50 protein-coding genes and 2 riboswitches (1 of these 52 running past the window's edge) are annotated in these 56854 nt (G+C 73.2%); of the genes, 33 read left to right on the top strand and 17 right to left on the bottom strand.

The window, feature by feature from the left end; all coding sequences use genetic code 11:
* The 4 genes from ACZ4D5_RS13065 to ACZ4D5_RS13050 form a co-directional block, all read right to left on the bottom strand.
* A protein-coding gene (locus ACZ4D5_RS13065) for an MFS transporter (RefSeq protein ID WP_467772421.1) crosses the window boundary here: on the bottom strand, positions 1-149 show its beginning. It extends 1054 nt beyond the left edge of the window; only the first 149 of its 1203 coding nucleotides appear in the window; it begins with the start codon at positions 147-149; its stop codon lies beyond the left edge, outside the window.
* Positions 146-1705: a GMC oxidoreductase gene (locus ACZ4D5_RS13060; RefSeq protein WP_467772420.1), complete on the bottom strand. Its 1560-nt coding sequence runs from the start codon at positions 1703-1705 to the stop codon at positions 146-148. The genes ACZ4D5_RS13065 and ACZ4D5_RS13060 overlap by 4 nt, the downstream gene beginning before the upstream one ends.
* A 76-nt stretch (positions 1706-1781) precedes the next feature.
* Positions 1782-2957 carry a hypothetical protein gene (locus tag ACZ4D5_RS13055; RefSeq protein ID WP_467772419.1) on the bottom strand — a complete coding sequence of 392 codons (1176 nt, stop codon included), beginning with the start codon at positions 2955-2957 and terminating at the stop codon, positions 1782-1784.
* A gap of 11 nt (positions 2958-2968) precedes the next feature.
* Positions 2969-3322: an ACT domain-containing protein gene (locus ACZ4D5_RS13050; RefSeq protein ID WP_467772418.1), complete on the bottom strand. Its 354-nt coding sequence runs from the start codon at positions 3320-3322 to the stop codon at positions 2969-2971.
* A gap of 290 nt (positions 3323-3612) precedes the next feature.
* Here ACZ4D5_RS13050 and gntD point away from each other — a divergent pair, with 290 nt between their 5' ends.
* The 4 genes from gntD to ACZ4D5_RS13030 are packed head-to-tail and all read left to right on the top strand — an operon-like array spanning position 3613 to position 7866.
* Positions 3613-4698: a guanitoxin biosynthesis L-enduracididine beta-hydroxylase GntD gene (gntD, locus tag ACZ4D5_RS13045; protein WP_467772417.1), complete on the top strand. Its 1086-nt coding sequence runs from the start codon at positions 3613-3615 to the stop codon at positions 4696-4698.
* Positions 4699-4754: 56 nt separating this feature from the next.
* Complete coding sequence (locus ACZ4D5_RS13040) at positions 4755-5780, top strand: EamA family transporter (RefSeq protein ID WP_467772416.1); 1026 nt, start codon at positions 4755-4757, stop codon at positions 5778-5780.
* A complete protein-coding gene (locus tag ACZ4D5_RS13035; RefSeq protein ID WP_467772415.1) occupies positions 5777-6661 on the top strand; it encodes an MBL fold metallo-hydrolase in 885 nt (294 codons plus the stop codon). Before ACZ4D5_RS13040 ends, ACZ4D5_RS13035 begins: the two co-directional genes overlap by 4 nt.
* A complete protein-coding gene (locus ACZ4D5_RS13030) occupies positions 6658-7866 on the top strand; it encodes a PrnB family protein (protein WP_467772414.1) in 1209 nt (402 codons plus the stop codon). Before ACZ4D5_RS13035 ends, ACZ4D5_RS13030 begins: the two co-directional genes overlap by 4 nt.
* A gap of 51 nt (positions 7867-7917) precedes the next feature.
* On the opposite strand, the gene ACZ4D5_RS13025 is transcribed toward ACZ4D5_RS13030, so the two are convergent.
* Positions 7918-8955 (bottom strand): helix-turn-helix transcriptional regulator, encoded by a 1038-nt coding sequence (locus ACZ4D5_RS13025; protein WP_467772413.1) that lies wholly within the window; start codon positions 8953-8955, stop codon positions 7918-7920.
* Positions 8956-9256: 301 nt separating this feature from the next.
* On the opposite strand from ACZ4D5_RS13025, the gene ACZ4D5_RS13020 reads away from it, so the two are divergent.
* The 4 genes from ACZ4D5_RS13020 to purB all read left to right on the top strand — a co-directional run bounded on the left by ACZ4D5_RS13020 (position 9257) and on the right by purB (position 12942).
* Positions 9257-9400: a hypothetical protein gene (locus ACZ4D5_RS13020; RefSeq protein WP_467772412.1), complete on the top strand. Its 144-nt coding sequence runs from the start codon at positions 9257-9259 to the stop codon at positions 9398-9400.
* A gap of 92 nt (positions 9401-9492) precedes the next feature.
* Positions 9493-10908 (top strand): adenylosuccinate synthase, encoded by a 1416-nt coding sequence (locus ACZ4D5_RS13015; RefSeq protein WP_467772411.1) that lies wholly within the window; start codon positions 9493-9495, stop codon positions 10906-10908.
* On the top strand, positions 10905-11612 hold the full coding sequence (locus ACZ4D5_RS13010) for an HAD family hydrolase (protein ID WP_467772410.1): 708 nt from the start codon (positions 10905-10907) through the stop codon (positions 11610-11612). The genes ACZ4D5_RS13015 and ACZ4D5_RS13010 overlap by 4 nt, the downstream gene beginning before the upstream one ends.
* Positions 11613-11628: 16 nt before the next feature.
* A complete protein-coding gene (purB, locus tag ACZ4D5_RS13005) occupies positions 11629-12942 on the top strand; it encodes an adenylosuccinate lyase (protein ID WP_467772409.1) in 1314 nt (437 codons plus the stop codon).
* 17 nt (positions 12943-12959) lie between these two features.
* On the opposite strand, the gene ACZ4D5_RS13000 is transcribed toward purB, so the two are convergent.
* The gene (locus ACZ4D5_RS13000; protein ID WP_467772408.1) at positions 12960-13952 is read right to left on the bottom strand and encodes a DUF3048 domain-containing protein; all 993 of its coding nucleotides are present in this window, start codon (positions 13950-13952) and stop codon (positions 12960-12962) included.
* Between the two features lie 229 nt (positions 13953-14181).
* Between ACZ4D5_RS13000 and ACZ4D5_RS12995 the strand changes: the two genes are divergently transcribed.
* The 18 genes from ACZ4D5_RS12995 to ACZ4D5_RS12910 all read left to right on the top strand — a co-directional run bounded on the left by ACZ4D5_RS12995 (position 14182) and on the right by ACZ4D5_RS12910 (position 31752).
* Positions 14182-14706: a YceI family protein gene (locus ACZ4D5_RS12995; protein WP_467772407.1), complete on the top strand. Its 525-nt coding sequence runs from the start codon at positions 14182-14184 to the stop codon at positions 14704-14706.
* A 79-nt stretch (positions 14707-14785) separates the two neighbouring features.
* Positions 14786-15595, top strand: a complete 810-nt coding sequence (locus ACZ4D5_RS12990; protein ID WP_467772406.1) for a PTS sugar transporter subunit IIAB — start codon at positions 14786-14788, stop codon at positions 15593-15595.
* A 66-nt stretch (positions 15596-15661) separates the two neighbouring features.
* Complete coding sequence (locus ACZ4D5_RS12985) at positions 15662-17230, top strand: PTS ascorbate transporter subunit IIC (protein ID WP_467772405.1); 1569 nt, start codon at positions 15662-15664, stop codon at positions 17228-17230.
* A 139-nt stretch (positions 17231-17369) separates the two neighbouring features.
* Complete coding sequence (locus tag ACZ4D5_RS12980) at positions 17370-18173, top strand: APH(3') family aminoglycoside O-phosphotransferase (protein ID WP_467773015.1); 804 nt, start codon at positions 17370-17372, stop codon at positions 18171-18173.
* Positions 18174-18195: 22 nt separating this feature from the next.
* Positions 18196-18864 (top strand): SMI1/KNR4 family protein, encoded by a 669-nt coding sequence (locus ACZ4D5_RS12975; RefSeq protein WP_467772404.1) that lies wholly within the window; start codon positions 18196-18198, stop codon positions 18862-18864.
* Between the two features lie 159 nt (positions 18865-19023).
* Positions 19024-19207, top strand: a riboswitch (cobalamin riboswitch).
* 30 nt (positions 19208-19237) lie between these two features.
* The gene (locus ACZ4D5_RS12970) at positions 19238-19951 is read left to right on the top strand and encodes an energy-coupling factor ABC transporter permease (RefSeq protein ID WP_467772403.1); all 714 of its coding nucleotides are present in this window, start codon (positions 19238-19240) and stop codon (positions 19949-19951) included.
* The gene (locus tag ACZ4D5_RS12965; protein ID WP_467772402.1) at positions 19951-20340 is read left to right on the top strand and encodes an energy-coupling factor ABC transporter substrate-binding protein; all 390 of its coding nucleotides are present in this window, start codon (positions 19951-19953) and stop codon (positions 20338-20340) included. The genes ACZ4D5_RS12970 and ACZ4D5_RS12965 overlap by 1 nt, the downstream gene beginning before the upstream one ends.
* 6 nt (positions 20341-20346) lie before the next feature.
* Positions 20347-21096: a cobalt ECF transporter T component CbiQ gene (gene cbiQ, locus ACZ4D5_RS12960; RefSeq protein WP_467772401.1), complete on the top strand. Its 750-nt coding sequence runs from the start codon at positions 20347-20349 to the stop codon at positions 21094-21096.
* Entirely contained in the window at positions 21093-21977 is an 885-nt protein-coding gene (locus tag ACZ4D5_RS12955; protein WP_467772400.1) for an energy-coupling factor ABC transporter ATP-binding protein, read from the top strand. Before cbiQ ends, ACZ4D5_RS12955 begins: the two co-directional genes overlap by 4 nt.
* Positions 21978-22349: 372 nt before the next feature.
* Positions 22350-23399 (top strand): hypothetical protein, encoded by a 1050-nt coding sequence (locus tag ACZ4D5_RS12950; protein ID WP_467772399.1) that lies wholly within the window; start codon positions 22350-22352, stop codon positions 23397-23399.
* Positions 23400-23624: 225 nt separating this feature from the next.
* Positions 23625-24821, top strand: a complete 1197-nt coding sequence (locus ACZ4D5_RS12945) for a CbiQ family ECF transporter T component (protein WP_467772398.1) — start codon at positions 23625-23627, stop codon at positions 24819-24821.
* Entirely contained in the window at positions 24818-26422 is a 1605-nt protein-coding gene (locus ACZ4D5_RS12940; RefSeq protein ID WP_467772397.1) for an ABC transporter ATP-binding protein, read from the top strand. The genes ACZ4D5_RS12945 and ACZ4D5_RS12940 overlap by 4 nt, the downstream gene beginning before the upstream one ends.
* Positions 26419-27489, top strand: coding sequence for an ECF transporter S component (locus ACZ4D5_RS12935; protein WP_467772396.1), 1071 nt, complete (start codon positions 26419-26421; stop codon positions 27487-27489). Before ACZ4D5_RS12940 ends, ACZ4D5_RS12935 begins: the two co-directional genes overlap by 4 nt.
* Positions 27383-28831: a prenyltransferase/squalene oxidase repeat-containing protein gene (locus tag ACZ4D5_RS12930; RefSeq protein WP_467772395.1), complete on the top strand. Its 1449-nt coding sequence runs from the start codon at positions 27383-27385 to the stop codon at positions 28829-28831. The genes ACZ4D5_RS12935 and ACZ4D5_RS12930 overlap by 107 nt, the downstream gene beginning before the upstream one ends.
* Before the next feature lie 77 nt (positions 28832-28908).
* Entirely contained in the window at positions 28909-29397 is a 489-nt protein-coding gene (locus tag ACZ4D5_RS12925; protein WP_467772394.1) for a DUF4430 domain-containing protein, read from the top strand.
* A gap of 77 nt (positions 29398-29474) precedes the next feature.
* On the top strand, positions 29475-30110 hold the full coding sequence (locus ACZ4D5_RS12920) for an ATP-binding cassette domain-containing protein (protein WP_467772393.1): 636 nt from the start codon (positions 29475-29477) through the stop codon (positions 30108-30110).
* Positions 30107-30985: a metal ABC transporter permease gene (locus ACZ4D5_RS12915; protein ID WP_467772392.1), complete on the top strand. Its 879-nt coding sequence runs from the start codon at positions 30107-30109 to the stop codon at positions 30983-30985. Before ACZ4D5_RS12920 ends, ACZ4D5_RS12915 begins: the two co-directional genes overlap by 4 nt.
* A complete protein-coding gene (locus ACZ4D5_RS12910) occupies positions 30934-31752 on the top strand; it encodes a metal ABC transporter solute-binding protein, Zn/Mn family (protein WP_467772391.1) in 819 nt (272 codons plus the stop codon). Before ACZ4D5_RS12915 ends, ACZ4D5_RS12910 begins: the two co-directional genes overlap by 52 nt.
* Before the next feature lie 57 nt (positions 31753-31809).
* Here ACZ4D5_RS12910 and ACZ4D5_RS12905 read toward each other — a convergent pair whose 3' ends face one another.
* On the bottom strand, positions 31810-33489 hold the full coding sequence (locus ACZ4D5_RS12905; protein WP_467772390.1) for a class I adenylate-forming enzyme family protein: 1680 nt from the start codon (positions 33487-33489) through the stop codon (positions 31810-31812).
* Positions 33486-35222 carry a CoA transferase gene (locus ACZ4D5_RS12900; protein WP_467772389.1) on the bottom strand — a complete coding sequence of 579 codons (1737 nt, stop codon included), beginning with the start codon at positions 35220-35222 and terminating at the stop codon, positions 33486-33488. The genes ACZ4D5_RS12905 and ACZ4D5_RS12900 overlap by 4 nt, the downstream gene beginning before the upstream one ends.
* Positions 35223-35352: 130 nt before the next feature.
* Here ACZ4D5_RS12900 and ACZ4D5_RS12895 point away from each other — a divergent pair, with 130 nt between their 5' ends.
* A complete protein-coding gene (locus tag ACZ4D5_RS12895; protein WP_467772388.1) occupies positions 35353-36660 on the top strand; it encodes an acyl-CoA dehydrogenase family protein in 1308 nt (435 codons plus the stop codon).
* On the opposite strand, the gene ACZ4D5_RS12890 is transcribed toward ACZ4D5_RS12895, so the two are convergent.
* The 3 genes from ACZ4D5_RS12890 to ACZ4D5_RS12880 form a co-directional block, all read right to left on the bottom strand.
* Positions 36629-37648: a sugar ABC transporter permease gene (locus tag ACZ4D5_RS12890; RefSeq protein ID WP_467772387.1), complete on the bottom strand. Its 1020-nt coding sequence runs from the start codon at positions 37646-37648 to the stop codon at positions 36629-36631. The genes ACZ4D5_RS12895 and ACZ4D5_RS12890 overlap by 32 nt on opposite strands.
* Before the next feature lie 71 nt (positions 37649-37719).
* Positions 37720-38937, bottom strand: coding sequence for an MFS transporter (locus tag ACZ4D5_RS12885; RefSeq protein ID WP_467772386.1), 1218 nt, complete (start codon positions 38935-38937; stop codon positions 37720-37722).
* Positions 38938-39045: 108 nt separating this feature from the next.
* Positions 39046-40452, bottom strand: a complete 1407-nt coding sequence (locus ACZ4D5_RS12880) for a short-chain fatty acyl-CoA regulator family protein (protein WP_467772385.1) — start codon at positions 40450-40452, stop codon at positions 39046-39048.
* A 288-nt stretch (positions 40453-40740) separates the two neighbouring features.
* Between ACZ4D5_RS12880 and aceA the strand changes: the two genes are divergently transcribed.
* The 4 genes from aceA (at position 40741) to metE (ending at position 47377) form a co-directional block, all read left to right on the top strand.
* Positions 40741-42018 carry an isocitrate lyase gene (gene aceA / locus ACZ4D5_RS12875; protein WP_467772384.1) on the top strand — a complete coding sequence of 426 codons (1278 nt, stop codon included), beginning with the start codon at positions 40741-40743 and terminating at the stop codon, positions 42016-42018.
* A gap of 127 nt (positions 42019-42145) precedes the next feature.
* Complete coding sequence (gene aceB, locus ACZ4D5_RS12870) at positions 42146-43744, top strand: malate synthase A (protein ID WP_467772383.1); 1599 nt, start codon at positions 42146-42148, stop codon at positions 43742-43744.
* Positions 43741-44610 carry a 3-hydroxybutyryl-CoA dehydrogenase gene (locus ACZ4D5_RS12865; RefSeq protein WP_467772382.1) on the top strand — a complete coding sequence of 290 codons (870 nt, stop codon included), beginning with the start codon at positions 43741-43743 and terminating at the stop codon, positions 44608-44610. The genes aceB and ACZ4D5_RS12865 overlap by 4 nt, the downstream gene beginning before the upstream one ends.
* Before the next feature lie 48 nt (positions 44611-44658).
* Positions 44659-44880: riboswitch (cobalamin riboswitch) on the top strand.
* A 166-nt stretch (positions 44881-45046) separates the two neighbouring features.
* Complete coding sequence (gene metE, locus ACZ4D5_RS12860; protein ID WP_467772381.1) at positions 45047-47377, top strand: 5-methyltetrahydropteroyltriglutamate--homocysteine S-methyltransferase; 2331 nt, start codon at positions 45047-45049, stop codon at positions 47375-47377.
* A gap of 50 nt (positions 47378-47427) precedes the next feature.
* Here the strand turns inward: metE and ACZ4D5_RS12855 are convergent, their stop codons facing one another.
* Entirely contained in the window at positions 47428-48513 is a 1086-nt protein-coding gene (locus ACZ4D5_RS12855; RefSeq protein ID WP_467772380.1) for a DUF5937 family protein, read from the bottom strand.
* Between the two features lie 99 nt (positions 48514-48612).
* Between ACZ4D5_RS12855 and ACZ4D5_RS12850 the strand changes: the two genes are divergently transcribed.
* The gene (locus ACZ4D5_RS12850) at positions 48613-49860 is read left to right on the top strand and encodes an MFS transporter (protein WP_467772379.1); all 1248 of its coding nucleotides are present in this window, start codon (positions 48613-48615) and stop codon (positions 49858-49860) included.
* Here ACZ4D5_RS12850 and ACZ4D5_RS12845 read toward each other — a convergent pair.
* From ACZ4D5_RS12845 to ACZ4D5_RS12835, 3 genes are all read right to left on the bottom strand, one after another.
* Entirely contained in the window at positions 49803-50969 is a 1167-nt protein-coding gene (locus ACZ4D5_RS12845) for a bifunctional 2-methylcitrate synthase/citrate synthase (protein ID WP_467772378.1), read from the bottom strand. The genes ACZ4D5_RS12850 and ACZ4D5_RS12845 overlap by 58 nt on opposite strands.
* A 17-nt stretch (positions 50970-50986) precedes the next feature.
* On the bottom strand, positions 50987-51892 hold the full coding sequence (gene prpB, locus ACZ4D5_RS12840; RefSeq protein WP_467772377.1) for a methylisocitrate lyase: 906 nt from the start codon (positions 51890-51892) through the stop codon (positions 50987-50989).
* Between the two features lie 108 nt (positions 51893-52000).
* Entirely contained in the window at positions 52001-53509 is a 1509-nt protein-coding gene (locus ACZ4D5_RS12835) for an MmgE/PrpD family protein (protein WP_467772376.1), read from the bottom strand.
* 212 nt (positions 53510-53721) lie between these two features.
* Between ACZ4D5_RS12835 and ACZ4D5_RS12830 the strand changes: the two genes are divergently transcribed.
* Complete coding sequence (locus ACZ4D5_RS12830; RefSeq protein WP_467772375.1) at positions 53722-55173, top strand: short-chain fatty acyl-CoA regulator family protein; 1452 nt, start codon at positions 53722-53724, stop codon at positions 55171-55173.
* On the opposite strand, the gene ACZ4D5_RS12825 is transcribed toward ACZ4D5_RS12830, so the two are convergent.
* Entirely contained in the window at positions 55137-55667 is a 531-nt protein-coding gene (locus ACZ4D5_RS12825; RefSeq protein WP_467773014.1) for a GrpB family protein, read from the bottom strand. The genes ACZ4D5_RS12830 and ACZ4D5_RS12825 overlap by 37 nt on opposite strands.
* A 53-nt stretch (positions 55668-55720) precedes the next feature.
* On the bottom strand, positions 55721-56722 hold the full coding sequence (locus ACZ4D5_RS12820; protein WP_467772374.1) for a LacI family DNA-binding transcriptional regulator: 1002 nt from the start codon (positions 56720-56722) through the stop codon (positions 55721-55723).
* Positions 56723-56854: the final 132 nt, after the last annotated feature.

Here is a 56854-nt window from a genome sequence, read left to right as displayed (position 1 = left end):
AGACCGCTGTCGCCCATGACGGTCACGAACACGGCGCCGAAGACGAAGTCGGCGACGGAGACCAGGCCCGAGAGGACCCAGACCTTGGTGATCAGGACGTGGCGTCGACCGGGAGGGGCCGTGCGGCCCTGCGCTTCGGCCGTCGTCACGCCGGGCCCGCGAGGTGCTCGGCGAGGCGCAGCGACAGGGCGGCCATGGTCAGGAACGGGTTCCACGAACCGCGGGTGGGGAAGGCAGCCCCGCCCAGGACGTGGACGTTCGCGACGGCGTGCAGCCTGCCGTGGTGGTCGGTGACCGAGTCGTCGGCGGTGGCGCCCATCCTGAGCATGCCCGCCTCGTGGTAGGCGAAGGGCATCCGGCGGTCCGGCGGGGTACTCGACCAGGCCTGTTCCTCGGGGGACCAGTACTCCAGGGGCGTGTCGCCCGCCAGGTGGCCGAGGACCAGGTCGGTGGCGTCGTCCATGGCGTCCCACACGGCGCGGTCGGCGGGCGCGAGGCGGTAGGTCCCGACGGTGACGCCGTCCTCGTCGATGCGGACGCGTCCCGCGTCCTCGGCCTCGGGGTCGGTGTCGCCCGCCAGTTGGGCCAGGCCGTGCACGAGGAGCACCACGTGCTCCTCGTCGCTGACGCGCTGCGGGGTGCCGTCCCCGAACATGTCCGGCATCAGCCGGTAGACGCGGTCCAGGTCCCGCTCCCTGTCGGTGGTCGCGCACGCCGTGACGTGGAGGTGGAACTCACGCTCGGCGGTGGCGCCGTCGACGTACAGGGCGGCCAGTTCGGCTCGCGTGTCGCTCAGGCCGGGGAAGACGTCGCGGGGGAGGCGGCAGGTGAGGAAACTGGCCGTGTTGGCACCGAAGTTGGCTCCCGCGCCGCGGCACAGTTCGGCCGGGAGCGACGCGAGCACCAGGCGCGTCGCCTCCAACGCGCCCAGGGCCAGGACGACGTGGGCGTCCCCGACGGCGAGCGTGGTGTCGGCGGTGCGGACCGCCACGACCCGGCCGTCCTCGTAGGTGAGGCTCTCGACGTGGCACCGCGTCACTATGTCGAGCGTGTCGGGGCGGGCGGCCTTCGCGCGCAGCAGCAGCGTGACGGCGCTGAACTTGTCGACGGCTCCGCTGGCCGCGGGCCCCTGCGCCAGCGGGGCATCGAGGTCCCGCTCGGACTCCGGGTAGGACAGCTCGCCGCAGGAGCGGGCGGCCTTCAGGACCGAGGCGGCCATGTGCCCCTGGAGCGTCGCGTACTCGGGGCCGAGCCGGCTCGCCGGTCGCACGCCGAGCAACTCCCCGGCCTCCGCCCAGTGCCGGTCGAGGCCGTTCACCACCGCCTCCGGCCAGTCGGCCAGTTGGTCCCGCGTCGGCTGCGGGCACGAGCCGCTCCAGACCAGCGTCCTGCCGCCCAGATACGGGACTTGGGGGATGACCTGGAGATCGCCGTCGGCCCGCCACGGCGAGGCGGACGCCGAGGCCATCAGGGGCTGGAAGGCGAGTCCGAGGTTCTGCGCGTGCGAGGGAAGCAGGAACGGCCCCTGCTCCAGGACCAGGACGCGCGCGTCGGGCCTGCGGCGCAGCAGCCCGGTGAGGAACACGGCCGCCGTCCCGCCGCCGCCGACGACGACGAAGTCGTACGCGCGGTGGCGGACGTCGTCCAGGTCCGAGACCACGTGGTGCTCGGCGGAGAGCGGCGGGGACTGGGGGAGTACAGGCATGGTGGGAATCCCTTGAGGCACTGGAGTACGTAGCGGGGAGGGACGGGCGGACGGGGGCGCGCGGCGGCCCCTTCGGTCACACCGCGGCGGGTGCCGCGCCGCCCGCCCGGGCCCTGCGCGTGCCGGCCTCGACCCCGGCGAGGACGACGGGCGTCAGCAACTCGCCCACTTCGGCCAGGCGGTGGACGGGCACGACGCGGCGCAGCGCGCCCGCGGGCAGGGTGGACAGGGCCTGGGCGGCGGTGCTGTCCGGCGCGGTGGGGGCCGTCGGAGCATCCGTCTCGCCGGATGTTGCCAAGTCGCCCGAGACGAGCCCGATGAGATAGGCCGTCTTCCAGATCTCGGAGACGACGATGCGGCTGACCAGGTCCAACAGGCGGGCCACCGACGGCACGTGGGGGAGCAGGTCGACCAGCTCCTCCTCGACCTCGTGCGGAGTGACGCCCCACCGGTCCAGCGCGGGTCCTGAGCGGATCTGGCCCCACCCGTCGACCGTGCTGTCGTCGGGGACGAAGAGGGTCGCCTGCTGGCTCCACCAGTCGTAGTAGGGAACGGCGGGGACGCCGGTGAGCGCGGTGCCGGGGACGGCTCCTGCGGCGGGCGACGGCGAGAAGTTCACCGAACGCCGCAGCCCCATGGTCGTGTTGCCCACCAGGCTCTCCACCGCGTCGTGCTGGGCCAGATTGACCACGGCCGCCCAGGTGGTGAGCCCCGAACGGGCCAGGTACTCCAGGAGCACGACGTCATCGGGGTCTGACTCCGTGCTCTCGGCCGCCGCGAAGGCGTCGAACCCGCGGGCGACGTCCGCCGGCATGACCAGCGCGGCGCACGGTATGTAGTCGTCGACGACCGGGGCCCACGCGAGACCGTGCGCCGCGGCGATCCGCACCGTGGTCGCCGTCCGAGAGCCCCACTCCACGAAGAGGGACAGCGGGTCGTCGGGCCGTGCCGCGACGGCCGCCTTCACCCGGGCGGCGAAATCAGGGACCAGCACCAAGTCGTCCTGCAGCACCAGGTGGTGCGTCGCTCCCGGCGCGACGGAACGCCAGGCGAGGCGCGCCGTGCGCCACGCCGAGGGAATGCCGTCCGGGTCGGGATCGGAGACGACGGTGAGACCGAGTTCAGGATGGGCAAGACACATTTCCCGGGCCAGTTCCGCGCGCCGCGGATGGCTCATCACCACCGCGGAAAGCCGAATGCCGGACGCGTCCTGTTCCACGAATTCCCCTTTGCCGTGCGACGAATTGGACATCGTCCCGTTCCTCACTTCTCTTCCTTTCGTACGTCGCAATGTCCGTGCAGCGCGGTGACGGCGTCGTCGAGTCGCGCGTACGGAACGAGCACCACATCGGCGTCGTGAGTCGACGCGACGAACACCGGGATCTCCGCGGCGGCCAGCGGGGTGAGGAGCGCGACGAGCACGCCGGGGACGTCGAGGCCGTGCGGGTCGGCCCCGCTGTAGAGGGCCGCCCACGTGCCTGCGGACTCGCCCGGCCTGGCCCTGCGGATCACCGTCGGCCCCTCGGGGGCCCGTATGAGCGCCAGCCAGGAGTTGTCGGCTATCGCCTGCGGAAGGTCGGCCCGTTCCACGAGGAACTGCCCCTGGAGAACCAGCAATTGCGGACGTGATGCGGTCATGGAGGCCCTCAGGTCGGCGGCGTGTCGGGGGTGCCCGCCCATTCGAGCACAGGAAAGTCGGCCCGAACGGGGAGAGCCGTGTCGGGTTCCGGACCTGACGACTTCTGGACACGCTGATCCGATGGACTAAAGAACGCGCCGCCGTTCAGAATTCAGCAGGCCGCGGCCCTGGCCGAAAAGGCGCGATGCCACGTCGCTTTTCGCGCCGCCGCGCCCATGCCCCGCACTCATGAGACGCACTCCTTGGAGTGCGTGGAGGAAGGTATTCGGTGTCACTCGATTTCGCCCCACCCATAGCCGCGGATCTGCCGGTAAGGGCCGCCGACGGAGTTCCGTATCTCGAACTGACGGACTCCGAGAGCTCCCGGCTCAAGGACATGGCCGAGGAGATCCTCGACCACGCCCCGCGGATCCCGCTCGAACAGCAGCTGGAGCGGCTCGCCCTCCTCGCGCACGAGGTGCCGGAGTCGGTGCGCGCGAACCTGACGCGCTTCCGGCTGACCGGGCGGCCGTACGGCGGCATGGTCGTCTCCAACCTGCCCGTCGACGAAGCCCTCGCGGGCCCGACGCCGACCGCGTACACCGATGAGCCCGCGAGCCGCGAAGCCGCCCGCGCCGGCGCGCTGTTGCTGCTGCTCGGCTCGCTGATGGGCGACCCGGTCTCGTACCTCACCCAGCAGCGCGGCCGGATGGTCCTCGACCTGTTCCCGATCAAGGGACACGAGCACCAGCAGCTGGGCTCCAGCTCGACCGTCAACCTGGAATGGCACAACGAGGACGCCTTCCACCCGCTGCGGGCCGACTGGATCATGCTGCTCGGGCTGCGGAACCACGACAAGGTGCCGACCACCTTCGCGCCCGTCCAGGACATCGAACTCTCCGAGCGCGCACGGGAGATCCTCTTCCAGGAGCGGTTCGTCATCCTCCCCGACGAGTCGCACACGGCGCAGTTCAACGCCGAGACCACCGGCGTCGAGGGATCCGACTGGTCCGCGCGTGCCTTCGAGCAGATCGCGCGGATGAACGAGACGCCGCGGCGCACCGCGGTGCTCTCGGGCGAGCGCGACGCCCCGCACATCCGCATCGACCCCGCGTTCATGCCGCGCGACCTGGAGCCCGAGGCCGCCGCCGCGCTCCAGGAGATCATCACCGGCATCGACCGGAGCCTGCGCGACGTGTCGCTCGCCCCCGGTGAACTGCTGATCGTCGACAACAAGCGCGCGGTGCACGGCCGCAAGCCCTTCACGGCCCGGTACGACGGCACCGACCGCTGGCTGCGCCGCATCAACGTGACGGCGGACCTGCGCCGCGCCGACGGGCGCAGGTACGGCGACCACGGCCGGGCGCTGGTCTGACCTCGCACGGGCCCGTGGTGGGGCGACCCACCACGGGCCCGACCTGGAAAGGTGCCATGAACCAGACCGATATCCCCCCGACCTCCGCCGCCACGACCCCGCGCTCCGGGGCGCTCTTCGCCGTCGGCGGCATCCTGGTCCTGCAGACCGGCACGGCCTGCGCCGCGAAGCTCTTCGCGCAGCTCGGCGTGTCCGGGACGTCCTGGCTCCGCCTGCTCATCGCCGCGCTGCTCCTCTTCGTCTTCGTCCGGCCCGCCCTCGGTGGGCGTACGCCGCGGCAGTGGGCGAGCGTCTGTCTGCTCGGCGTCGCCTCGGGCGGCATGACACTGCTCTTCTCCGCGGCCGTCGACCGCATCCCCCTCGGCATCGCGGCGACCATCGAGTTCCTGGGCCCGCTGTCCGTGGCCGTGGTGGCGTCGCGCCGCCTCGTGCACGGGCTCTGCGCGCTCCTGGCGGGCACGGGCGTGGCGCTGATCTGCTTCGTCGGCTCGACGGGCGGCGGCGCCTCCCTGGACGTCGCGGGCATCGCGCTGGCCGCCGCCGCGGCCGCCTGCTGGGCCGGGTACATCGTGTACACCCGGGCGGTCGGCGCGGTCTTCGAGGGGTACCAGGGGCTCGCGGTCTCCCTGGGCATCGCCGCCGTGGTGATGACCCCCGTCGGCTTCGGCGAGGGCGTCGGCGGGCTGCTGGGCAGCGAGAACCCGGCGCTCCTCCTTGCGGCCGTGACAGGAGTGGCGCTTCTGGCGCCCGTGACCGCCTTCGCGCTGGAGATGACCGCCCTGCGCCGGATGCCCGCACGGACCTTCGGCATCCTCACCAGCCTGGAACCGGCGGTCGCCGCCCTCGCCGGTCTCGTGCTGCTCGGTCAGTCCCTCGCGGCGGCCCAACTGGCGGGCCTGGCCTGCGTCGTGGCGGCCAGCGCGGGCGCCACCTGGGCGGACCGCGCGGCGGCGGACGGCACGTCGCACGACAACGACGAGCCGCGCCAGAACAACGAGCCGTACAAGAACGCTGAGCCGTACAAGAGCACCGAGCTGTACAAGAACAACGAGCCGCACAAGAACAAGGAGAGCGCGACATGACGACCCCGTGGCACGAGGTCGGCGACGGAGTCTTCCAGCGCCGCTACGAGCCGTGCGACGTGACCGTGACGGCGATCGTCGGCTCGGCGGGCGTCGCCGTCGTCGACACCCGCTGCTCACTGGCCGAGGCCCAGGAGATGAAGCGGGACATCGCGGGGTTCGCGTCGGTGCCCGTGCGCTGGGTGGTGAACACCCACTCCCATCTCGACCACACCTGGGGGAACATCGCCTTCGCGGCCCCGCACCACGCCCCGCCGGCGCAGATCTGGGCGCACGAGTCCGTGCCCGCGGCGCTGACCCCCGACGACCCCGCCGTCGACTTCTTCCTGGACACCTTCACCGACCGCGGCCCCGCATGGCGGGACAAGGTCGACCGGCTGGAGATCGCGCGGCCCACCCACCTGGTCCAGCGGACCTCGGTCGTCGACCTCGGCGGCCGGACCATGGAGCTGCGCTGGACCGGCCGCGCCCACACCGCGGGCGACCTGTGGGTGGTCGTCCCGGACGCGGACGTCGTGGTGGCCGGGGACCTCGTCGAGGAGGCGGGACCGCCCATCTGGGGCCCCGACTCCTTCCCGTTCGAGTGGCCCCGGACCCTCGACGCCGCGGGCGCGTTCCTCGGCGCGGGCACCACGGTGATCCCGGGGCACGGCGCCCCCGTCGACGCCGACTTCGTGTGCGAGCAGCGCGACCTGATCGCCTCGGTCGCCGAGCGGATCCGCGCGCTGCACGCTGCGGGAGTACCCCTGGAGGAGGCACCTTCGGCCGGTACCTGGCCGATGCCCGAGTCCCGTACGACGTACGCGATCGCCCGCGGTTACGCGGCACTCGACCGCCGCACCGAGCCCACCCCGACCCTGAGCACAGAAGGCCCGCGATGAACCAGAGCATGCCGAGCGCCCCGCCGGAGAAGAGCGGCCCGTCGGACAAGAGCGTCCCGCTGGAGAAGTACGACGTCGACCCGGTCCGCGGCTTCCTGCCCGCCAAGGACCCGCTGGTGCGCCTCCCCGAGGAGTTCGCCGCATGGGACGACATCGCCGCGCAGCTGCCGAAGCACCTGGTGATCGGCCGAGCCAGGACCCTCCTGGAGCAGGTGCCGCAGCTCGACACCGACGCGCTGCGCGACCCCGCCGAGCTGGAGCGGGCCATGCTGCTCCTGTCCTACTTCGGGCACGCGTGGATCAACGACAGCGAGCCGCCCGCGCAGTCCGTGCCCGCCGACATCGCGGTGCCCTGGGCCGCGGTGGCCGCCCGCCTCGGACGGCCACCGATCCTGTCGTACGCCACCCAGCAACTGCACAACTGGCGGCGTGTGGACGGCGAACGGCCCGTCGAGCTCGGGAACATCATCCGTCTCCAGGACTTCCTGGGCGGCCTGGACGACGACTGGTTCGTGCTGGTGCACATCGCCATCGAGGCCGCGGCGGGCCCCGGGCTGTCGGCGGCGGTGCGGGCACAGGACGCCGTGCTGAGCGCCGACGCCGACCAGCTGGCCGACGCGCTGCGGCGGGTGGCCCAGAGCCTCGCGGCCATGCAGGCGGTCCTCGCGCGCATGCCCGAGGGCTGCGACCCGTACATCTACTACAACCGCGTGCGGCGCTTCCTCTTCGGCTGGAAGAACAACCCGGCCTTCCCGCAGGGCATTTCGTACGAAGGCGTAGAGGCTTTCGGCGGTCGGCCGCAGGAATTCAGCGGCGAGACGGGGGCGCAGAGCGCGATCGTGCCCTTCCTGGACACGGTCTTCGGCATCAGCGACGAACAGGACCCCCTCGCCGACTACATGATGTCGCTGCGCGCCTATCTGCCGCCCGCCCACCGGGCGTTCGTCGAGGAGGTCGGCCCCCGCGCGGACCTGCGCGGCTTCCTGCTGGAGAGGCGCCCGGCCGAGGCCGTCGCGGCGTACAACGAGTGCATCGAGTCGATGCACGCCTTCCGCGAACTGCACCTGCGCTACGCCGCGCAGTACGTGCAGCAGCAGGCGCAGCGCGACGCGTCGAACTCCAACGAGGTGGGCACCGGAGGCACGCCGTTCATGCGCTACCTGCGCCGTCACCTGGACAACGTCCTGGACCACGTCATCCGGTGACGCACCCGGGGCAGGGCCGAAGGCCGGTGGGTCAGGAACGCAGCCGGTGGGTCAGGGCTCCAGCCAGCCCATCCGGGCCGCGTTGAAGCCCGCCTGGAAGCGGCTCTGGCCGCCGAGCATGGTGATCAGTTCGGCGACCTGCCGCCCCACGGTGCGCTCGGAGACGCCGAGTTTGCGGCTCATCGCCTCGTCCGTCATGCCGGCGGCGAGCATCTGGAGCACCTCGCGCTGACGTCCCGTCAACTCCGGCTTCGACTCGACGGACGCGGTGGACTCGGCCGCCTCACGCGCACCGGGGCCGCAGCGCGGCGCCAGCGGCGTACCGCTGCTCCAGCAGTGCTCGAAGATGTCCTCGAAGACGCCGACCAGGACCTCCCCGCGGACCCGCACGGCGGTGACCGCGTCGCCGGGCGGTGTGAGCGACTGCGGGAAGGCGAGGAACGCCAGGGTGTGGTCGACGATGATCAGCCGCAGCGGCAGCAGCTGCGCGACCCGCACCTTGCCGCCGAGCTCCGCCAACGCGCCCAGATATGCCGCGACATGGGGCGTGGAGGCCGCCGACGCCAGATGGATGGTGCGGATCTCGACGCCCCGCCCCAGGACGTCGGCGTCGCGGTCGAGGCCCTCCTGGAGCATCTCGGGGCGCAGCGGCTTGCCCGGGTGCAGGGACAGCACGCGGTAACGGGCGTGGTGCGCCGCGTCCTCCAGCGCCGTCGTCACCTCGGCCTCGCCGGTGAGCACCTCGATCTGCGCCTGCGAGACGTTCCTGCAGTGGATGGGCTGGAAGGACTCCACCACGGTCGCGACGGCCCGGCGAGTGTCCGACATGTCGTTGAGTACGGCGACCGAGTTGTGCATGGCCTGTCCGAGCAGTTTGTGCACCGCGGAGTCCGGTGTGAGCACCGTCCAGCCGCTGGGTGCCGTGCCGGACTCGACCAGCAGGCTGAGCTCGGCCAGGCGGTCCAGTGCCGCCGTCAACTCCTCCTGGGACCAGGACAGTTCGGCCCGGACCTGCTCGGCGTGCCACTGCGGATTTCTGACGATTCGTGCGTAGAGGACCTCAGCGTGGTCCTGGACGGCGAAGGACATGCGCGCGTACCCCCCAATAGGCCTGTCACGCCCCTGAGTGGCCGATTCAAGCACAGCTCGTCTTTGGTTCATACCAATGGTCCACGATGAGGACACCGCCGACGCGGTGCCTGTCCGGGTCTGGCCATAGCCGGTATCGGACACGGATCTTCCCTGGTCAACGCCTTCGGGACGCGGACATGATGGCCGCGCCGCCAAGGCAGCGGGGCCCAGTGTCGTGCCGCGCGAGCTCTCCGACAGCCGGGCAGGCACCGACCTTCGCACCGGACTGAAACCTTCCGTTCGAAAGGCACCGCATCCCATGAATCGCCGCAGCCGCGCCGTCCTGTTCACCGTCGCCCTGTTCGCCGCCCTCTCGCTCGGAGCGGGCGCCGCGCAGGCGGCGCCGACCGCCACCGCCACATCGGCCCAGAGCGACGGCAAGGACTCCCTGATCTGGGGTTGAACGGCCTTCTTTTGCGCAACTTGTTCCTCCTGCGCAACCCATCCACCTCTCGTGCGTCTCTCGTGAAAGCTCTCGTGAAAGGGAGAACCGTCGTGGCGAACTATGTCTGGCCAGGGATCACCGAGGTCTGGGAGGCCCGTGCGGCACGGACCGAGGCGCTCCTGCGCCCGCTGGCGGAGGCCGGGATCACCGCGACCGCGCCGCAGCGCGTGAGCTGGGTCGGCGACCTCCAGCAGGGCGACGGCGGCAAGGGCGCCATGGTCGACCGCCTCGCCGCCACCCACCAGGTGATCGTGCGCACCCAGGGCGGCGACAACGCCGGCCACACCTCGGTGTTCACGGACGCGTCCGGCGAGCGCGTCGAGATCAAGAACCACCTGATCCCCTCCGGCCTGCGGCACCCCAACACCGTCGGACTGCTCGGCAACGGCGTCCTGGTGAACGCGGAACGCCTCCGGCACGAGCTGGAGCAGTTCGAAGGCATCGGCGAGAGCCTCAAGGCGCGTCTGTTCGTCAGCGACCGCGCCCACCTCGTCCTCCCGCTGCACCTGCTGGCCGACTCCCGGCAGGAGGCCCACAAGGAGCAGTCGGGCAAGGCGATCGGCACGACCCGCCGCGGCATCGGCCCCGCCAACGCGAGCAAGGTGAACCGCATCGGCGTACGGGTGTACGACCTCTTCGACATGGCTCTGGTCCGCGACCGCATCCGGGACAACGTCGCGTTCTTCGGCCTGCCGCAGGAGGAGGTCCGGCGGAACCTGGAGTGGGTGAGCGGCCACCGCGACCTGCTGCTCTCGCACGGAGTGGACTCCCGCAGCTTCCTGGCGGCCGCCGTCGAGGCCGGCTACTCGGTCCTCGCCGAGGGCGCCCAGGGCCCGCTGATCGACCTGGAGCACGGCATCTACCCGTACGTGACCACGTCGCCGACCACCGTGCACTCGGTGGCCACCGGCAGCGGTCTCGACGCGGCCCGGCTCACCCACCGCGTGGGCGTCCTGAAGTGCTACCAGACCATGGTCGGCAACGGCGCGTTCGTCTCGGAGGACCACGGCGCCGTCGGCGACCGACTGCGCGAGCAGGGACGGGAGTTCGGCACGACCACCGCACGGCCGCGCCGCTGCGGCTGGCTGGACCTGGTGCACGCCCGCTGGGCCGCGGAGGTCAACGCGTACACGAGCGTGGTGCTCACCAAGCTCGACGTGCTCGACGACTTCGAGGAGATCGGCCTGTGCGTCGGCTACGAACTGGACGGCGACCTGTACTACGAGTTCAAGCCGGAGCACCAGCTCCTGGCGGACTGCAAGCCCGTGTACGCCTACCTCCCCGGCTGGCGCACGCCGACCACCGGCATCAGGACGTACGAGGAACTCCCGTCGCAGGCCAAGGACTTGGTGGAGTTCATCCAGGACTATCTCGGCGTGCGGATGGCCGGCGTCACGAAGGGGCCGGGCGACGACGACATGCTCATCAAGGCGTCCCTGCGCGCCGCGATGGGATGCGCGGCATGATCTGGCCGGACATGGCCGAGCCCCGCACGACGCGGCTGCGGCCGAACCATCACCTCGGCCCCCTGCGCACCCCGCCCCGCTCCGGCGCCAAGCTCGCCCTGTGCGACATCGACGGCACGCTCACCCGCCACAAGTCGATCTGGCAGTTCCTGATGGAGGAGACGGGCGTCTGGGACGGGCCGGGGCGCGCCAACCTCGACGCGTTCCTCGCCGGGCGCATCGCTTACCAGGAGTTCTGCGACCTGGACGCCGGACTCTTCCGCGGGCGGGCCTACGCGGAGGTGGAGAAGATCGCCCACGAGGTGCCCAAGTGGGACGGCCTCGACGCCCTGTTCACCGCCCTGAAGGCGCGCGGCTACCGCGTCGTGCTGATCTCCACCGGTCTGCGGCTGATGGCCAGCTACTTCACCCGCCGCTACGAGATCGCCGACGTCTTCGCCAACGACCTGGAGTGCGACGACGGCATCTGCACGGGCCGTTCCCTCGTCGACGTGGGCGAGCACGAGAAGGAGAAGGTCGTGCGCGAGGTCCTCGACAGGCTCGCGCCGGACTACGTCCTCGCGCTCGGGGACTCCTCCGGGGACCTGCCCCTGTTCAGAGCGGCGGATCTCGCCGTGGCGGTGAACCCGGACGAGCGCGTCGCCGGAGCCGTGCACGGATCGCTGATCGGCGAGGACCTCACCGTGCTCGCGGACGTGCTGTGAAGGGAGGAGGAGCCACGTGATCGAGCGCTACACCCTCCCCGAGATGGGCCGGGTCTGGAGCGACGGCCACAAGTACGAGCTGTGGTGCGCCGTGGAGAGGCTCGTACTGGAAGCACACGCCGCGGCCGGCGCCGTCCCGGCCGACTGCGTGGCGGCGGTGGGCGAGTCCAGGCCCCCCACCCCCGAGGAGGTCGCCGAGGCCGAAGCCGTCGTCCAGCACGACGTCATCGCCTTCCTGACGGCCTGGGCCGACCGGATCGTGCCGCGCGAGGCCGCCTCGTACGTGCACTACGGGATGACCTCGTCCGACCTGGTCGACACGGCCCTCGGCATCCAGCTCGCCGAGGCCACGGACATCCTCCTGGCGAAGGCCGACCGCCTGGTGGGCCTGCTGCGCGACCACGCCCTGGCTCATCGCGCGACCCTGCGGGTGGGGCGCACGCACGGCATCCACGCCGAGCCCGACGTGTGGGGGCACCGGGTGGCCGACCTCGCGTTCGGCGTCGCACGCTGCCGCGACCGGCTGCGGCGCGCGCGCAAGGCGGTGGCCGTCGTCGCCATCTCCGGGGCGGTCGGCACGTACTCGAACATCGAGCCCCAGGTGGAGGCCTTCGTCGCCGAACGGCTCGGCGCCGCGGTGGCCGACGCGTCGACCCAGGTCGTCCTCAGGGACGGCATCTCCGAGTGGGTCAACGTCCTCGCGCTCCTTGCCACTTCACTGGAGGCCATCGCCCTGGAGGTACGGCACGGCCAGCGCACGGAGGTGCGTGAACTGAGGGAGCCGTTCGGCGGCGGCCAGCGGGGTTCCTCCGCGATGCCGCACAAGCTGAACCCGGTCAACTGCGAACGCCTGGCAGGTCTCGCCAGGGTCGTCCGCGCCCAGATCGTGCCGGTGATGGAGGGCATCCCGCTCTGGCACGAGCGGGACATCTCCCACTCCTCGGTGGAGCGCGTCGCGCTTCCGGACGCCGCCGTCACCGTGGACTTCATGCTCGACCAGGCGATCCGCCTGGTGACCGGCCTGCACGTGGACACGGCACGCATGGCGGCGAACCTGCGGGCGACCCACGGCCTCGTCTACTCCTCCGCCGTCCTGCTGGAACTGGTCGCGGCGGGCCTGTCACGGGACCGCGAGGCCTACCCGCTGGTGCAGCGGGCCGCGCTGCGCACCTGGAACACCGACGTCGACTTCCGCCGCGCCCTGCGCGAGGAGGCGACGGCCGCGGGCGTCACCCTCGACGAGGCACGGCTGGACGAGGTGTGCCGCCCGGAGGCCTTCGTCGGGGACCGGCTCGACGGACTGTTCCGGCGGGTCGCGGCCCTCTCCTGAGGTGGTGGAGCGCCGCGTCAGCGGCGGTCCGCGTAGACCATCCAGACCTGGCCCGGCGCGAAGGGCATCGGCCGGCCGTCGGCCAGGGTGAAGGTCGTGCTGCCGGTGGCGGAGGACCGCTTCCATCGGGTCGGGTAGCTCTTGCCGTCGCGCAGCACCAGGGCCGTGCCGCTGCCGACCGTCTCGATGTACGGGGTCACCGCGCCGTTGACGTCCTTGAAGCGCGAGGGCCGCATCGTCACGTACTGGATGACGATCGTGCGGGCACCGAGCCGCGCGCCCGACGTGCTGCGGGCGGGCGAGCCGTCGAAGGACGCGAGCCAGCGGCCCTGCCGCGGCGACCAGCGGAAGGAGTGACTGGCCGACGCGTAGCTCACGGTCCTGCTCGTGGTGGGGGTGCCGCCCGCCGGGGCCGGACCGAAGCGGAAGCCGATGTCGCGGGGGCGGTCGGCACGGGGCGCCGAGCGCAGCAGGGCGCCGGGGCGGGCGAAGAGGTTGTGCGGGGCGGAGCGGCCGTACTGACGGAAGTACGCGCCGGGGACGCGGCCGTGCGGGCGGGCGTACAGCGGGGAGTCCCTGAGCACCTTCTGCAGCGAACTGCGCACCCCGGAGTAGGCGAGGGCGGGCCGGCCGAACTGACGCAGGAGCTCGATGTCCGACTCACGCGCGCTGCGCACCGGGCCCACCGTCCTGGGCAGCCGGCCGGAGTACACCCCCATCAGGCGGCTCATGCCGCCCTCGACCTTCTCCACGTACACGATGTCCGCCTGGTCGAGCCCCGTGTGCGGCCTGGCACTCCGTGCGTTGTCGAATTTCACGGCGAGCACCGGACCTTGACGGGCCATCAGCCCGGTGAAGGGGGAGGGGGCGCGGTGCGGCGGGCCTTCCCCGTCCGTCGGGGCACCCGCATGGGCCGGAACGCCCACCGTGAGCGTCGCCGTGGCGACCAGTGCGAGCACTTTCGCGCCGAGGCGGGTGCGGCGGGTGGCCCGAGGTGTTGTCGCTGCCATCGAGGGGTCTCCGTTCGTGGCCATGCGGGAGGGAACTGCGCAGGCGCAGTGGTACCGCGTGAGGCCATGGCCCCAATCGCCCCTGGGGCCATCCAACCGGTGCCACGTCACTCTTTCGAGCGGTGACATTTGTACCGGCCGGGAGTGGACATCCGTTTCTTCCCCGGTCCGGGCCGCGCCCCCCATGCTGAAGACCGGGGTACCGGCAGACGGGGAAGGTGTGGGACTCATGGACGCGACGCGCACGGGGCCACTGGCTGTGCCGGAGGCCGGCACGTACGACATCGACACGACGGCATCGTCCGTACGCTTGCGCACGCGCTCGGTCTTCGGGCTCGTCCCGGTGCGCGGCACGGTCACTCTCGCCCGGGGCACCGTGGTCGTCGCCGACCCGGTCGAGGAGTCGACGGTGGACGTCACCATCCGTACGGACACGTTCGACTCGGGGCTGCGGCGGCGCGACCGGCACGTCCTGTCCGCCGACTACCTCGACGCGGCGACCTACCCCGAGATCGACTTCCGAGGTCACCGGCTCCGGCGCACGGATCAAGGGGTGGTGCTGGAGGGGGAGTTGACGGTCCACGGGGTCACCAGGACCGTTGCCGTGGCGGTCGACTCGGCCGTCACCGAGGGCAGGCGGCTGACCGTCCGCGGCACGGCCACCGTCGACCGGTACGCCTTCGGCGTGACCAAGGCCAAGGGCATGACGGGTCGTCGGCTGCGCATCGGCCTGGAGGTCCGCGCGACCCGCTGAGTGCGGCCGGACGCCTCCGGGCGTCCCCGAACGGCGCCCAGGAAGTGCCGGGCGCCCCGCGTCCGCGAGAATCATGGGCATGGCAGCGCTGAGCGAGATCCTTCCCGTGGAAGCCGTCCTCCTGGACGCCCCGGCCGCCGACTGGCGCGAGGCCGTGCGGCGCGCCGGTGACCTGATGGTCGCCACCGGCGCCGCCACGGACACGTACACGGCGGAGATGATCGAGAACGTCCAGGAGAACGGGCCCTACATCGTCATCGCGCCCGGGCTCGCCTTCGCGCACGCCCGGCCCTCGCCCGCCGTGCTGCGCACCGGGATGTCCTGGGTGCGCCTCGCGGCCCCGGTGGAGTTCGGGCACGAGGCCAACGACCCCGTCGAGCTGGTCGTCGGCCTCGCCGCGCGGGACGCCTCCGAGCACACCGCGGCGATGGGCGCGCTCGCCCGGCTGCTCGCCGACCCCGACACGGCGCGCGCCCTGCGCGAGGCGGCCACGCCGCAGGAGGTGCACGCGATCCTGTCCGGCGGACCGCGGGATGCGGGAGCGCGGGAAGCGGGTCCGGGGGAGGCGGGCTCGCGGAAGGCGGCGGCGCGCGGCGGCGGGGACCTGCACAAGATCCTGACCGTGTGCGGCAACGGCGTCGGCACGAGCCTGTTCCTCAAGCAGACCGTCGAGGGCGTCCTGGACCGCTGGGGGTGGAGCGGATACGTCACCGTCGAGGCGACCGACACCATCTCGGCCAAGGGCAAGGCGAACGAGGCCGTCGCCATCCTCACCTCGCGGGAGATCGCGAGGACGCTCGGCGACGTCGGCGTACCGGTGAAGGTCGTCGAGGACTTCACCAGCGCGGCCGAGGCGGACCGCGTGCTCCGCGACACGTACGACGTCTGACGGCGCGAGGGCAGGAGAGCCGCGCGCGAGGGCAGCCGAGCCGCGGAGAACGGAGACGGAGAATTCATGGACTGGCTCGTGTCGATCGCGGAGTTTCTCGTCAACGAGATCCTCAGCCAACCCGCCTACCTCATCGGCCTCATCACGGCCGCGGGCCTGATCGCCCTGAAGAAGACGGCCGGGCAGATCGTCGGCGGCGCCATCAAGGCGACGCTCGGCTTCCTGCTCATCGGCGCGGGAGCCACCCTCGTCGTCGGCGCGCTGGCCCCGCTCGGTGAGATGATCCAGGGCTCCACCGGGGCGCACGGCGTGATCCCCACCAACGAGGCCATCGTCGGCATCGCCCAGCAGCAGTACGGCGCGCGCGTCGCCTGGCTGATGATCCTCGGCTTCGCGATCAGCCTGCTCCTCGCGCGCTTCACGCCGCTGCGGTACGTGTTCCTGACCGGCCATCACATGCTGTTCATGGCCACCCTGTTGACGATGGTCCTGGCGATCGCGGGCCGGTCGTCATGGGTCGTGGTGGTCGTCGGCGGCGTACTCCTCGGCATTCTGCTGGTGGCCATGCCCGCCTTCGCGCACCCCTGGACCAAACGCGTCACCGGCAACGACAGCGTGGCGATCGGGCACTTCGGGACGGCCGGGTACGTCGCGGCGGGCGCCACCGGGCAGTTGGTGGGCCGCCGCAGCCGCAGCACCGAGGAGATGAACCTCCCCGAAGGGCTGCGCTTCCTGCGCGACTCGATGGTCGCGACCGCCCTGTCCATGGTGCTCATCTACCTGATCATGTCGCTGGTCTTCCTGGGCAAGGTCGGCAAGGAGGAGGCGTTCAAGGCGTTCGGCGACGACGGGGCGGCGGGCGCGAGCGGCGTCGGCGACTACGTCATGCAGTCGGTCATGCAGGGCCTGCAGTTCGGCATCGCCGTCGCCGTGATCCTCTTCGGCGTCCGCACGATCCTCGGCGAACTCGTCCCGGCCTTCCAGGGCATCGCGCGGAAGCTGGTGCCCGGTGCGGTGCCCTCGCTGGACGCGCCCATCGTCTTCCCCTACGCCCAGAACGCCGTCCTGATCGGCTTCATCTCCAGCTTCATCGGCGGTCTCGTCAGCCTCGGCCTGCTCGCCTGGGTCTTCCACCCGGCCTTCGGTCTGGCGCTCGTCCTGCCCGGCCTGGTCCCGCACTTCTTCACGGGCGGCGCGGCCGGTGTCTACGGCAACGCGACCGGCGGCCGGCGCGGCGCGGCCCTCGGCGCCTTCGTCAACGGCGTCCTCATCACCTTCCTGCCCGCCCTGCTCCTGAAGGTCCTCGGCGCCTTCGGCGAGGAGAACACCACGTTCGGAGACGCCGACTTCGGCTGGTTCGGCACGCTCATCGGCTACGCGGCCAAGGCGGGCGAGGCCGGCGGGATCGTCCTGATGCTGCTGATCGGGGCGGCGATCCTGTTCGGCGCGATCGTCGTCCAGAAACGGGTCGTGGAGACCGGCTGGGACCCCGGCGCCCACCGCGACGCCCTGCTGCCTCCGGACGAGGTCCTGACGCCGGGTCCCGCCCAGGCCGCCGCCGGTTCCCCGGTGACGTACGCGAAGATCGCACCGCCGCGCGGGGCACCGAAGCCGCCTCCGCCGCCGGGCAGTTGACCCTCGCGCCAGGAGGCAGGTCCGGCGTCGCTCCTCGACCGGGGCACCCAAGTCCCGACCGGACGCCCAAGCCCCTGGAGCGAGGGGAGAGCCGGGAATATTGACTGGGGGACGCGGCGGACCGCCTGCCATCATGCCGATCATGAGCAGCGATCTGCGGCGGAGGTATGCCGCGTACCGATGGACCCGCGCGTCGGACGGCGCGTCGGGCGCCGAGGTGCACCACCTCACCGGAGCGGGTGCCCCCGACCTGTACGTGAAGGCCGCCCCCGTCACGTACGACGGCTCACCCCTGGACCTGTCGGGCGAGGCCGACCGCCTGGCCTGGCTGGCCGGGCGGGGCATCCCCGTGCCGCGCATCGTCGAGCGCGGCGCCGACGAGCGAGCGGCGTGGCTGGTGACCGAGGCGGTGCCCGGCAGGCCGGCGTCCGACGAGTGGCCCGAGGAGCAGCGGTCCGCGGTGGCCGATTCACTCGCCGGGCTCGCCGCCGCCCTGCACCGACTGCCCCTGGAGGACTGCCCGTTCGACCGTTCGCTCGCGGTCACGATGGAGCAGGCCGCGCGCAACACGGCCGAGGGCCTCGTGGACCTGGACGACCTCGACGAGGAGCGCGCCGGATGGACCGGGCGGCGCCTCCTCGACGAACTGCGCCGCACCCGCCCGGCGACGGAGGACCTGGTGGTCACCCACGGCGACTTCACTCCGGAGAACGTCCTGCTCGACCCGGACACCTGCCGCGTCACCGGAGTCGTCGACGTCGTCCGCCTCGGCAGGGCGGACCGCCACATCGATCTCGCCGTCGTCCTGCGGGAGTTGGCCACCGAGGAGGATCCGTGGTTCGGCGCCGCGTACGCGGAGCGGTTCCTCGCGCGATACGGCGAGCACGCGGCGGTCGACAAGGAGAAGCTGGACTTCTACCAGCTGCTCGACGAGTTCTTCTGATCCTTGCGAATACTGTGGGCGGATGTCTGATCGAACGGATGACGTGGGCGAGGCCGAGCGGGTCACCGCCGCGGTCACCGCCGCCTGGCAGCAGCTGACCGGCTGGCTGAGGGTGCACGCACCCACCTCGTACGCCTCTCTGCTGCCGCCCGCCCCGGAGGAGGAGATCCGCGCCGCCGAGGATGCGTCGAGGCACTGCCTCGGGTACGGGCTGCCCGTGGAACTGGTCGCCCTGTGGCGGCTGTGCGGTGGTGTGGAGCACCAGTACATCGAGGAGAACGAGGACGAGGGGGAGGTCGGATCCGGGGCCTTCCTCCCGGACGGGATCCTCTTGGCCCCCGCCGACGCGGTGCGCCCGCGGCTTCCCGGATACGGGGAGCCGCGCGACTACTGGGACGGCGCCCGGGTCGTGCCGTGGCTCACGTGCGACGAGGCCGGGCCCGAGTACGGCCAGTACGCGTCCGCGGCCGGTGTCGGCGGCTGGACGACGATGGACGGCCCCGCGACGGAGAACCCGGCCCATCCGTCGATCGCCGCCTATCTGGAGAGGGTTCACCGCACCTTGACCGTGGGACCCGCCGACCTGATGGGCCGCGACGTCCCCGGCACCGTCTGGGGCTGTCTCGTCTGGGACGACCCGGACGATCCGTCGCTGGACGACGCCCTCCCGTACTGGACGCCAGTCCACTGAGCGAGCAGGGCCCCCACCCCGAGGGTGGGGGGCCCTGGACGTTCGGGGCCGCAGCTCCTACGCATGGCCTCTGAGCAGGGGCGTACGCGGTGGTGGTGTGCGCTCGGGCGTGCCACCGCTGCGACCGCCGTGCAAGTTGTCAGGCAGATCAGTTGCGCACTAGTGTCACCACGCCTTGGTGAACGGGAAATCCGGTGTGATGCCGGTGCGGCCCTCGCCACTGTGATCGGGAAGTCCGGCTCCAGCCCTCGCGGCAGCCACTGGGTGCGCACGCACCCGGGAAGGCGGAGTCCGGTCGGTACGACCCGTCAGCCAGGAGACCGGCCAAGGCGCGTTGTCCATCCACGAGGTGCTGGAGAGGGTCTGCTGAGCCATGCACATAGCCGAGGGTTTCCTCCCGCCGGCGCACGCGATCGCCTGGGGCGTAGCGTCCGCGCCGTTCGTCGTCCACGGAGTCCGCTCCCTGACGCGTGAAGTCAAGGAACACCCGGAGAGCACCCTGCTCCTGGGCGCGTCCGGTGCCTTCACCTTTGTCCTGTCCGCCCTGAAGATCCCGTCCGTGACGGGCAGTTGCTCGCACCCCACGGGAACCGGGCTCGGAGCCATCCTGTTCCGGCCACCGATCATGACGGTGCTCGGCACCATCACCCTGCTCTTCCAGGCCCTGCTGCTCGCCCACGGTGGGCTCACCACGCTGGGCGCCAACGTGTTCTCCATGGCGATCATCGGGCCCTGGGCCGGATACGCCGTCTACCGGCTCCTCAAGCGGTACGACGTGCCGCTGATGGTCGCCGTGTTCTTCGGCGCGTTCGTCGCCGACCTGTCGACGTACTGCGTCACCAGCGTCCAGCTGGCCCTGGCCTTCCCCGACCCCAGCAGCGGATTCATCGGCGCCCTGGGCAAGTTCGGAGGCATCTTCGCCGTCACGCAGATCCCCCTCGCCGTCAGCGAGGGACTCCTCACCGTCCTGGTGATGCGGCTGCTCGTGCAGTCCAGCAAGGGCGAGCTGACGCGGCTCGGCGTGCTGCTGCAGGGCAAGCGGCCGGCCGCGGAGAAGCAGGAGACGAAGACGGAGGCCAGCGCCTGATGAACCGCAACACGAAGATCAACATCCTGCTCCTCGCCGTCGTCGCCGCGCTCGCGGTGTTCCCGCTGGTGTTCGGCCTCGGCGACCACAAGGAGGAGCCGTTCACCGGTGCCGACGCGCAGGCCGAGACGGCGATCACCGAGATCGAGCCGGACTACGAACCGTGGTTCTCGCCGCTGTACGAACCGCCGTCCGGTGAAGTCGAATCCGCGCTGTTCGCCCTCCAGGCGGCCATCGGCGCCGGCGTCCTCGCGTACTACTTCGGGCTGCGCCGAGGGCGACGCCAGGGGGAGGAGCGTGCGCTGAGGTCGCAGGACGCGCCGAAGGAGGACACCGCCGAACGGCAGGGCGACGCGGTGGACGCCCGGTCCGACCACGAACAGGTCTGATCGGGCGTGCTGCCCATCGACGCGGCGGCGCACAGCAGTCACTGGCGCCGCCGTCACCCCGTCGACAAGGCCGTACTCGGGCTCGGGCTCACCGTCCTCGCGATCTCCCTGCCGCCCTGGCCGGGAGCCGCCCTGGTGGTGGTCGCCGCACTCGCCGTGCTGCTCGGGCCCGCGGGCGTGCCGCCCCGCAAACTGTGGCGCGCCTACCGGGTGCCGCTCGGCTTCTGCGTCACCGGCGCCCTGACCCTCCTCGTCCAACTCGGCGGCCCCGACGGCTTCGTGGCGCTCGCCGACGACGGCCCCGCGCGCGCGGGCGGTCTGCTCCTGCGGACCTCGGCGGCCTCGCTCGGCGTGCTCCTCTTCGCCTTCACCACACCGATGTCGGACCTGCTGCCCCGCCTGGTGAAGGCCGGCGTGCCCGCACCGGTCGTGGACGTGGCGCTGGTGACGTACCGGATGAGCTTCCTGCTCCTGGACTCCATGAGTCGCATCCGGCAGGCGCAGGCGGCCCGGCTCGGCCACACCACGCGGGCCGCCACCTGGCGCTCGCTCGCGGGCCTCGGCGCCACCGCGTTCGTGCGGGCCTTCGACCGGGCGAGCCGGCTGCAGGCCGGGCTCGCCGGACGCGGCTACGACGGCACCCTGCGGGTCCTCGTGCCCGAGGCCCGGATCTCGCGGGCCTTCGTCGCGGCTAGCGCGGCGCTGCTCGTGGGCCTCGCGGCCCTCACCCTCGTACTCGAAAGGTTCCTGCCATGAGCGAGCCGCGTGCCCTTCGCGAGCCGGGCGCCCCCAGCGGGCCGAGCGGCCCCCTGGTCTCCCTGCGTGCGGCCTCGTACGCGTACGAGGAAGGCCCCACCGTGCTGAGCGGCCTGGACTTCGACGTCGTGGAGGGCCGGGCCCTCGCGCTGCTCGGGCGCAACGGCAGCGGCAAGACCACGCTGATGCGGCTGCTCAGCGGCGGACTGCGCCCGGACGTCGGCGAGTTGACGGTCGAGGGCGCGCGTGTGACGTACGACCGCAAGGGGCTGACGCGGCTGCGCACCACGGTGCAGCTCGTCGTCCAGGACCCGGACGACCAGCTGTTCGCCGCCTCGGTCGAACAGGACGTGTCCTTCGGTCCGTTGAACCTGGGGCTGCCCGACGCGGAGGTCCGGGCCCGGGTCGCCGAGGCGCTCGCCGCGCTCGACATCACCGCCCTGGCCGACCGCCCCACCCATCTGCTCTCCTACGGGCAGCGCAAGCGGACCGCCATCGCGGGCGCGGTGGCGATGCGTCCCCGCGTGCTGATCCTCGACGAGCCGACCGCTGGCCTCGACCCCGACGGCCAGGAGCGTCTCCTGGCCACGCTGCAGCGGCTGCGCGACGCGGGGACCACCGTGGTCATGGCGACCCACGACGTGGACCTGGCGCTGCGCTGGGCCGACCACGCCGCGCTGCTCACGCCCTCCGGGGTGCGGACCGGGCCGGTGGCCGAGATGCTGGCCCACCGCGACCTGCTGACGCAGGCGGGGCTGCAGCTGCCGTGGGGGATCGCGGTGGCGGAGCTGCTGCGGGCGCACGGTCTCGTCGCCGGGAGCGGGGAAGAGCCCCGCACACCCGAGGAGTTGGCGTCCATCGCGGCACGCGGCGGCCGGTGACGGCTCGTCCTGCGACCACGGTCTGTCCAGTGATCATGGTTACAGCCCGAAGGGCTGGCAGGTCCGGTCCGCCGGGCGTACTCTTCGCAATGCTTCGTCTGTTGACGAAGTGACAACTGAATGCATGCGCGACTGGGGAAAGCCGGTGGGAATCCGGCACTGACCTGCAACCGTGAGCGGCGCTCGACGCCGTGAGTCGGATCGCCCGGCGCGCCATGTGCACTGCTTCTCACTGTCATGGTCTGCAGCGTGGAGCCCTGAGCCCCTGGTTCATCGGCCCCTGCCGCTTCCGCACGGAACGCGCGTCAGGGGTTTGTTGTGCGGCACGGGCGTTCGGGGTCCGTGCGCGGGCCCCGGCCCGAAGGACCCGAAATGGCCCGTGCGACACGCGTGTTCGCCGCCGCGCTCGGCTTGCTCCTGTCCGCCGTCGCCCTCGGCGTCGGCGCGGCACCGGACACGGCGCACGCCCTGGACGCGCGACGCGGCAGGGCCGGATTCTGTCCGAACGGCAACGGCGTGACCGTGGTGGTGGACTTCCGCGAGCTGGGCGGTACGACCCTCGTGCGCTGCGCGGTGGGCAGCCAGGCCAGCGGGCTCGCCGCGCTGAAGGCGGCCGGCATCGACGTGACCGGCACCAACAGGTGGGGCGAGTCGTTCATCTGCCGCCTGGAGGGCAAGCCCGGCACCGGTCGTGAGCCGTGCATCGACACCCCGCCGACCAAGGCGTACTGGTCCTACTGGCACGCCCCCAACGGCGGCGCCTGGACCTACAGCCAGCAGGGCGCGACCTACCGCACCCCGCCGAACGGCAGCTTCGAGGGCTGGTCGTTCTCCCTCAACCGCGAGGCGGACGAGGCGCCTTCGCCGCGGGTGGCGCCCCGGCGGCCCGCGGGTGGCGGCTCCTCCGGCTCGGGCGGTTCGGGAGGTTCGGGTGGGTCCGGAGGCTCCGGTCCCATCGGTGGAGGCGGCAACTCCGGTGGGGGAGCGGGCGGTTCACCGGGCGGCGGCACCGGCGCGGGAACGGGCGACGCCCTGCCCGGCGTGGTCGCGGGCCTCGGCCAGGACGCGAAGCCGCAGGAGGGCGACCTGCCGGACGAGGGCGCGGCGAAGAACGAGAACAGGAACAGGAGCAAGGGTGAGAAGGGCGAGGACGGCAAGAAGAAGAACGAGGACGGCAAGGCGAAGTCCGCCGAGCCCACCCCCACCTCCTCCGCGTCCGGTTCACCGAGCCCGGTGACCACCCCGAGCGAGGCCGCCGACTGGACGGGCGGCGACGGCCGGCGCTCCGTCGAGGCCGCCGGGTCGTCGGGCGCCCCGACCGGCGCCCTGCTCGGCATCGCGGCCGCCGCACTGCTCGCCTCCGGCGCCGGATTCACGGCATGGCGCCGCAAGCGCACGGCCCGCCCGGACACCACCTCGTGACCGCCGCGTCCGGGCGCCACCTTGTGGGCGCCGCACTCGGGTGCCGCTGCACGACCACCGCCCTCGGAGGCGCCGCGTGATCGCCGATCTCGGATGGCGCCGCGCGGCCACCGTACTCGGGTGCTACGGGTGCTGCGGACGCTCCCGTGTGGCTGTTGTGCTGGGGCGCCGCCGCGGAGACGCCGCCCTCGGGCGCCGCGTGATCGCCGATCTCGGAGGCGCCGCGTGACGGCAGACTTCGAACAGCGTCGCGTGGCCGCCGGACCCGTAAGGCGTCGCGCGGCCGCCGCGTTCGGGCGTCGTGGGCTGCCGCGCGCCGTGCATCCGGGGGCCTGGTGGGTGTGGGCGCTCGGGATGGCTGCCGCGGCGAGTCGCACCGTCAACCCCGTGCTGCTGGTGATGATCCTTGCCGTCGTGGCCTTCGTCGTGGTGCGCAGGCGCGGGGACGCGCCCTGGGCGCTGGCGTTCCGGATGTATCTGGTCCTCGGCGCGTTCATCGTGACGATGCGCGTGGTGTTCCGGATCGTCTTCGGCGGCGGCCAGGGCGACACCGTCCTGTTCACCCTGCCGCAGATCACCCTGCCCGAAGCGGCCGCGGGCATCCGCCTGTTGGGTCCTGTCGCCGCGGAACAGCTGCTCGGCGGGCTCTACGACGGGCTGCGCCTGGCCACCATGGTGATCTGCGTCGGCGCGGCGAACGCGCTGGCCAACCCCAAGCGGATGCTCAAGGCGCTGCCGGGCGCCCTGTACGAGGTCGGCACGTCCGTGGTCGTCACCCTGACCGTCGCGCCCCAACTCGTCGAGAGCGTGCAGCGGGTGCGCAGGGCCCGGCGGCTGCGCGGCGGCGCGGCCAAGGGCGTGAGCGCGCTGCGCGGCATCGTCGTCCCGGTCCTGGAGGACGCGATGAACCGCTCCCTGGCCCTGGCCGCCGCGATGGCCTCGCACGGCTACGGCCACACCGGCCGCCTCGCCCCGCGCACCCGGCTGCTCACCGGCACCCTCGTGGTGGGCGGACTGCTCGGCGTCTGCGCGGGCCTGTACGGGGCGATGGGCGCGAGCACACCCCCGTACCTGGGAACTCCCCTTCTCCTGACGGGAGTCGCCCTCGCCGGAGTGGGATTCGTGCTCGGTGGCCGACGGGTGCGGCGCACCACCTACCGGCCCGACCGGTGGCAGTCGGCCGAATTCCTGGTGTGCGCCTGCGGGTTGGCCGCCGCCGTCCTGCTGTACGTGGTCTCGCGCACCGACGCCGCGTCCCTGTACCCCTCGCTCTCCCCGCTCGCCTGGCCGGAGGTCGCGCCGCTGCCCGCCCTCGCCGTCCTGGTCGGCGTGGGGCCCGCCCATCTGGCACCGGAACCCCCGAAGTCGTCGGACCCCGCGGGGAATCCGGCGGAACCGAAACGCCTGGAGGCGGCCGCGTGATCGACTTCGACGAGGTCACCTTCACCCATGCGGGCGCCGCGGAGCCCGCCCTGCGCGACGTGGACCTGCACATCGGCGAGGGCGAGCTGTGCCTGGTCACCGGCCGCACCGGCGTCGGCAAGTCCACCCTGCTCGGCGCGGTCAACGGCCTGGTGCCCCACTTCACCGGCGGCCTCCTGCGCGGCCGGGTCGCCGTCGACGGCGTGAGCACGGCCACCGCGCCCCCGCAGGAGTTCGCCCCGCTGGTCGGCGTCGTCGGGCAGGACCCCCTCGCGGGGTTCGTCACCGACACCGTCGAGGAGGAACTGGCGTACTGCATGGAGCAGTTGGCCGTACCGGCACACGTGATGCGCAAGCGCGTCGAGGAGACCCTCGACCTGCTGGGCATCGCGGACCTGCGCCGCCGCGCCCTGCGCACCCTGTCCGGCGGACAGCAGCAGCGGGTCGCGATCGGCGCCGTCCTGACCGCGCACCCCAGGGTCCTGGTCCTCGACGAACCCACCTCGGCGCTCGATCCGACGGCCGCCGAGGAGGTCCTCGCGGCGATCACCCGCCTCGTGCACGACCTCGGCACGACCGTGCTCGTCGCCGAGCACCGCATGGAGCGGGTGCTGCAGTACGCGGACCGGCTCGTGCACCTGCCGGGCGACGGACGCGCGGTGGAGGGCGACCCCGCCGAGCTGATGCGCGCCTCGGACGTCGCGCCGCCCGTCGTACGCCTCGGCAGGCTGGCCGGCTGGGACCCCCTGCCGCTGTCGGTGCGCGACGCGCGCCGCAGGGCGGCACCGCTGCGGGACCGCCTCGCGCACCACGCACCGCCCCAGGGCGAGCCGGAGACGGGCGAGGCGGCGCTCTGCGCGCACGGGGTCACCGTTTCCTACGGCCCCACCATCGCCGTACGAGATGTGGACCTCGCCCTGCCGCGCGGCCAGGTCACCGCGCTCATGGGCCGCAACGGCTCCGGCAAGTCCTCCCTGTTGTGGGCCCTGCAGGGCTCCGGGCCGCGCCGTGCGGGACGTGTCGAGGTGCGCGGCCAGGACCCGGGCAAGCTGTCGGCCCGCAGGGCGCGCGCCCTGGTGGGCCTGGTGCCGCAGACCGCGAGCGACCTCCTCTACCGGGAGAGCGCGGACGCGGAGTGCGGGCAGGCCGACACCGACGCGGGCGCCCCGCCGGGCACGTCGCGCGCGATCCTGGACGGCCTGGCCCCCGGCATCCCCGGCGAGCGCCATCCGCGCGACCTCTCCGAGGGCCAGCAGCTCGCCCTCGTGCTCGCCGTGCAGCTGGCCGCCGCCCCCGAGGTCGTCCTGCTCGACGAACCGACCCGCGGCCTGGACTACCACGCCAAGGAGTCCTTCGCGGAGCACGTCCGTCGGCTCGCGGCCGAGGGCAGGGCGGTGGTGGTGGCCACCCACGACGTGGAGTTCACCGCGCGCGCCGCGGACCGGGTGGTGGTGATGGCCGAGGGGGAGATCGTCGCCGACGGGCCGACCCGCGACGTCGTGGTGTCCTCGCCCGCCTTCGCCCCTCAGGTCGCCAAGGTCCTCAGCCCGCAGGAGTGGCTGACCGTGGAGCAGGTGCGGCACGCCCTGGAGGCCGTGTGAACTCCCTTCGTACGCGGGTGCCCGCGCTGCCCGTCGGGCTGCGCGCCGCGGTCGTGCTGACGCTGGCGAGCGTGGCCGGACTCGCCATGTTCTTCTGGCCGTTGTTCGTGGCGCCGCGCCCCGAGGCGACCGCGCACTCCGCCGACGCGCCGCTGGTCTTCGTCCTGACCATGCCGGTGCTGCTCGCGGTCGTGCTCGCCGAGATGTCGTCCGGCGGCATCGACACCAAGGCGCTCGCGATGCTCGGCGTGCTGTCCGCCGTGAACGCGGGGCTGCGGCCGCTGGGCGCGGGCACGGCCGGCATCGAGACGGTGTTCTTCCTGCTCGTGCTCGCGGGCCGGGTGTTCGGCCCCGGCTTCGGCTTCGTCCTCGGCGCCACCTCGCTGTTCGCGTCGGCGCTGCTGACCGCCGGGGTGGGGCCTTGGCTGCCGTTCCAGATGATCGCCTCCGGATGGATCGGGCTCGGGGCCGGGCTGCTGCCCAGGCGCGTCACGGGGCGGGCGGAGATCGCCGTGCTCGCGGTCTACGGCGTCCTGGTGGCGTACGTCTTCGGGTTCCTGATGAACATGTGGTTCTGGCCCTTCACCGCGGGCACGGACACACAGCTCTCCTTCGTCGCGGGCGCCCCGGTCCTGGAGAACCTGCACCGCTTCGCCGTCTTCACCCTGGCCACCTCCACCTTCGGCTGGGACACGGGGCGCGCGCTCACCAACCTGATCGCGATCGTCGCCCTGGGGCCCGCGGTCCTTGCCGTGCTGCGCAGGGCCGCGCGGCGGGCGGCGTTCGACGCGCCGGTCGCTTTCGAGGCGCCGGTCGCCTCCGGCGGGCCCGCCTCGCCCGAAGGCTCCAGCGCCTTCGCCCCCGCCGGTCCACCGGTCACCACCCCACCCGCCCCCGCCGGTCCACCGGCCGCCACCCCACCCGCTGTCCCCCGGACACGCATCAGCAAGGAGATCGATGATGACCCTGTCCCTCAGACCCAGGGCCCTGGCGGCGATACCCGCGGCCGCCCTCGCCGCGACGGTGGCGAGCGCCCTGCTGCTGCCGGGCCCTGCACGGGCCGCTGACCCCGCGGACCCGGTGCTCGAGTCCCCGGCGAACGCGGCCGCCACCTGGATGACGTCCAAGCTGACCGACGGCTCCAACGCCTCCGCCGACCACGGCCTGACCGCCGACGTCGTGATGGGCCTCGCCGCGACCGGAACCGGCGGCGCCGCCCAGAAGAAGGCCACCGACTGGCTCGCGGCGAACGCCGCCGCGTACATCGACCGCGGCACGCCCGGCAAGGTCTTCGCGGGCGGCACCGCCAAGCTCGCCCTGGTCGCCGCCATCGAGGGCCGCGACCCCAAGAACTTCGGCGGCCAGGACCTCACCAAGACGCTGCTCGGCCGGCTCCAGGACAACGGCCGCTTCACCGACGACCTGCCGAACGGCGACGGCTCCAACCAGTTCACGCAGTCGCTCGCCGTCCTCGCCCTGCAGCGCAGCGGCGACCTGCCCGCCAAGGCCGTCGACTTCCTCGCGGCCTCCCGCTGCGCCGACGGCGGTTACCCGCTGTTCTTCAAGTCCGACCCGGCCACGTGCAAGTCCCACACCGACAGCACGGGCCTCGCGGTCCAGGCACTGCTCGGCGCGGGCCGCACCGCCGACGCCAAGCCCGGTCTCGACTGGCTGGAGAAGCAGCAGCTCGCCGACGGCAGCTTCCGCGACAACGGCTTCGGCACCCCGCCCGGCAACTCCAACAGCACGGCCCTGGACGTCCAGGCGCTGGCCGCGGGCGGCCGCGTCGAGGCCGCGGGCAAGGGCATCGCCTGGCTGAAGTCCGTCCAGGTGGGCTGCGGCGCCGCGAACGCCGACCGGGGCGCGGTCGGCTACTCCGAGCCGAAGGCGGACGGCACCGCCCTGCGCGCCACCGCCCAGGCGGTGCCCGCGCTCGCCGGCAAGTCCCTCGCCCAGATCGACGGCAAGGGGGCGGCATCCGACCTGGAGCCGATCGCCTGCGCGCCCGACGGCGGGACGAGCGGGGGCAGCGGAGGCAACGACAGCGGCGGCTCCAACGGAGGCCCCAACGGCGGTACGGACGGCGGCACGTCGGGCGGCAACGGCACCGACGGCGGCACCACAGGCGGTACGGACCCGTCGGCGACCCCGGCTCCCTCCCCGTCCGGTGACGGGTCGGCCACGGGCGGCGACGCGTCCGGCGGCGCTGCCTCCGGTGGCGCCGGCGGCACGGGGGACACCTCCGGCGGTATCGGTGGCTCCGGCACGACGGGCGGCATCACGCCCTCGGGCGGCCTCGCCTCGACCGGTTCCACCGCGCTGCCCCTGGCCGGGGGAGCGGCGGCCCTGTTGATCGCGGGTACCTCGGCGGTGCTCATCGCTCGCAGGCGGCGCGGCCGAGCGGCCTGAGCCGCCCGCGCCTCCGCGTCCGCCCCACAGACCAACACCTCTGCACATTTCACTTTCCGTCAGAAAGGCACTCCGTCATGCTCCGCACCCTGCCCCGAAGAACCGCCCTCCTGACCGCCGCGCTCGGCCTCACCCTCACCGTGGCGGCGCCCGCGGCCCAGGCCGCGCCCAGGCCCGCCGCGAACGCGCCGATCACCGTCACGCTGACGGTCCGGGGCCCCGAAGGAGCGCTCTACAACAACACCATCAGCACCACGGGCCACACCGTCACCACCGCTTCCGGCGGCACGCACAAGTGCGACGGCACGAACAACGGCGCCAACACCACCGCGGGAGCCACGCCCACGGCCGCGCTGGACGACGCCGCCAAGAAGCAGGGCTTCAGCTGGGACGGCACCTGGTACCCGGCGTACGACGACTACTTCGTGTCGGCCATCGCCGGCAAGAACGGCGGCCAGGCCGCCTACTGGAGCATCTCGGTGAACGGCACCGCCACACCGGTCGGCGGCTGCCAGTTCCGTATCAGGGCGGGCGACAAGGTCGCGTTCACCTGGACCGAGATGTAGGAGAGATTCCGTCCGTCCGCCGGGAACTCACCGGCCCCCCTGTCCGACTCCTCTCGGGGAACGGAACAGGAGGTGCGATGGACGCTCTGGATGTCCGCATGCGCCAGGTGGACTGCAGACACGGCCGTGCCCGTGCCGTGCACGGCGTGGATCTCGACATCGAGGCCGGCGAGCGCGTGGCGCTGACCGGCACCAACGGGTCGGGCAAGACCACGCTGATACGGGCCGTGCTGGGCCTGCACCGGCAGATGCGCGGCACGATCACGGTCGGCGGCCGGGGCACCGGGAGCGCGGCCGAGTGGGCATGGCGGCGCAGAGCGTGCGCCTGGGTCCCGCAGAAGCCCGCGGCCGGCCGCTTCCCGCTCCTCGCTGGGGAGTTGCTGGCCAGCGGCGGGGCCCCGGCACAAGCCGGGCGGGCCGCGGCGGAGCTGGGCGTCGGGGCGCTGGCCAACAGGCCGCTGCACACGCTGTCCGGCGGCCAGCTGCAGCGTGTGTACCTGGCCCGCGCGGTCGGCTGCGTCGGCGCGGGCGCTGGGGTGCTGCTCGCCGACGAGCCCACCGCCGCCCTCGACTTCGCCGGGCAGGAGGAGGCGGCCGACGTTCTCCTGGCCCTGCCGGTGACCCTCGTGGTCGTCACGCACGACCGGGCGCTCGCCGAACGCTGCGACCGGGTCCTGGAGATGGCCGCGGGCCGGCTCAGGGCGGTCCGGTGAACGCCCTCGCCGCCGCCGACCTCGGGCAGCTCCTCCAGCTGGTGCCCGTCCAACGGGCCGGCTTCGCGCTCCTGCTGGCGGCGGTCGGGCTGCCGGTGGTCGGCGTGGTGATCGTCGGCCTCGACATCATGCCGGTGCGGTTCGCGATGATGCACGTCGCGCTGCTCGGCATCGCCATAGGGCTGCTGACCGGCCTCGACCCGATGCTGTGCGGGCTGATCGCCTGCGCGGTGGCGGGCGCCGGGGTCGCGCCGCTGGCCCGCACACCCGACGGCCTGTCGGGCGCCATGGGGCTCCTGATGAGCCTGGCGATCGCCGCCGCACTGCTGGTCCTCGCCGTGTCCGGCGTCAACGCACAGGGCGCGTTCGCGCTGCTGTGGGGCTCGATCCTGTCGGTCGGCACCGCGGACCTGTGGCTCCTCGGCACACTCGCCGTGCTCGTGCCCGCCCTGTTCTGGTGGCGCCGCCGTGACCTCGCGCTCCTGCTGCACGACCGTGAACTCGCCCTCGCCTCAGGGGTGCGGGTCGAGCGGCTCACACTGCTGCTGCTCGTCCTGGTCGCGGTGTCCGTCGCCGGGGCGATGAAGCTGACCGGCGCGCTCCTCGTGGACGCGCTGACCCTGCTGCCCGCGCTGGCCGCCCGGCGGCTCGGTACCTCCCTGAAGTCCATCACCGCCTGGGCGGTCGGCATCGGCGTCGCCGTGAACCTCACCGGGTTCCTGGTGGCGCTGAAGCTCGACTGGCCGCCCGGTCCCGTGCTCGTCCTGACCGCCGGGGCCGTGGCCCTGGCCGTCCATGTCATACCCGAACGGAGAACCCCCTCATGGCCCTCGACCGAGGCCGCACCGTCCGCCGCCCTTCCGTCCTCGCACTGAGCCTGACCACCGCGCTCGCGCTGACCGCGACCGCGTGCGGCTCGGACAAGGACGACAGCCCGGACGCACGGGCGAAGAACGGCGGCGCCCCCGTCGTCGTGGCCACCACCACCTGGGAAGGCGCCCTCGCCAAGGCCGCCGGCGCCAAGGACGTGAAGGTCATCGTCCCGCCGTCGGTGCAGCACGCGCCGGACTACGAGCCCAAGCCGTCCGACCTCGCGGCGGTCGCGGACGCGGACTTCGTGCTGTACGCGCCCTTCGAGCCGTTCGCGAAGAAGATCGAGGAGGCCGCCGGGTCGAAGGCGGAACTGGTCGAGGTCGCCCTTGACAACGACCCCGCCAAGACCAGCGCCGAGGTCGCGCGGCTCGGCGAGAAGTTCGGCACCGAGGGCGCCGCGGCGAAGTGGGACGCGTCCTTCAAGCGTGAATACGGCGCGCTGCGCAAGGAGTTGAAGGCCTCCTGGCCCGGGGGCAGGGCCCCGGCGGTCGTGGCCCAGGCCTACACCGTGTGGTCGGCGAAGATGGCGGGCGCCGACCTGCGCGGCACGTACGGGCCCAAGGCGGTGACCGCGGCGCAGCTGTCCGACCTGGCGAAGAAGAAGCCCGCGTACGTCTTCGGCAACGCTCACATGACGACCGGCACGGTGCTGCCGGACACCGGCGCGAAGCAGGTCGACATCGTCAACTTCCCGGGCAAGGATCTGGACCTCCTTGCGGTCTACAAGAATGCCGCCGAGGCCATCGAGAAGTCGATGTCCGCCTCCTGAGGCATACGCTCGGCCCGTGGGCCGCCCGGTGATTCCGGGCGGCCCACGGGCGTACGGTCAGACGGCCGGCGCGAGAGGCTCCTCGGTCCGCGCGGCGCACCGCTCACGCAGCAGCGGACGGTCGGGCTTGCCCGCCGGAGTCAGTGGCAACTCCGAAAGGACCAGCAGGCGTTCGGGGTGTTTGCGCCGCTCGAGGCCACGCGCGTCCAAGTGCGAGCACAGCTCCTCCAGCGTCGGTGCCCCGTCGCCGCGCGCCACGACACAGGCCGCGAGCCGTTCGCCCATCAGCGGATCGGGCACGCCGACGCACACCACGTCCCGTACGCGCGGATGCGCCGCCAGCTCGATCTCGACCTCGGCCGGACTGATGTTGGCCCCGCCGCGGATGACGACGTCCTTGAGGCGGCCGACGATCCGCAGGCTCCCGTCGTCCTCGACGCGCCCGAGGTCGCCGGTGCGCACCCAGCCGTCGGCGGTGCGGTAGCGGGCGTCGAGTTCGGGGGCGGCGACGTAGCACAGCGGGGTCATCGGGCCGCGGGCGACGATCTCGCCGACGGAGCCGGGCGGCGCCTCCTCCAGCTCCGGGGTGCCCGGCACGGCGATGCGGATGTCGGTGACCCGCGGGTCGGGGTGGCCCGCGAGCACACCGGGGCCCTCGCCGCGCAGGGGCTCGCCGGCAAGCCCCGTATGGCAGTTGACGCCGTCGGCGGAGCCGTAGAGGTTCACGACAGGGCAGCCGAAGACCCGCCGGGCCTCCTCGGCCGTGGCCTCGTCCAGCGGGGAGCCGCCGACGACGACGGCCGTCGGGGGAGTGAACCGCGGGCGGTGTCCCCGCGCGGTCCGATGGGCGATCCGGTCGAGCATCATGCGGATCATCGTCGGTACGCCCAGGACGTGCGTGGGCTCGTGCGCGGCGAGGGCGTCCAGGGCGGCGTCCGGCGTGAAGTGGTCGAGGAGGACCAGCGTTCCGCCGTGCCGGGCCAGCGTGACGGCCGTGCCGTTGCTGCCGAACGCGGAGGCGAGCGGCACGAGGAAGAGGCAGCGCGGGGGCCGCCCGTCGGGGATGAGCGAGGCGAGGAAGTTGCCCCGGCCGCCCGCAAGGGCGTTGTGCGAGTACGCCACCATCTTCGGCTCGGCCTCGGAGCCGGAGGAGACCAGGATGCGGGCCGCGGAGTCGGGGTCGGGGCGGGCCGCGGCGAAGGAAACGGGATCGCTCCGCAGCAGCGCGGCGAGCGGGACCGTGCCCTCCGGGGTGGCGAGCCCGGCCGCGATCACCGTACGCAGGAAGGGGAGTTCGCCGCCGAGCGAGAGCAGATCGGCGGCGTGGCGGTTCCCGCGGTGCTCGGTCGCGGCGATCACGGCGGTCGCCTCGGCCCTGCGCAGCAGCGAGGCCGCCTCGCGCCCGCCGCGGCCGACGGGGAACGGCAGCGCGACGGCGCCGAGCGCGGCCAGGGCCAGGTCGGCGATCACCGCGTCGCGGCCGTTCGGGAGCTGGACGCCGACCACGTCACCGGGGCGTATGCCGAGTCCGGAGAGGCCGGCGGCCAGACATCGCACCTTGCGGTCGAGGGCCGTGTAACAGAGCTTCCCCTTGGCGTCGATGACCGCGGTGCGGTGCGGGTCGGCGATCTGACGGGACCGGTGGAGGCTGTACAGGTCGAGGTCGGGGCAGGTGCCGTCGGCCGCCCAGGAGCGGCGCAGTCCTGCGGGCAGGAGGTCGTGCAGGGGCACGGTCATATGAAGCTCCAGGGGGAGGGGACGGCGGGTGCGCCGTGGGCGTCGCGGCCGATCGAGCCGGAGTCGAGGAGGCCGGCGAGGTCGGTCACGACGGGCACGGCGGAGAGGCCGCGGCCCCGCAGCCGCTCCAGCGCCTCTTCGGTGGACAGGTCGCGCACGTCGTAGGGAAGGGCACAGTGGTCCGTGAGGGCGACCCAGCCGTCGGCGGTCGGCAACGGACGCCGGAAACCCGCCGGTTGACGCGGGGCGAGGCCCTGCGCGACGCGCGAGCGGGCGGGCGCGGTGAGCACGTCGGCGGCCCCCAGCAGGGAGGAGTCCACGCGTACGCCGCAGCCGAAGCGCTCCCGGTGCAGCAGCCCCGCCAGGGTCGCCTCGGCGCCGAGCAGGCCGCCGAGCACGTCGAGCAGCGTCATCAGGGACGGTGCGGGCGGCTCGTCGGCGGGCCGCACCGCCTCGCCGACCCCGGTGCGGGCCTGCACCATGAAGTCGGTGCCCATCGGGGCGCCGGGCAGCCGGTCCGCCCAGCCGCTGGTGTACGCGTAGACCAGGCCGGGGTTGACCGCGGCCAGGTGCTCGTGGTCGAGGCCGAGCTGCTCCGCCTTGCCCGGCGCCCAGTTGTGCAGGAACACGTCGGCGTCGGCGGCCAGCTCCCGCAGCCGCTCCCGGCCCGACGGCGACTTGATGTCCACCTCGGCGGCCCGCTTGCCCCGGTTCAGCGCCAGCCAGCGTGCCGAGAGGCCGGAGCAGGCGGGCGGCATCCCGCGCAGCGGGTCCCCGCCCGGCGGCTCGATCCGGATCACCTCCGCGCCCAGCAGGCCCAGGAGATGGGCGGCGAGCGGGGCCTGGATGCGGCGGCCCGCCTCCAGGACGGTGAAGCCGGCCAGGGGAAGGTCGCCGGGGGACCCGACGGGGGAGTACGAGGTGTCGCACGGCGTCAGCCGAAAGGGGTCGGCCCCGTCGAACTCGGCGGCCCGCTTCTGGAGCGACCACAGCGGGCACACCTCGGCACCGGCTGCCTCGGCGGCATCCCGGATCCGCTCCCAGCCGTTCGCCCGCACCACGTCGTGCAGCGTCCGGGGGAAGGGCGCGCAGGCGGTGGCGTACCGGAACTGGAAGGGGCGCCAGCCCCGGCGTATCGCCTCCTCCGGGGCGTCGAGGGCGCGCCAGAACGCCGCCCACGCGCCCGGGTCCAGCGTCTCCAGTTCGAAGACGGTGCCCTCGGCCGACGTGAACGGCGGCCCGCCGGGCCCGAGTTCGGCTGCCTCGCCCTCCTCGGCCCCGGCTGCCGCCAGGTACTGGGAGACGGTGAGCAGAGCCGCCCGTTCGGCGCTGACCTCGACCCGCGTGGTGCTCGCGCCGCGCAGCCGCGCCAGGAGCCCGGCGAGCAGGCCCTGGACGGCGAGGACGCCCGCGGTGGTGGCGGCGTAGTCGACGGCGAGGCCGGCCGGGGCGCCGTCGCGGCGGCCGTGGACCGCCATGATGCCGGTGGCGGCCTGGACGGTGGCCTCGTCGGACGCCGCACCGCCCCAGGAGGTCCGTGCGGTGACACTGCCGATGCCGGGTCCTGACACGGTGAAGCGGCCGCCCGCGGAGCCGTCGGTCCCGACGCCGAGGAGGCGCAGGTGCTCCGCGACGAGAGCGCCTCCCGGGCCCGGTGGCCCCGAGCGCTCCGAGCGGAGTCCGTCGAGCGGTCCGGCCGTCCGAGCGAGGGCCTGTGTGGATGGAGTTGTCATCCCTCTCCTTTTGTGGCGCATGCGTCACGCGTTCCTCACGCGCGGGAACTCGGAGGCCCTCGCCTCCGACCTGTTCCACGGAAGAGGGAGTCGGACGGCCGACGGCCGGGGTTCCCGCGGAACGCGAAAAGTGACGGAGACCCGTATGGCGGAGTCGGCGGAGTGGGAGCGGTCGACGGAGTCGGAGAAGTCGCCGACGGAGCCGGAGCAGTCAGAGCAGTGGGAGAAGCCGGAGAAGCCGGAGCAGTTCGGCGGTGCGCCGCGGTGTCCGGACGACGTGGTCGAGTTGAGGGACCGGGTCGCGGCGTTCGTACGCAGCCGGGTGGTGCCCTGCGAGCCGCTCCTCGACGCCGGAGGGCCCGGGGCCGCCGTGGCGCTGCGCGGGCTGCGGGAGGAGGCGAAGGCCGCGGGGCTGTGGGCACTTCCGCTGCCCGAGGAACTCGGCGGCCAGGGGTTGCCGTTGCGGGCGTACGCCCATGTCGCCGAGGCGGAGGGCGCGAGCGACCACGGGCCCGCCGCGCTCGGCTCCGCGCCGCTGCTCGACGTGACGATGCTGTGGCGGCACGGCAGTTCGCGGGTCCGTGAGCGGTACGTGCAGCGCTTGGTGACGGGGGAGATACGGGCCTGCTACGCGATGACCGAGCCCGAGACGCCCGGTACCGACCCCTTCCTCACCACGACCCGCGCGGCGCCGATCGGGGGCGGGGCCTGGCGGGTGAGCGGACGGAAGTGGTTCACCACCGGTGTCGCCGACGCCGACCTGGTCACGGTCCTGGCCCGCACGGACGGCGCGCCGCGGGACCGCGAGGGGCTGTCGCTGTTCCTGGTGCCGACCGGCACCCCGGGGTTCCGTGTCGAGCGGGAGCTGCCGGTGCTCGGGGCGGGCGGACAGGGCGAGTTCTCGCTCGACGACGTCTTCGTCGACGGCGACCATCTCGTCGGCGAGCGCGGCAAGGCGCTCGCCGTGGCGGGTGAACGGCTTCAACTCGGCCGTACGCTGCGGTGCCTGCGCTGGCTCGGGCAGGCGGCGCGCGCCTTCGACCTGCTGCGTGCGCGGGCCGTGACCCGCACCCGTTCCCGTGGCCCGCTGGGCGATCTGCAGCTCGTCCAGGGCCACGTCTTCGAGTCACTGCTCGCCCTGCGCGCCGCACGGCCACTCGTGTACGAGGCGGTGGACCGCCTGGACGCCGGTCTCGACGCGCACGTCGAGGTGGGCCTGGCCAAGGTGGCCGCCGCCCGCACGCTGCAGCAGGTGGCCGACGCGGCGATCCAGGTGCACGGCGCGGCGGGCCTGGGCCCGGACACCGCGCTGCCCGCGCTGTTCCGCGCGGGCAGGGCGGCGCGGATCCTGGACGGCCCGGACGAACTCCACGTCACGTCGGTCGCCCGGCGGGTGCTGCGCGGCACTAGGCGTGATGGGGAGGGAGGAGACCGCTGAGGACGGCGAGTCCGTACGCGAGGAAGAAGTCGCCCCAGATGAGTTCGTGCCGGGTCGCGGTCCCGGAACGGAGGTCGTAGCAGCCGTCGAGGAGCCGCCCGTCGTCCGAGAGCCGGTCGCGCACCAACTCGCGCAGGATCTCGGCCGCTTGGCGGCGGCGGCCGAGCTTGAGGAGCGCCACCGCGGTGATGGCCGCCGCGGAGGTGTCGACGGGGCCCTCGGGGTGGGCGGCGTCGGCGGGCGGGACGGCGCGGGTCGGCATCAGACGGTGCAGGGCCCGGGTCTGGTCGTCGACCCCGAGACGGTGCGCGGCGTCGGCGAGGGCCAGCAGCAGCCAGGCCGGCCCGCGGCTCCAGCCTGGCGGTGGATCGTCGAGGGGCACCCAGCGGTCGGGTGCTTCGTGCTCCAGGGCCCAGCGGAAGGAGCCCTCGCCGAGGCAGAGTTGGAGGTGGCGACGTAGATGGGAAGCGGCGGCGCCAGGGTCCACGGTGGCCAGCAGCGGGACCATGCCGGGCACACCGTCGACGCGGGCGACGAGGCGCGGCCCGCCGAACGCGGAGCCCCAGGGGACGATTCCGAGCCGGGTGTCGAAGGCGTCGCGGCAGGCGCGGGCGGCCCGGTTCCGCAGGGCGGTCGCGGTCGGCCCGTCGGCGAGCGCGGTGCCGTACCAGAGGATCAACCCCCGCGTGGCGGTGTCGACGTCGACCCACTGCGAGAGCCGTTCGGTGACCCGCAGCGCGGCCTCGCGGTCATCGCGGTCACGCGTGTACCGGGCCCGCAGCCACAGCAGCCCGGCCCAGAAGCCCCCGACCCACGCCCCTCGCCCCGTACCAACCCACCGCCCACCCTCGGCCCCGCCCTCGGTCCCGACCTCGGCCTCGGTCCCGGCCCCGGTCCTGGCTCCGGCTCCGGCCCCGGTCCCAGCCCCGGCCCCAGCCCCCGCGAACAAGGGAAACCGGTCCCCGACTTCGCGTCGGGTGGCGTTCACTCGGCTCAGGACACGTTCCAGTGCGGGGAGGGCCCACTCGGGAGTGTCGTGCGAGTCGTACGCGGGCCCTGTCACCGCACACCCTCCCGTCGTTCGCGCACCGCCCAGGCCATGGCCACGACACCCGCCCCCAGGAACTCGGCCGCCACCAGCAACCACCCCGTCCCGTACCGTCCTGCGTCCGCCAGCATGCCGAACAGGGGCGGGCCGAGGGCGAAGCCCGTGAAGAAGCCCGCCGAGACCAGGGCCGAGGCCTGGCCCGCTCTGCCGGGTTTCGCGTGGTGCATCACCAGGACCATCGAGACGGCGTTCGCGGAGACCGCGAAGACGCCCACGGCCATCGCCGCGAGCCACACCAGCGGTCGCGCGTGCGTCGACGCGGCAAGGAGTAGCGCGGCGCCCACCGCGCCCGCGGCGAGCCCGCCCGGCAGCCACCGCGCGCGGCCCGGGTGCCCCGCCACCTTGGACCAGCCCACCCGGCCGACGATGCCCGCGACGCCGAGGACCGCCACCAGCCCCCCGGCCGCCGTCGCCCCGAGACCGAGCCGCCGCGTGCCGTACAGCGCGAGGTAGGTGTTGACCGACGCGATGCCGCAGCCCAGCAGCAGGGAGAACGCCGTCAGCCAGGCGATCGTGCCCCTCGGGACCCAAGAGGCGCGCCCCGGCGCCGACTTCGGCGGGCCGTCGGGCGGCAGCGTGCGCGCCGCCCAGACCGCCGCCACCACGGCTGCCGCTGCCGCCGCCCACACCGCCCACCGCCAGCCCGCCGCCCCGGCGAGCGCCGCGAGCGGCAGCCCGGCCGCGAACGCGCCCCACTGCACCCCGGACTGCTTCATGCCGGTGACCGCGCCCCGCCGTTGCGGGGGCACGGAGGCCAGGATCGCCTTGTTGGTGGCGGGGTTGGCCAGTGCCTGCGGAAGGCCGCCGAGCGCGACGGCCACCAGCAGGAGCCAGGCCCCGGGCGCCGATCCGATCAGCGCCAGCGCGAGCGCCGACGCCGCGAGCAGGGCGACCAGGCAGCGGCGCGGGCCGAGGCGGTCCACCACGCGCCCCCCGGTGGGCGAGAGCAGCGCCGCCGCACCGAAGCCGACGGTCGTGGTGAGCCCCAACTCGGTCGGCGTCACGCCCAGTTCGTCCACGAGCCGCGGCCCGAGAGCCCCGATCAGGAAGAGCTGCATCATGGAGAAGGCCATGGCGCAGGTCAGCAGCGCGGTCATGCCGGTGGTGGCCGTGTCCCTCGCGTGGTTCTCCGGCGGACCGGTACTCGTCTCACCCTGCTGCGCCGCCACCGGCGTTCCCTCCTCCACGTCCACACCACCGGGGCCCGGAACTGCCGGGCCCTCGACAGGTGTCGGCCCGAACGGCCCATGAGTTCCGGGGCCCGGGGGTGCGCTGGGTCACACGGAGGGATCCGCCACCGGGTACGGCACGAACGCGCTGCTGTTCGGGTCGATCCGCAGCGGTCGGCCCAGGGGCGGCACCGCGCGCTGCGGGCAGTCCAGGCGCTCGCACAGACGGCATCCCATGCCGATCGGCGTCGCGGCGGACGCGTTGGCGAGGTCGAGGCCGTCGGAGTAGACGACCCGGTGCGCGTGGCGGATCTCGCAGCCGAGCCCGATGGCGAAGGTCTTGCCCGGCTCGCCCCACCCGCCGCGGTGCCGGGTGAAGGCGCGGGCGGTCCACAAGTACCGCTGCCCGTCCGGCATTTCGGCGATCTGGACATGGATGCGGCCGGGTGCGGCGAAGGCCTCGTACAGATTCCACAGCGGACAGGTGCCCCCGGCCCGCGAGAAGTGGAAGCCGGTCGCGGACTGCCGCTTGGACATGTTCCCGGCCCGGTCGACCCGTACGAAGGAGAAGGGCACCCCGCGCAGGCGCGGACGCTGGAGCGTGCTCAGCCGGTGGCAGACGGTCTCGTGGCCGAGGCCGTAGCGGTCGGTGAGGCGCTCGATGTCGTACCGCACCTCCTCGGCCGCCGCGTGGAAGTCGGTGTACGGCAGGATCAGCGCCGCGGCGAAGTAGTTGGCGATGCCGATGCGGGCCAGCGCGCGGGCGGGGGAGCCCGGCGGGAAGTCCTCGCCGGCCTGCCGGTCCAGTGCGTCGCCGTACTCCAGCAGGGCGAGCTGGGTCGCCATGCGGAAGGCACGCTGTCCCGGGCGGAGCCGCCCGGACAGGTGCAGGGTGCGGGTCGTGTCGTCGTAGTGGTGCAGGTGGTCACCGGCCCCGGCGGCCAGGCGCACACCATGGGCGTCGAGGAGGCGTGCCGTGAGGGCGCGTACGACCTCACCCGGCCGGATGCCGATCTCCCTGGCGAGGCGTTCGGCGGCGAGGTCGGTGTCGTGCAGGTAGTTCTGACGGCGGTAGAAGAAGTCCCTGATCTCCTCGTGCGGTGAACGGGGCCCGTCCTGCCCGGCGTCCCGCCCGTCCCCGGCTCCGGCCAGCCGCTCGGAGAGGAGCTGATTGCGGCGGCCGAGGTCCAGCAGGACCTGGGCGACCGCGGGCATGCGGGACGCGAGCTCCGAGAGGTCGGACGAGGACACGCGGGTCTCGGCGATCTCGCTCGCCAGCGCCTCCCGCAGATCCGCGAGCAGCCGCGTGGTGTCCCGCTCGGAGAAGAAGCCGGGGTCGACGCCGAAGGCCTCGGTCAGCCGCAGCAGCACGGGCACGGTCAGCGGGCGTGAGTCGTGCTCCATCTGGTTCAGATAGCTGGGCGAGATGCCGAGCACCCGGGCCAGTTCGGCCTGGCTCATCCGGCGCTCCTCGCGCAGCCGCCGAAGCCGCGCCCCCGCGTAGGTCTTGCTCACCGCGCCACCCCTCCGTTCGAGACGGTGGCCAGCGTACGTGAGCGGGCACGTTCCCGGCCCTTCGCAAACTTGGCAATCGAGGTCGAGAAGATTCGCAGAACTTGGCATCGGTCCACGGTTGTTGGCACTCAGTGCCAGTGCCAGAGTTCCAGTGCGGCCCGCCGGAACAGCATTGCTCAGCTCCTCGCACCGGCTGGCCGCACCTCAACGAGAGACACGCAGTGCCACACCCCCGAAGCGAAGACGGGGAATTGGCAGACCACGCAACCCACGGAAACGGTGAGCGACATGGCAGAGGCGAACACCCCCGCACAGGAACTGGCGCGGCGCTGGGCGACCGACCCGCGCTGGAAGGGCATCGAGCGCACCTACGGCCCCGAGGACGTTCTGCGGCTCTCCGGCAGCGTGCGCGAGGAGCACACCCTCGCCCGCCGCGGCGCCGAGCGGCTGTGGCGGCAGCTGCACGAGCAGGACTACATCCACGCCCTGGGCGCCCTCACCGGCGGGCAGGCCGTGCAGCAGGTCAAGGCCGGGCTCCAGGCGATCTACCTGTCGGGCTGGCAGGTCGCCGCCGACGCCAACCAGGCCGGGCACACCTACCCCGACCAGAGCCTCTACCCCGCCAACTCCGTTCCGCAGGTGGTGCGCCGCATCAACAACGCGCTGCTGCGCGCGGACCAGATCGCCACCTCCGAGGGCGACACCTCAGTGGACTGGCTCGCGCCGATCGTGGCCGACGCCGAGGCCGGGTTCGGCGGCCCGCTCAACGCCTTCGAGCTGACCAAGGCGATGATCGCCGCGGGTGCCGCGGGCATCCACTACGAGGACCAGCTCGCCTCGGAGAAGAAGTGCGGTCACCTGGGCGGCAAGGTCCTCGTGCCCACCGCCCAGCACATCCGCACCCTCAACGCGGCCCGCCTCGCCGCGGACATCGCCGACGTGCCGACGCTGATCGTCGCCCGCACGGACGCCCTCGCCGCGAACCTCCTGACCAGTGATGTGGACGAGCGCGACGCCGAGTTCGTCACGGGCGAGCGCACCGCCGAAGGCTTCTACCGGGTGCGCGCCGGCATGGCACCGGTCATCGCGCGCGGCCTCGCCTACGCCCCGTACGCCGATCTGATCTGGGTGGAGACCGGCACCCCGGACCTGGGCCAGGCCCGCGAGTTCGCCGAGGCGATCCACGCGGAGCACCCGGATCAGATGCTCGCGTACAACTGCTCGCCGTCCTTCAACTGGAAGGCCGCGCTTGACGACGACCAGATCGCCAAGTTCCAGCGCGAGCTGGGCGCGATGGGCTACCGCTTCCAGTTCATCACGCTGGCCGGTTTCCACGCCCTCAACCACGGCATGTTCGACCTTGCCCGCGGCTACGCCGAGCACGGCATGACCGCCTATGTCGACCTGCAGGAGCGGGAGTTCGCGGCGCAGCAGCACGGGTTCACTGCCGTTCGGCATCAGCGGGAGGTCGGTACCGGGTACTTCGATCTTGTCTCCACGGCGGTGAATCCGGCCTCGTCGACGACGGCGCTGGCCGGTTCCACCGAGGCGGAGCAGTTCCACTAGGCGCTCGGCTGGAACGCAACGTTCGTATCCGCGGGCCGGTGGGGGTGGGCGCGCAGTTCCCCGCGCCCCTTACGGGGCGCCCCCGCCTCGCCCGCCCGATCCGTCCGCACAGCAGAGGAGCCCTCTCATGACCACCACCGCCCCACCTGCCACTGTCCAGATCCTCGCCGCCCCCGGCCCCCGCCACGACGAGATCCTCACCCCCGAGGCCCTCGCCTTCGTCGGGCGGCTCGCCGGGGTCTTCGAGGGGCGCCGCAGGGAGCTGATGAAGGAGCGTCGGCGGCAGGCCCTGCGGCTTGCGAGCGGTTCTCCGCTCGACTTCCCCAGGGCCACCTCCGCCGTGCGCGCCGACCCGTCCTGGCGCGTCGCCCCGCCCGCCCCCGGCCTCACCGACCGGCGCGTCGAGATCGCGGGGCCGCCCGACCGCCGTATGACCGTCAACGCCCTCAACTCCGGCGCCCGCGTGTGGATGGCCGACTTCGAGGACGCCACGGCACCCACCTGGGAGAACATCGTCGGCGGCCAGCTCAACCTGCTCGACGCCGTCGAGCGAAGGATCGACTTCACCACGCCCGAGGGCAAGGAGTACCGGCTCGCGGACCGCGAGGGCCTCGCCACCGTCATGGTCCGCCCGCGCGGCTGGCACCTGGACGAGGCACACCTGGCGTACGACGGCCGGCCCGTGCCCGCCGCCCTCGTGGACTTCGGCCTGTACTTCTTCCACTGCGCCCGGCGGCAGATCGAGGCGGGACACGGACCGTACTTCTACCTGCCCAAGCTGGAGAACCGCTACGAGGCCCGGCTCTGGAACGACGTCTTCGTCACCGCCCAGGAGCTCCTCGGCATCCCGCGCGGCACGATCCGCGCCACCGTCCTGATCGAGACGGTCACCGCGGCGTTCGAGATGGAGGAGATCCTCTACGAGCTGCGCGAGCACAGCGCCGGGCTCAACGCGGGCCGCTGGGACTACCTGTTCAGCATGATCAAGACGTTCGGCCACCGCACCGACTTCCTGCTGCCGGACCGCGCCAAGGTCACCATGGCCGCGCCCTTCATGCGCGCCTACACCGAACTGCTCGTGCGCACCTGCCACCGGCGCGGCGCCCATGCCATCGGCGGCATGGCCGCCCACGTGCCGGGCAGGGACCCGGCCGTCAACGAGGCCGTGTTCGCGAAGGTGCGGCTCGACAAGGAGCGCGAGGCCGAGGACGGCTTCGACGGCTCCTGGGTCGCCCACCCCGGCCTGGTGCCCGTGTGCCGGGAGGTCTTCGACGCCGTCCTCGGCACGAGAGCCCACCAACTCGACCGGGGCAGGGACGACGTGGAGGTCACGGCCCAGGACCTGCTGTCGGTGCGGCGCGTCAGCGGGCCGCCGACCCCCGAGGGCGTGCGCGCCAACATCGCCGTTGCGCTCGGTTACTTCGCCGCCTGGCTGCGCGGGCAGGGCGCCGTCGCCCTGGACGGGCTGATGGAGGACGCGGCCACCGCGGAGATCGCCCGCGTGCAGGTCTGGCAGTGGCTGCGGCACCGCGTCATCGACCGCGAAACGGTACGGCGTCTGCTCGACGACGAGCTCGCCGCCCTGGGCGCCGCCTACCCGTGGGCGCCCCTCGACGACATCCGCGCGCTCTTCGAACACACCGCCCTCAGCGGCGAGTTGCCGCTGTTCTTCACCCCCGATGCCTACTCCCGGCACCTCGTGCGGCAGGCGGAGGCACCGGCATGAGCGAGAGCATTCGACGCGTCGGCGTGGTCGGCGGCGGGCAGATGGGCGCGGGCATAGCCGAGGTGTGCGCGCGAGCGGGCCTGGACACCGTGGTGTGCGAGGCGGACGCCGTGGCCGCCCTCGCGGCACGCGACCGGGTCGAGGCCTCCCTGGAGCGCGCCGTGCGGCGCGGCAAGCTGGCCGGGGACGCGGCGCGCGGCGCGCTCGCCCGCATGACGTTCACCGGCAGTCTGGAGGACCTGGCCGACCGCCAGCTGGTCGTCGAGGCCGTCGTGGAGAACCAGGACGCCAAGACCGAGGTCTTCGCCGCCCTCGACAAGATCGTCGAGGACCCGGAGGCGATCCTCGCGACCAACACCTCCTCGCTCCCCGTGATGCGGCTCGGCATGGCGACCACCCGCGCGGACCGGGTCGTGGGCCTGCACTTCTTCAACCCCGTGCCGGTGCTGCCGCTGGTGGAGCTCGTCACCTCCCTGCACACCGCGCCCGCAACGGCCCGCCGCGCCGAGGAGTTCGCCGCGGCGACGCTGGGCAAGAGCGTCATCCGCTCCCGCGACCGCTCGGGCTTCGTCGTCAACGCCCTGCTGATCCCGTACCTCCTGTCGGCGATCCGCATGGCGGAGTCCGGCTTCGCCACCGCCGAGGACATCGACACCGGCATGGAACTGGGCTGCGCCCACCCGCTGGGCCCGCTGAAGCTCGCGGACCTGATCGGCCTGGACACCGTCGTCTCGATCGCCGAATCGCTGTACGACGAGTTCCGCGAACCGCTGTACGCCCCGCCGCCACTGCTGCAACGGATGGTGGAGGCAGGGCTGTTGGGCCGGAAGTCGGGACGCGGATTCCATGCGTACGGCGAGGACTGACGTCGCGTACGCCACAAGCTGACGTCGTCACGTGCGGCGATGTCCGATAGGCTGATCCACGCAGCTGGTTCGCCCCGTCAGCCAGGCGGGAGGCGTCGCAAGAGGGAACCCGGTGGGAATCCGGGACTGCCCCGCAGCGGTGAGCGGGAACGACCGCCGTCATACGCACTGGGTCCGACAGACAGGACCTGGGAAGCGACGGCCACTAGGTGTCTCGTACGACGAGACGTGCCCGCGAGTCCGAAGACCTGCCAACTGCCCGTGCACGGACCACCCGTGCGCGGACATCCCGGTGACCTCGTGGGCGGGTCGGCGTACATATCAGGCGGACGACCGCGCCTTGCCGCGCGAGGCCGTACCCGCCCGGTTCGTCACCCCTTCGCGCTCTCGTCCCGTCGCCGGGATCTCAGGGATTCATCTCGCGAAGGAGATCTCCGTGACCGGCAAGACCGCAGCCGCGGCAGCACGGGCCACCGTGTACGGCTACCCCCGCCAGGGCCAGAACCGCGAACTGAAGAAGGCCGTCGAGGGCTACTGGAAGGGCCGCGTCACCGCCGACGCCCTCCGGACGACCGCCGCCGAACTCCGCGGCGCCAACTGGCGGCAGCTGGCCGAGGCCGGCATCCACGAAGTGCCCACCGGGGACTTCTCGTACTACGACCACGTCCTGGACACCACCGTCATGGTGGGCGCCGTCCCCGCGCGCCACCGCGCCGCCGTCGACACCGACGCCCTGGACGGCTACTTCGCCATGGCCCGCGGCACCCAGGACGTGGCGCCGCTGGAAATGACCAAGTGGTTCGACACCAACTACCACTACCTCGTCCCCGAGTTGGGCCCGGACACGGTGTTCACGGCCGACTCCACCAAGCAGGTCGCCGAGCTCAGGGAGGCCCTCGCCCTCGGCCTGGCCGCACGGCCCGTCCTGGTCGGCCCGGTCACCTACCTCCTGCTCGCCAAACCCGCCCCGGGCGTCGCCGCCGACTTCGACCCGCTCACCCTCCTGGACCGGATCCTGCCGGTGTACGCCGAGGTCCTCGCCGACCTGCGCGCGGCGGGCGCGGAGTGGGTCCAGCTGGACGAGCCCGCCCTCGTCCAGGACCGCACCCCGGCCGAACTGAACGCCGCCGCGCGCGCCTACCGCGACCTCGGCGCCCTCACCGACCGGTCGAAGCTGCTGGTGGCGACGTACTTCGGGCGGCTCGGCGACGCGCTGCCCGTCCTCGCCAAGGCTCCGGTCGAAGGCCTCGCTCTCGACTTCACCGAGGCCGGCACCGCCAACCTGGACGCCCTGGCCGAAGTCGGCGGACTCCCCGACAAGCGGCTGGTCGCCGGCGTGGTCAACGGCCGCAACATCTGGGTCAACGACCTGGAGAAGTCCCTGTCCACCCTCGGCACCCTGCTCGGCCTCGCCGACCGGGTCGACGTGTCGGCGTCCTGCTCCCTGCTGCACGTGCCCCTCGACGCCACGGCGGAGCGGGACATCGAGCCGCAGATCCTGCGCTGGCTCGCCTTCGCCCGCCAGAAGACCACCGAGATCGTCACCCTCGCCAAGGGCCTTGCCCAGGGCACCGACACGATCGCCGCCGAACTGGCCGCCAACCGCGCCGACCTGGCTTCGCGCGCCGGCTCGCCGATCACCCGCGACCCCGCCGTGCGGGACCGCGCCGCCGCCGTCACCGAAGGCGACGCCCGCCGCTCCCAGCCGTACGCCGAACGGGCCGCGGCCCAGCGGGCCCACCTCGGCCTGCCCCTGCTGCCGACCACGACCATCGGGTCCTTCCCGCAGACCGGCGAACTGCGCACCGCCCGCGCCGACCTGCGCGCGGGCCGGATCGACACGGCCGGCTACGAGGAGCGCATCAGGGCCGAGATCCAGGAGGTGATCTCCTTCCAGGAGAAGGCCGGTCTGGACGTCCTCGTGCACGGCGAGGCCGAACGCAACGACATGGTCCAGTACTTCGCCGAACAGCTCACCGGCTACCTCGCCACGCAGCACGGCTGGGTCCAGTCCTACGGCACGCGCTACGTCCGCCCGCCGATCCTCGCGGGCGACATCTCCCGCCCGGAGCCCATGACGGTGCGCTGGACGACGTACGCCCAGTCCCTGACGGGCCGCCCGGTCAAGGGCATGCTCACCGGTCCCGTCACCATGCTCGCTTGGTCCTTCGTCCGCGACGACCAGCCGCTCGGCGACACCGCGCGCCAGGTCGCCCTCGCCCTGCGCGACGAGGTGAACGACCTGGAGGCGTCCGGGAGTTCGGTGATCCAGGTCGACGAGCCCGCCCTGCGCGAGACGCTGCCGCTGCGGGCTGCCGATCGCCCGGCCTATCTGGCGTGGGCCACGGAGGCCTTCCGGCTCAGCACCGGCGGCGTACGCCCGGACACACAGATCCACACCCACATGTGTTACGCCGAGTTCGGGGACATCGTCCAGGCCATCGACGACCTCGACGCCGACGTGATCAGCCTGGAGGCGGCCCGCTCCCACATGCAGGTCGCCCGTGAACTGGCCGCACACGGCTACCCGCGCGAGGCGGGACCCGGCGTCTACGACATCCACTCCCCACGCGTGCCGAGCGCGCGGGAAGCGGCCGAACTGCTGCGCGCGGGCCTGAAGGCGATCCCCGCCGAACGGCTGTGGGTGAACCCCGACTGCGGCCTGAAGACCCGCGGCTGGCCCGAGACCAGCGCCTCGCTGGAGAGCCTGGTCACGGCCGCCCGCACGGTCCGTGAGGAACTGGGTGCCGGGGAGCGGGTGAAGTAGGCCCGCGGCCGAGCCGTTCGCCCCGGCGGGGGCACTGGCGGCCGTACCGCTCAGCGCAGTACGGCCGCCAGCAGGTCGGCCCCCAGCGCCGTCAGATCGGGCACGTTGAGGGTGTGCCGGACGTAGCGCCCGTCCCGCCTGGCCGTGAGCAGGCCCGCACGGCGCAGCACGGCGAGATGCCGGGAGACCTCCGGCAGCGAGAGTTCCCAGGCGGCGGCCAACTCGCCGGTGGTGTGCGGGCCGCGCGCCAGGGTGCGCAGGAGGCGCAGGCGTACGGGGTGGGAGAGCGCGTCCAGCCGGAGCGTGACCGTCTCCAGCGACACCGGCTCCGACGGGCCTGGGGCGGCCACGGGGTACTGCACCACCGGCTGCCACCCCGGCGCGTGGACCACCACCAGGTGCGGGCTGCCGAAGACGCTGGGGATGAAGGTGACCCCGGCGCCGTCGGCGGTGGTCGCCTTGTCCTGCAGCTTGTCCACCACGATGCGGTCGCCGTCCGGTGCCAGGGCGACCGCGCCGGAGACCGACGCGAGCGCCGCGTCGAGGCCCTGGCGCCTGAGCAGGTCGTTCTTCACGCGCAGGTCGGTGGCGATCCGTACGGCGACACCCGCCCAGGCCTCGTCGAAGAAGGCGCCGGCGCACAGTTCGAGGGTCCTGCGCACCCGCGACCGCACCGCGGCGGGGTCCGCGAGCAGCCGTTCCGCGAAGGCCTCCTGCCGCGCCCCGCGCGCCTGGGCCAGATCCAGGGCCCGCTCGCGGGCGGCCGCGTCGGTGAGCGGCGACGCGGTGCCGCAAGGAACCCGGTCGCTGCCGCACGTGGTGATGAGCGCGGCGGTCACATACCGCTCGTCGTCGATCCGGTCGACGTCGTCCAACTCCTCGGCGAGGGTCGCCCTGGGCCGGGCGGGCAGCAGGAAGTCGGCCTGTGAGGAGCGCCAGAGGAACTCCGCCTCCCGCAGCCGCTCGACCAGTTCGGGCGGTAGCCCGGCCCAGACGCCGGCGGCCCAGTCGGCGAGCTGCGGATGGTGTCCGGGTTCCGCCAGCGCGTGCAGCATCGCGGTCAGCTCGGCCAGCGGCGACGCGGCGAACCGCACGTGCTCGGTCGGCAGGCCCGTGATGTCGATGCGCAACGTCATCCGCTCATCATCGCTGGTCGCACGGTCGGCGACGACGACAGTTGACGGTGTCCGTCAAGTGACGTGTCCCGCCGGGCGGTCCACCGCACGGTGAGCTCCATGCCCACCACCCTCAAGAACCAGCCCCGTGCCCTGGTCCGCGCCTCCGGCGGACCGCGCTATGCCGTCGCCCTGGCCGTGGACGCCCTCGGCACCGGTCTGCTGCGCCCCTTCCTGCTGCTCTACGGCGTGACGGTCCTGCGGCTCTCGGCGCCCGCCACCGGCATCGCGATGACGGTCGGCATCGTCGCGGGACTGGTGTGCATGCCCGCGGTGGGCCGCTGGCTCGACCGGGGCGCACGCAGCACGGTCGTGGCCGCGTCGATGCTGGTGCGGGTCCTCGGCGTGGCGGTACTGCTCGCCACCCCGGCGGGGCACGTCTGGCTGTTCGGGACGGCGGCGCTCCTCCTCGGCATCGGCAACCAGGCCTGGCCCGCCGCCCATGCGGCACTCGTGGCCACGGTCTCCCACGGCCGCGAACGCGACGCGGCGCTCGCGGCGGGGCGTGCCCTGCGCAACGCGGGCCTGGGCGTGGGCGCGCTCGTCGCCACCGCGTGCCTGGCGGGCGGCGCGGGCGCGCTGCAGGCGCTGGCCGCCGTCACCGGGGCCGCCTGTCTCGCCGCGGCGGCCCTGGCCTGGTCGGTCCACCTGCACGCCCGTCCGGCCGCCGCCCCGGCCACGGGCGGACCCGAGGCCCCCGCGCCCCGGATGCGCGCGCTGCTTGCCGCCAACGTCGTCTACGTCTTCTGCCTCAACGTCCCCGAGATCGCGCTCCCGCTCATCCTGGTGACGCAGTTGGACGCGTCCCCGGTGTGGTCGGCGGCCATCTTCGTGGCCAACACCGTGCTGGTGGTCACCCTGCAGGTGCCGGTCACCGTCGCGCTGTCCCGCTCCTCCCGGCGGACCGTGCTCGCGTTCGGCGGCGTGCTGCTCGCCGCCTCCTACCTCGGCTTTCTCGCGGCCACCGCACTGGGCCACGGCTGGGGTGCCCCGGCCGTCGCCGCGGTGTCCGTGCTCTGCACCGTCGGCGAGATCGTCTACGCGGGCAGCGCCACCGCACTGGTCACCGCCCTCGCCCCGGCCCACACCATGGGCCGTGCGCTGGCCCGCTTCGAACTCTCCACGGGCTTCGGGCTCGCCGTCTCCCCGGCGGTCATCACGGCCCTTGCGCCCCATGGCCCGGCGGCGCTGTGGGGGAGCCTGGCCGGAGCGACGTTGCTGTCCGCCGGTGCCGTCGCCGCCGAGAAGGATCACGTGGCCGAATCCGGCGTCGCGACACCGGCGGCCACCGCGGGCACCGCCCGCTGATCCGGTCCCTCGTACGACGCGAGAGGCCTGATCAGGGCGTTGTGGGCGCGCTGTTCGGTGATGTGGGCCGTCCAGCCGGTGAGGCGGCTCATCACGAAGATCGGGGTGAAGGCGGGGGTGTCGAAGCCCATCACGTGGTAGGCGAGGCCCGCCGGGTAGTCCAGGTTGGGGTGGATGCCCTTGCGGGCGAGCACGGCATGACGGAGCGCCGTGTGCAGGGCGGCCAGGCGGGTCGCTTCGGGACCGGGGGCGCGGGCCACGAGGCGGTCCAGGGCGTTCTGCATGATCGGCACGCGGGAGTCGCCGTGCTTGTGGACGCGGTGGCCGAAGCCCATGACCTTCCGCCCGGCCGTCAGCGCCTCGTCCAGCCACTCGGCTGCCCGCCGAGGGTCGCCGATCTCGTCGAGCATGTGCATCACGGCCTCGTTGGCGCCGCCGTGCAGCGGGCCCTTGAGGGCGCCGATCGCCGCGGTGACCGCGCTGTACAGGTCCGAGAGCGTGGACGTGACGACGCGCGCGGTGAACGTGGAGGCGTTGAAGCTGTGTTCGGCGTACAGCACGAGGGAGATCTCGAAGCAGCGGACCACATCGCGGTCGGGCACGCTGCCGAAGCACATGTGGAAGAAGTTCTCCGCGTACCCGAGGCCGGGGTCCGGCGGAATCGGGGCGAGGCCGCGGCGGCGACGGTGGTCGGCGGCCACGACCGTGGGCAGCTTCGCCAGCAGGGCCAGGGACTTGGCGCGGTTGGCCGCGGGGCTGCCGTCGTCCTCGGCGGGGTCCTCGGCGCCGAAGAGGCTGACGGCGGTGCGCAGGACGTCCATCGGGTGGCAGGTCTCGGGCAGCCGGGCGAGCAGTTCGGACGTGGTACGGCCCAGCGGGCGCAGCGCGCGCTCGCGGGCGCTGAAGTCGCGCAGCCGGCCGGCGTCCGGAAGTCCGTCGTGCCACAGCAGATACGCGACCTCCTCGAAGGAGCGCCGGGCGGCTAGGTCCTGGACCGGATAGCCGCGGTAGGTCAGCGAGTTGGTCTCCTCGATGACGGTGGAGATCCGGGTGGTGTCGACGACGACACCGGCGAGGCCCCGGTGGACCTCGGGGACGCTGGTGGACATGAGGTGCCTCCGGTGCGTCAGGTGGCGGGCGGGGGAGCGAAGTCGAGGACGGCCGCGTCGAAGGCGGCGTGGTCCTGGTGGCCGAGGAGTTCGTACAGGCGCGAGCGGGTCTGCATGCGCGGCAGCAGGGCTTCCTGGGTGCCCTCGGCGGCGAGGGTGCGCAGCCCGTCCTCGACGGCGCCCATGGCCAGGCGCAGCAGGGTGACGGGGTAGAGGGCGATGTCGTACCCGAGGTCCTCCAGGGCGCGCGTGGTCAGCAGGGGGCTCTTGCCGAACTCGGTCATGTTGGCGAGCAGCGGGACCGGGACCGCCTTGCGGAAGGCCTCGAACTCCCGCTCGTCGGCGAGGGCTTCGGGAAAGACCGCGTCCGCGCCGGCGTCGACGTACGCCTTGGCGCGGTCGATGGCCGCGTCCAGGCCCTCGACGGCGCGGGCGTCGGTGCGGGCCATCAGCAGGAAGTCCGGGTCGCGGCGGGCGTCCACGGCGGCCCGGACGCGGCGGACCATCTGTGCGCGGTCGACCACGGCCTTGCCGTCGAGGTGGCCGCACCGTTTGGGGTCGACCTGGTCCTCCAGGTGCAGGCCCGCCAGGCCCGCGTCCTCCATGAGCTGGACGGTGCGGGCGACGCCCAGCGGTTCGCCGAAGCCGGTGTCGGCGTCGACGAGCACGGGCAGGTCGGTGACCCGGGTCGTCTGCTGGGCGCGGGCCGCGACCTCCGTGGACGTGGTCAGGCCGATGTCGGGCAGCCCCAGGTCGGCGGCGAGAACGGCGCCGGAGAGATAGACCGCCTGGAAGCCGGTGTCCTGGATGAGGCGGGCGGTAAGGGGGTTGAGGGCGCCGGGCATCACCAGGACGCGGTCGGCGGCCAGCCGCGCGCGCAGGGCACGGCGGCGTTCGGCGGGGGTGGTGCGGGTGTGGGACATCAGCACTGCCCTTTCGAAGACTTTGGGTGGTTTTCGGTGGTTCGGAAGAGGCCTTGTGGCTTTGCGGCCTTGTGGCTTTGCGGCCTTGCGTCCTTGCGGCCTCGCGGGTCAGAACAGCCCCTTCGGCAGGCTTTCGTCGACCTCGCGCAGGGCCCCCGCGTCGACCTCGGGGAATAGCCCGTCCAACTCCTCGGCCGTGAGCGCGGCGAGGAGCTCGGCGGTGGCCAGGAAGCGGTCCTGCTCGCCCGGCGCCACGACGCCGTCCGTCAGGGTGCGGAACTTGCCCGCGTAGGCAGGGCGGTCGAAGGGCCGTGCCCCGGCCGGATGGGCGTCGGCGACGGCGAGTTCGTCCTCGATGACCCTGCCGTCGTCCAGGGTGACCACCGCGCGCCCGCCGAAGGCACGGCGGGCCGGGTCGGGGTCGTGGTAGCGGCGGGTCCAGGCCGGGTCCTCCACCGTGGTGATCCGCCGCCACAGCGCGACGGTCTCCGCACGGCGGGCGCGCTCGGGGGCGTAGGAGCGCTCGTGGTGCCAGGTGCCGTCTTCGAGGGCGACGGCGAAGATGTACGGGACCGAGTGGTCGAGGGTCTCGCGGGCGGCGCAAGGGTCGTACTTCTGCGGGTCGTTCGCGCCCGAGCCGATCACGCGGTGGGTGTGGTGGCTGGTGTGCAGGACCACGGACCGCACCCGCTCCAGCGGCCCGGTCTTCTCCCGAAGCCGCCGCGCCAGGTCGATGACGGCCTGCGCCTGGTACTCGGCGGAGTGCTCCTTGGTGTACGTGTCCAGGATGGCGCGGCGCGGTTCGCCGGGCTCGGGGAGCGCCACCGTGTACACGGCGCCGGGGCCGTCCAGGAGCCAGCCGAGGAAGCCGTCCTCACCTTCGTATACGGGGGAGGGGGAGGTCTCGCCGCGCATCGCACGGTCGACGGCCTCGACGGCGGCCTTCCCGGCGAAGGCGGGTGCGTACGCCTTCCAGCTGGAGATCTCGCCCTTGCGGGACTGCCGCGTCGCGGTCGTGGTGTGCACGGCCTGCTGCACCGCCTGGTACACGGTCCCGGCCGGCAGCCGCAGCATCGCGCCCAGGCCGCAGGCGGTGGCCGCGCCGAGGTGGGCGACGTGGTCGATGCGGTGCTCGTGCAGGCAGATGCCCTTGGCCAGCGCGACATGGATCTCGTACGCGGCGACGATGCCGCGCAGCAGGTCGGCGCCGCCGCGGCCGCTGTGCTGGGCGACGGCGACGAGCGGCGGGATGTTGTCGCCGGGGTGGGCGTAGTCGGCGGCCAAGTAGGTGTCGTGGAAGTCGAGTTCGCGCACGGCGGTGCCGTTGGCCCAGGCCGCCCACTCCGGGGAGACACGGGTACGGGTGCCGTGCACCGAGGCTCCGGGCGCGGCGGCCGGGTGCGCGGTGGCCTGCGCGCGGGCGACGGCGACGGGACGCCGCGCCAGGGAGGCCAGGGCGACGGCGGTGTCGTCGATGACCCGGTTGACGGCCATGGCGGCGCTCGCGGCGTCGATTTCCTCGGTACCGAGGGCCACGGAGGCCAGTTTCCAGGCGAGTTGCTCCTCGCGCGGGAGGCGGTCGGTGCTGGGGTGGACGCGGACGCGGTGCTCGATCACGGAACTCCTCGGGGGTGGACGGCCGGTACTTCCTTGACCGAGGCTGCCCGCCGTGCGGCCTCCCGGCCACCGCGCCAATCTGTGGAATCCGTACCGCAAAGGGCGGTGAATCAGCGGAAGTTGCGAATCGTGCGAATGGTAGTTTCACAAGTACGTGACAGAGCGACCGTCGCCGCGCGGGTGGGCGGCACGTCGCCCGAGGAGGTGTGCCGATGGGCCGACGACCGGCGGACCGCAAGGTCTACGCCCACGCCAAGCTGCGCAGGCTGCGCCGCGCACACTGCATGAACCAGGTGGAGATGGCCCGCGCGCTCTCCATCTCCACCAGTTACGCCAACCAGATCGAGCAGAGCCTGCGCCCGCTGACGGCCCCCGTGCTGCTGCGGATCGCGGAAGTCTTCGGTGTGGACGCGGAGTTCTTCTCCGGGGCCGACGAGGACCGCCTCGCCGCCGACCTGCGCACCGCGCTCACGGACGAGGCGTGTGGGGTGGATGTGCCCGCCGCGGAGGACATCGCGGAGGCCGCCCGCGACCACCCCGAGGTGGCGCGTGCCCTGGTCGCCCTGCACCACCGCTACCGCGATGCCGCGGAACGGGCGGCGTCCCTGGCTCCCCGGGGCGACACCTCCGCCCTGCCTCCCGCGGAACCGCACGACGAGGTACGGGACTTCTTCTACGCCCACCACAACCACATCGCCCCGCTGGACGAGGAGGCCGAGCGCACCGCCGCGGAGCTCGCCACCGGAACGTCCGTGGGCGGCACGGCGGCCGCGCTCGCCCGCCGCCTCGCCGATGACCACCGCGTACGGGTGGTCGATGCCGCACGCGAACACGTCGCGGACGCCCGCCGCTTCGATCCGGACACGGGCCTGCTGTTCCTCTCGCCCTGGCTGAGCGAGGGGCAGCGCTCCTTCCAACTCGCCACGCAGCTGGCCCTCTTGGAGCAGGGGCCACTGCTCGACCGTCTCGTCGACGGCGCCGGCCTGTCCTCACCGGAGGCGGCTGGCCTGGCCCGCATCGGCCTGGCCACCTACTTCGCGGGTGCGCTCCTGATGCCGTACGGCGCCTTCCACGCGGCGGCGGAGGAACTGCGCTACGACATCGAGCTGTTGGCCGTCCGCTTCGGCGTCGGCTTCGAGACCGTCTGCCACCGGCTCAGCACCTTGCGGCGCACCGGCCGCCGCGGCGTTCCCTTCTCCTTCCTCCGCGCCGACCGGGCGGGGAACATCTCCAAACGGCAGTCGGCCACCGACTTCCACTTCTCCCGGCTCGGCGGCACCTGCCCCCTGTGGACGGTGTACGAGGCCTTCTCCGCGCCGGGCCGCATCCTCACCCAGGTGGCCGAAATGCCGGACGGCAAGCGGTACTTCTGGGTGGCCCGCACGGTCACGCGCGGCGGCTTCGGGCACCACGCGGCACGCGCCGAGTTCGCCGTGGCCCTCGGCTGCGAACTGCGCCACGCGCACCGTCTGGTCTACGCCGAGGGCATCGCCCTCGACGACCCCCGCGCCGCCACCCCGATCGGCCTGGGCTGCCGCATCTGCGAACGCCGTGACTGCGCCCAGCGGGCCAGGCCGCCCGCCGGGGGCCGCCTCGCGGTGGAACCGGACCGGCGGACGCTGGTGCCCTATCCGGTGGTGGACGGGGGCCGGGCGGCGAGGTAGGCCTTGCCGAGCAGCTCCTCCACCAGGCCGCTCTTGGCCGCCAGATAGGCCGCCCGGCCCTCCCGGTCGCCGGTGAACCGCCGTGCCAGTGTCCGCTTCAACTCGCTGTAGCGGCGCACCTCTTCGGGGTGCAGCCGCAGATAGTCGCGGAGCAGGACGTGGTCCAGGTGGGGCTTGGTGCCCTCGACGACGCCGTACAGGTGATGGGGGACCGGTGCCTCGGGCGCGCGGAACGCCTCGCGTCCCGCGACCCCCAGGTCGCCCTCGTGGCGGTAGCCCTGGCCGGTGAGCCGCGCGATCAGCTCCGCCATGGCGGAGGCGTTCGCGACCACGATGTCGAGGTCGATGATCGGCTTGGCCGCGCACCCGGGCACGGACGTGCTGCCGACGTGCTCCACGGCCACCGCGATGTCCGCGACGTGCGGGGCGAGTCGGTCACGCAGCTCCCGGAACTGCGCGGCCCAGCGAGGGGAGTGGTCGCTGACCACGATCATGTCGCTCACGGTGCCAGTCTCACATGCGCAAGGCTGTTGATCCGACCGGGAGTTCAGGCCCCGCCGAGTGTGGAGGCGCGGGCCTGGAGGGTCCACTCCTGGTCGCGCACCGTGTCGGGGCCCGCGCGGTCGGCGAGGATGTCGCAGAGGAGTTCCGCGCAGGCCCGGCCGTACGCGGCGGGCCGCAGGTCGACGGCCGTGACGGGCGGGCTGGCGCCGCGGGTGGCGGTGCCGTCGACGCAGGAGGCGACGAGGAAGTCCCGTCCCACGGTGCGGCCCAGCGCGGCGGCCGCGTGCAGGACACCCGGTGCCGCGCCGTCGGGGGCGCAGATCACGGCGTCGATCTCCGGGTCGGCGGCGAGGAGCGCCAGGGTCGTCTCCTCGGCCTCGTGGGCGGTGGCGGCGAAGGAGACCGTGCGCCGGTGCACCGGGGTGCCGTGCGCGCTGCCCCACTCCTCGGCCGTGGCGTTCAGGGCGGCGGCCCAGGCGGAGGTGTCGGCGGGGGCGAGCAGGGCGGGGCGGCGGGCGCCGCGGTCGTGGACGTGGTCGAGCAGCGCGGCCAGCGAGGCGGAGTTGTCGCAGACGACGGCGCCGCTCGGGGCGGGCGCGGGCCCCAGATAGCGCTCGCCGGTGACGACGGGCACCCCGGCGTCGAGCAGCGCGGGCACCGCGGCGTCGCCGACCTCGGGGTCGATGACGAGGAGCCCGTCGACGCGCGAGGTGAGCTGGCCCTGCGCGCCGCTCGCCGGGGCCAGGAGCACGACGTCGAGCCCCTCCTCCTGGGCTCGGGCGACCGCGCCGAAGGCGAGGTTCATGTAGTAGTCGAGCCGCGTCGCGGTCTGCGGCAGATGGAGCCCGATGGCTCCGGTGCTCGCCCGGCGCAGCCGCCGCGCGGCGCTGTTGGGCCGGTAGCCGAGACGGTCGGCGGCCTCCCTGACCCGGTCCCGGGTGGCCGCCGCCACCCGCCCCGAGCCCTGCAGTGCGTCGGAGACGGTGCTCTTGGAGACCCCGGCGGCGCGGGCGACATCGAGGAGGGTCACGGCTCGGGCGTTCACGTGACGGAAGTCTAGACGTTCGCGCAGAGCCTTGCCGGAACGTTCCGGCACGGTCTACATTCCGTCGTGCCGGAACGTTCCCGCCCCACCGCGGGGCCCCGGGCCCGGCCCCCCCCCCCCCCCACCCCGCAG

It is taken from the genome of Streptomyces sp. NPDC025651, assembly GCF_055558735.1.
The sequence above is the reverse complement of the archived record's forward strand: the minus strand, read 5'-3'. Positions and strand labels throughout refer to the sequence as shown.

Bases quoted from the DNA above. Each gene is read 5' to 3' on its own strand.
- ACZ4D5_RS12830 (WP_467772375.1), top strand. From the start codon at position 53,722: ATGGGCCGACGACCGGCGGACCGCAAGGTCTACGCCCACGCCAAGCTG.
- ACZ4D5_RS12865 (WP_467772382.1), top strand. From the start codon at position 43,741: ATGAGCGAGAGCATTCGACGCGTCGGCGTGGTCGGCGGCGGGCAGATG.
- ACZ4D5_RS12905 (WP_467772390.1), bottom strand. From the start codon at position 33,489: ATGACCGTGCCCCTGCACGACCTCCTGCCCGCAGGACTGCGCCGCTCC.
- ACZ4D5_RS13060 (WP_467772420.1), bottom strand. From the start codon at position 1,705: ATGCCTGTACTCCCCCAGTCCCCGCCGCTCTCCGCCGAGCACCACGTG.
- ACZ4D5_RS12975 (WP_467772404.1), top strand. From the start codon at position 18,196: ATGTCTGATCGAACGGATGACGTGGGCGAGGCCGAGCGGGTCACCGCC.
- ACZ4D5_RS13030 (WP_467772414.1), top strand. From the start codon at position 6,658: ATGAACCAGAGCATGCCGAGCGCCCCGCCGGAGAAGAGCGGCCCGTCG.
- prpB (WP_467772377.1), bottom strand. From the start codon at position 51,892: ATGTCCCACACCCGCACCACCCCCGCCGAACGCCGCCGTGCCCTGCGC.
- ACZ4D5_RS12900 (WP_467772389.1), bottom strand. From the start codon at position 35,222: ATGACAACTCCATCCACACAGGCCCTCGCTCGGACGGCCGGACCGCTC.
- ACZ4D5_RS13020 (WP_467772412.1), top strand. From the start codon at position 9,257: ATGAATCGCCGCAGCCGCGCCGTCCTGTTCACCGTCGCCCTGTTCGCC.
- ACZ4D5_RS12925 (WP_467772394.1), top strand. From the start codon at position 28,909: ATGCTCCGCACCCTGCCCCGAAGAACCGCCCTCCTGACCGCCGCGCTC.
- ACZ4D5_RS12955 (WP_467772400.1), top strand. From the start codon at position 21,093: ATGAGCGAGCCGCGTGCCCTTCGCGAGCCGGGCGCCCCCAGCGGGCCG.
- ACZ4D5_RS12995 (WP_467772407.1), top strand. From the start codon at position 14,182: ATGGACGCGACGCGCACGGGGCCACTGGCTGTGCCGGAGGCCGGCACG.
- ACZ4D5_RS13055 (WP_467772419.1), bottom strand. From the start codon at position 2,957: ATGTCCAATTCGTCGCACGGCAAAGGGGAATTCGTGGAACAGGACGCG.
- ACZ4D5_RS12930 (WP_467772395.1), top strand. From the start codon at position 27,383: ATGACCCTGTCCCTCAGACCCAGGGCCCTGGCGGCGATACCCGCGGCC.
- ACZ4D5_RS13025 (WP_467772413.1), bottom strand. From the start codon at position 8,955: ATGTCCTTCGCCGTCCAGGACCACGCTGAGGTCCTCTACGCACGAATC.
- ACZ4D5_RS12920 (WP_467772393.1), top strand. From the start codon at position 29,475: ATGGACGCTCTGGATGTCCGCATGCGCCAGGTGGACTGCAGACACGGC.
- ACZ4D5_RS12985 (WP_467772405.1), top strand. From the start codon at position 15,662: ATGGACTGGCTCGTGTCGATCGCGGAGTTTCTCGTCAACGAGATCCTC.
- ACZ4D5_RS12910 (WP_467772391.1), top strand. From the start codon at position 30,934: ATGGCCCTCGACCGAGGCCGCACCGTCCGCCGCCCTTCCGTCCTCGCA.
- ACZ4D5_RS12965 (WP_467772402.1), top strand. From the start codon at position 19,951: ATGAACCGCAACACGAAGATCAACATCCTGCTCCTCGCCGTCGTCGCC.
- ACZ4D5_RS12950 (WP_467772399.1), top strand. From the start codon at position 22,350: ATGGCCCGTGCGACACGCGTGTTCGCCGCCGCGCTCGGCTTGCTCCTG.
- ACZ4D5_RS13040 (WP_467772416.1), top strand. From the start codon at position 4,755: ATGAACCAGACCGATATCCCCCCGACCTCCGCCGCCACGACCCCGCGC.
- aceB (WP_467772383.1), top strand. From the start codon at position 42,146: ATGACCACCACCGCCCCACCTGCCACTGTCCAGATCCTCGCCGCCCCC.
- ACZ4D5_RS12990 (WP_467772406.1), top strand. From the start codon at position 14,786: ATGGCAGCGCTGAGCGAGATCCTTCCCGTGGAAGCCGTCCTCCTGGAC.
- aceA (WP_467772384.1), top strand. From the start codon at position 40,741: ATGGCAGAGGCGAACACCCCCGCACAGGAACTGGCGCGGCGCTGGGCG.
- ACZ4D5_RS12970 (WP_467772403.1), top strand. From the start codon at position 19,238: ATGCACATAGCCGAGGGTTTCCTCCCGCCGGCGCACGCGATCGCCTGG.
- ACZ4D5_RS12825 (WP_467773014.1), bottom strand. From the start codon at position 55,667: ATGATCGTGGTCAGCGACCACTCCCCTCGCTGGGCCGCGCAGTTCCGG.
- ACZ4D5_RS12855 (WP_467772380.1), bottom strand. From the start codon at position 48,513: ATGACGTTGCGCATCGACATCACGGGCCTGCCGACCGAGCACGTGCGG.
- ACZ4D5_RS13000 (WP_467772408.1), bottom strand. From the start codon at position 13,952: ATGGCAGCGACAACACCTCGGGCCACCCGCCGCACCCGCCTCGGCGCG.
- ACZ4D5_RS13035 (WP_467772415.1), top strand. From the start codon at position 5,777: ATGACGACCCCGTGGCACGAGGTCGGCGACGGAGTCTTCCAGCGCCGC.
- ACZ4D5_RS12845 (WP_467772378.1), bottom strand. From the start codon at position 50,969: ATGTCCACCAGCGTCCCCGAGGTCCACCGGGGCCTCGCCGGTGTCGTC.
- ACZ4D5_RS12850 (WP_467772379.1), top strand. From the start codon at position 48,613: ATGCCCACCACCCTCAAGAACCAGCCCCGTGCCCTGGTCCGCGCCTCC.
- ACZ4D5_RS13010 (WP_467772410.1), top strand. From the start codon at position 10,905: ATGATCTGGCCGGACATGGCCGAGCCCCGCACGACGCGGCTGCGGCCG.